Origin of the sequence: Peribacillus sp. NPDC046944 (assembly GCF_050272735.1) — a bacterium.
GTDB lineage: Bacteria > Bacillota > Bacilli > Bacillales > DSM-1321 > Peribacillus.
This window is the reverse complement of sequence record NZ_JBNNML010000014.1, coordinates 225-57,895: the sequence shown is the minus strand read 5'-3', so window position 1 is coordinate 57,895 and position 57,671 is coordinate 225. Positions and strand designations below refer to the sequence as shown.

Here is a 57,671-nt window from a genome sequence, read left to right as displayed (position 1 = left end):
ATTACCCCTACACTACGAATGTTAGGAAGGACTGTGAAGTATTGCCAAATTTCACGTTCTAAACCATTCTTCCTGATTTCCTCGCGTAAGATATAATCAGACTCACGGACGATTTCAAGCTTTTCATCTGAAATTTCTCCTAATACACGAATTCCCAAACCAGGACCTGGGAACGGCTGACGCCAAACGATTTCATCAGGAATGCCCATTTCGCTTCCTAATGCCCGTACTTCGTCCTTGAACAAAGTATTCAATGGTTCAATCAATTTGAATTGCATATCTTCCGGTAGACCGCCGACATTATGATGTGATTTAATCGTTTGTGCCGTTGCCGTACCGCTTTCAATGATATCTGTGTAAAGCGTACCTTGTGCAAGGAAATCGATGCCTTCTAGTTTCGTTGCTTCATCATCGAACACGTAGATGAACTCGTTACCGATGATTTTACGTTTCTGTTCAGGATCGGAAACGCCAGCAAGTTTCGATAAGAAACGTTCTTTTGCATCCACTTTAATGACGTTCATATTAAAGCCATCACTGAAAGTTTTCATAACACTTTCCGCTTCACCTTTACGAAGTAAGCCATGATCAACGAAGATACATGTCAGCTGATCGCCAATCGCTTTATGGATCAACACAGCCACTACGGATGAATCCACTCCACCGCTCAATGCGCAAAGTACTTTTTTATCGCCGACTGTTTGACGGATTTTTTCCATTTCAATTTCAACGAAATTTTCCATGGACCAGTCACCTTTACATCCACAAACTCCGAATACGAAGTTCTTCAGGATTTCATTGCCGTGTACGGAGTGACGTACTTCTGGATGGAATTGAACGGCATATAATTTACGTGACTCATCACTCATTGCCGAAATCGGACAAGACGGATTCGTTCCATCGACCGTGAAACCTTCAGGTGTTTCGACGACCAAGTCACCGTGACTCATCCAGACGATTTGTTCTTTTGGAAGATCACTGAATAATTTAGATTCATTTTGAATCGTAAGAGTCGCTTTTCCATATTCACGGTTTTTGGCGCGTTCCACTTTTCCGCCAAAATGTTTTGTCATCAGCTGCATGCCATAACAAATTCCGAAAATTGGAAGACCTAAATCGAAAATACGTTCATCGCAGCCAAATGCACTTGCATCATATACACTGTTAGGGCCACCTGAAAAAATGATCCCTGTAGGATTCATTTCCTGTAGTTCCTCCACTGTAATGGTATGAGGATGAAGCTCACTGTACACACCGAATTCACGAATACGTCGCGTAATCAATTGATTATATTGGCTTCCGAAATCAAGTACTACAATCATTTCTTGGTTTTTCTGCAATTCTGTTTTCCCCGGCACAAACGTCACCTCTATCAATGTAATTCACCCAAAAACGAGTGATTTTTCATATAAAAAAATAGTATCATAAAAAAAGGAAAACTAAAAATCCACCCACAACGATATACGGAAAAAGTATATACGAAGGCAGATTTTCAGCTTTCCTGTAAATCTGCCTTCATAGTCAAATCATTTACGGTGATTCGGTAGAAACTTTCGATCCATATTATCGAGGATATATGAAGGACAGTATTAGTTTAAGTTATTGTATCAATATAATAAAAACATGGTCAAGAGCTAGTTTTTTTCATAAGCGTTTCCCAGTCACTGCGAAAACGCTCCCACTCCTCTTCTTCTGGATCACCACGGTAGGTCATTACTTCGTATCGAGCTGTCATTTCCTGCATTAAATTCGTCTCATAAACCGCATCTACATAGGCTGCATATTCCCGCAAGGTTTGTCCTTCAGGCCGCTCTAACCCTGCCCGGACCAACTGTTTCAATAATAATTGGTACGCCTGTATAAAGTATGGACCGGTTTTCTTTTTTAACCGAAGGATTTGTACAAAAGGGAGCCATTTCCTTCTATACAAATACCCTACGGCAAGAAGTAAAGCTATGCATAAAATAATACCGGCACTCCACATTAATAAAGTATTTTGGCTTAAAAGGACACTTTTCTTAGTTGATCCAGGTTCATTTTCGGGTGTATCCGGGCGCTCTCTAGTCTGTGTCTCATCTTGCTCCACTAGTTTTTTGTCTTCCTGCTCGGTTTCCTCCGTATTTTCCGAATTCAAATTCGAATTGTAAAAATCCATTTGCCCATTGAATCCCTTCGTAGGCTCAAATGGTACCCATCCCAATCCTGAAAAATAAACCTCCACCCATGAATGGGCATTATTATTCGTCACTTTATAGGCGGATTCACCTTTATAAATTGATTTCTCCCCTTCCGTATACCCCTTAACCCATCTTGCCGGAAGGTTGGCGGCACGTAATAAAATGACCATCGCCGTTGAATAATTATCGCAATACCCAATTTGGGTCTCGAACAAGAATTGATCCACATAATCCTGATTATCGCCTGGATACGGAATGTCTTCTTTAGAATAGCTGAATTCAGGACCGTCGAAGTGATTTTCTATGGCCTTTGCCTTATCGTACCAATTATCCTCATTCACCGTAAGTTCGTTGGCCAGTTCATAGATACGGGTTGGCAATCCCTCCGGAAGCTGTGTATTGCTTTCCATGAGGACATCCATCGTTTCATCCTGTTCCGTAACTTTCCGTAAGTCAGCCAGATCATAGCTAGGCATTTCATAAACCAGTTCATATTCTTTCGTGGTAAGGGGCTCACTGCCTTCGTCTACCGAAATGTACTTGTCCATATTTGTATAATATTTAAACCAATCTCCATTCTCAGCCTCTACCTTCTTCAGGTACCCTGATTGGGGATGAAGAAGGTGAGAGTAACTTTCCATCATGGTTACCCTTGTATTCATGTCTTCCGTTTTCAACACTTCAGGAATCTCAAATTCTTTTATATCCTTCAAATCCTGACCATTAGAGAAACTGATATAGTCTTCCATTCCCTCAACGGAAACCCACCCTTTTCCGGTATAGATATCTTTGTTCTCGACTTTCCAATAGTGTCCGGTATTGGCCGTATTATAAAAAATGACCGTATTGTCCGGCTCTATCGACCCACCAAGTGATGAATCATCTTCGTCATACCCCACCCGTTTTTCAACGGAGCTTTCATCACTTCCTGTCACCTTATCGGAATAAGAAACAATGAACGGTACAGGGTCCGGCCATTGTGACGCGAACTTCGGAGCAGTGAAACCAACGAAGACGCTTACTAACAGCATCCCCGCTAGCATGATGGACCATTTACTGAATGGACCTCCTGAAAACACCAATCTCTCTTGTATGGACAAGCGTAGCATGGCCAACACACCAAGCATCGAAAACCCGATGATGATGATCCTAATCATGGCCATATCCCCATCATATGGTGTGAATGTATCGAGAATCGATAGGAAAATGATCGTTAATATATAAAGTAAAAATATGTTTCGTCTCACCGTCACCCAGTAATGAATCAAGTATGTCACAAGCCAAAGAAGCACGAAAAACAACAGCGTTCTAAAGGGGTTGGAAAGCAGCTCCCACTTCCCCTCATACATATTCGAAACGTTAGCCGTTATATCCAGCAAATCACCAGTAAGCCATTTGAAGGTCAGGAAAGGATCTGACGAATACAAGAAATGGACCGCAATTAATATAAAGGCACTTACGAGGATGAAACGCACAAACCAGTGGATACCGAAATAGTGTAGGAGCAAGGAAAATAACACAAAGATAATGAAAATCAAGATATTTCCTGTATCCGTAAGCTTCTCTACGGGTCGTAACCATTCGGTAATCAATAGAAGACCAAATATATATAAGAGAACATGCATCCACCTTTCCGATTTGGTAGAATCAGCGTTCATTTGCCTTCACCTCGGTTCGTTCATTTTGAAGGTGACCCTGTTCAAAGAAGACCAACTTTATTCCACGAGCCAACGCCACCGACTTCGCACGTATTTCCTCACCCGTGAAGTCTCCCTGACTTTTCACGCAAAATACCGTCATCGCTTTATTTCCGGTAAATGCATTCCAACCTTCTATCTTTTCCATCGTTAATTCGGACACAATGAATATTACAGAAGCGTTTGATGGTACAACTCCCTTGTTCTTCTTTCCATTCCAGACGCTTGTATGTGTGGCCCTTGATTTTGCAAGACGGTAAAAGAGTCTTCTCCTCTGTTTACTGCCTCCTTTAGCCGGTACGACCTCCATTGATCCCGTACTGGTTAACCCAACATCCATACCCTTCTTTATCAAGGCATGCACCAAAGAGGCCGCAAGTACGATAGCTTCTTCGAAGAAGGGAGAGGCGTACTCATCAAGCATAATAAATACATCGCGGTTTTTCTGCACTTCAAATTCCTTCGTCATGATTTCACTTGTTCGGGCCGTTGCCTTCCAATTTATCCAGGATAATTGATCACCCGGCTGATACTCCCTGATTCCGGACACGACCGAATGTTCCCGCTGTATTTTTTTCGTCGTACCAACTTGTCCTTGATCGAAGACATGCTCCAACTGTTTATAATTCAACTCCTGATAAGCCGGGAAAACGGTGAGTTTCAAAGGGGCATGCACTGTCGCTTCTTTTTCATAGAGTCCAAAGAAGTCCCCTATTTTGAAGCGAACCGATTGGATGACATGTTCTCCTCTTGGCAGATTCTCCAGGGTATATGTCAATTGGAAGGATTGTTTAAATCCTGGAAAAACCAATGTTTTCTTTTCCAGTTCCATCGGCAAATCCTCTTCTACCACCATATATAAAAGAGGCAGTCTGTTTTTCCGGGAGAATACCAATGTCATATCTACCGACTCTCCGGCCTGGCATTCGTGTTTACTAATTCTTCTCTCCACTTCAAAAGCCTGAAGTGGATAAAACAGCAGAATCATAGAGTACGCACCGAACGGCAAAAAGGTATAGAAAATGAACCAACTGATAAACCCGCCTTGAAACATCGCAAAACAAAAGGAAATGAGCATAAGCACTATGATCCCACAGACATTCCTGTTTTTCTTCAGTATGGTAAGCACATTCCGCATTAGGTCACGGCCCTCTTCACGGGTACCTGCGTCGTAGCCACTACCTCATGTATCACCATGTCAGCATTCACCCCCGAGTAATTCGCTTCTGGATTAAGGATTAGCCGATGGGTAAAAACGAACGGAACCAAATGCTGCACATCATCAGGTAAAACGTAATCCCTTCCCTTTAGGAGCGCATAGGCTTGGGCTGCCTTCATTAGGGCAATCGATCCACGTGGGCTCACCCCAAGATATACACTTTCATGCTTACGTGATTGATTGGCTAACTCGACGATATACGTCTTTATCGTATCATCCACGATCACGGCCTTTGCCTCTATCTGCAAATCTATCAGTTCCTCTAACGAAATCACGGATTCCAATTCTTCAATCGGAGCCGTATATTGGGCCCGATGCAACACTTCTATCTCTTCTGCCACTTCCGGATACCCCATCTTCATTTTCAATAAAAAACGATCTAGCTGTGCTTCTGGAAGTGGGTATGTGCCTTCGTAATCAATTGGATTTTGAGTGGCCATGACGAAAAACGGTTGTTCCAGTTTCCTTGTCACACCATCCACCGTCACGCTTGCCTCTTCCATTCCTTCAAGTAGGGCGGATTGCGTTTTCGGTGATGTCCGATTGATTTCATCGGCCAAAATGATATGGCCCATGATTGGCCCCGGTCTAAAGATGAACTCTTGTTCCTTCGGATTGAAAATCGATACCCCCGTTACATCGGAAGGTAGCAAGTCAGGCGTGAATTGAATCCGTTTGAAATCCGCCCCGATGGACTTCGCTAGCGCCCTGACCAAGACGGTCTTCCCCACGCCCGGGACATCTTCCAATAAGACATGTCCACCAGAAAGGAGGGCCACAAGACTTAGTTCTGCTATATCTCTTTTTCCAATAATGACCTTTTCAATGTTTTCCAAAATCATATCCAGTTTCTGATTCACTTGTTTATAAACCATTCTCTACCTCCCATGATTATGTAAATCACTCATGCTTAACCCTTATTTATTCGACATCCATTTTACATTAACCTCCAATTTATCCTTACAAAGTGAGTTTACTAGAATAATACCCCTATAAAAGAGATTTCTTGAAATTTTTTCACTATTTAAGTAATTAATTATGATAGACTGGTACTAAGTGAATAAAAACCTTGCAAAAAATAGGTGCTGACTTGTCAGCTTAATAGGGAATTCGGTGTAAAACCGAAGCTGTTTCCGCAACTGTAAGTGCTAATGAAATAAGAAATATGCCACTGTTTGTGAATGAATCCGCACGCACGATACCATTCATTCAATCCAAATGGGAAGGTTCTTAGAGTAAAATGATGCACGAGCCAGGAGACCTGCCTTTTTTTTATCGTATTTTGCTCTTCGGAAGTTAGGAGGATTGTACGGCAATCTTCCATCTTTTTTTCCGTTCGAGATACATAGATGATTGTTTGCCGACCAATACCTTTGGTCGGCTTTTTCTTTTGCGCCGAAAAGCAATACGAAGGTCATTCACATTATTAAAAAGGAGGAAAAATTATGGAAAAGAAGGATGCCCGCTTTTTATGCTACCCATTCATGCGCGAATCAGTTTCAAACGTTGATTATGAAATTCGCACCGATTCATTGACGACTCAAATGGGACTGGCAGCGTCGTTCACGAAAGAGATTCCTGAAGTCTACAGGGATTTAATGGAACTGTTGCCGATGGCTTATCATTTAAATGGTTCTGCCCGGGGGAAATTGGCCATAACCGAAGACGGTCTAAACCGCCTAAGTGAAATCTATGACTATTATGTCGCTGAAGTGAAAGAACGCATCGAAACATTTGTACTACCCCAAGGATCGACGGCAGCCTGTATTTTGCATACTTGCCGTAGTGAAGCCAAGAAATCCGTCCGTGCCTTGCATAAAGTCAGTACGGAAAAAGATGTGCCCGCGATCCTTTTTGATTATGCTCATTTGCTTGCCAATGTTCTATTCGTGATGGCTGTCTATGTCAATAAACAACTGGGTGTCGAAGAGATTCCCTTTATCAGCAAATCCTATCCAACCAAAACGATGAAAAAGAAAATGGAGGAATAAAACATGATAAGAACAGTAAGATCCAGTTGGATTGCCCTTCTGATGGTCGCCCTTTTCCTTACAGGATGTACCTCGAATGATGATCAGAAATCGCTAGAGAAAAAAGATCCTGCAACAACTGAAGAAGTCAAATCCTATACCGTCACCGATGATAGCGGAAAAGAAATCACATTTGATAAGGTTCCGGAAACGGTCATTTCACTTCAACCCAGTAATACGGAGATTTTATATGCCCTTGGTGTAGGGAATAAGGTGATTGGAGCGACGGATTTCGATAACTATCCTGAGGAAGCTAAAGATGTCGAGCGTGTCTCTGATTCGATGACGATCAATTCCGAAAAAATCATCTCTTTGAAACCGGATGTCATCATTGCCTACACAATTGGCGATGAAGCAGCATTAAAGCCGCTTGAAGATGCGGGAATTCCCATTTTCATTATTAAATCAGCCGTGACCTTTGATGATGTATATAGCGATATTAATCAAATTTCCAAAGTCATGGGCGTAACGGACAAAGGGGAAGACCTAGTCAAAAACATAAAAAAACAAATCAAAGATGTTGAAGAAAAAGTGGCGAGTGTCGATTCTAAAGAAAAAACATATTTCGAAATCAGCCCTTCTCCAGAAATTTATACAGCGGGAGCTGAAACCTTCCAACAAGAGATCTTGGCGTCTGCCGGTATCGAAAATATCTTTGCCGACCAAAAGGGCTGGGCGAAAATAGCAGATGAAGAAGTCGTCAAGCGCAACCCGGATGCCATCATCACAACCGTAGGCTATGTGGACAATGCTGTGGATGAAATCAAATCCCGTAAAGGTTGGAAAGATGTCAGCGCCGTGAAGGAAGACCAAGTATATCAGCTTAGCGAAGACGTCATGTCACGTCCCGGACCGCGTATCGGAGAAGCCGTAGAACTAACTGCAAAGACCATATATCCGCAATTATTCAAATAAAGACACACCCAAAAGGGGTAATTACGCCGAAATCGTATATATAATAAAAGGCGGAAAGGTTGATTTAACAACATTTCCGCCTTTTATTTTGTGCATGAATCCTCTTGAAAGAGGGCTATTAGACAGCCCCTTTGATTATTAATCTTTATATTTCTCTTTCATTTCTTCTTCTTTCTTTTTAATTGATTCTTTTAAACCCTCCCCTTCATTTTTCACTGTCGTGTTCAATTCTTCATATTTTTCGTCATAATACTCTTTTATTATTTCACGGCGTTGTTTGACTAAACTGCGAGCTTCCTCCCAAGTCTCATAATTTATTTGTTTCTTATACTTTAAATAACTCGTAGCCTCATACATGCGATTGCTTTCATCAGAGGAAAGCCTAGAAAAACTGTTTTTTTCATCAAGTAAAGACGATGTCTTCTTATTTTGTTCATCCCGAACGGTACTCCAATTTTCATTGCCCCAATTCCACCATTGGTTCCACAGATCTCTACGCTCTTCATCCCACATCTTATTGAAATCATCGGCATTATTGACCATTTCGAATTTCCCTCCGCCAGCTTCAGCAACTTCACGTAATTGTTTTTGCCCCTCACTATCCATATCGAACCCTATGATGTTAATCACTGGTTCAATATTGGAATCATGCAAGTCTTTAGCTGCTTTCACTGGATCACCGTCGCAGGTTTCGATTCCATCGCTGACGACATAAATGATATTTTGACCTTCTGAACCCGCTTTTTCAAAATCTTTCTTTGTTTCCGAAATGGTCTTGGCAATCGGTGTCCATCCTGTCGGTTTAAATTTATCTAATGCTTTCCTGAAGTCCCCTTTATTATATGGGGCCAAATCATAAACCACTTCCGTACTATCACAGGATATCTTCTTATCTTTATCATCGTTGCTTCCTTTATGCCCATAGACACGGAGCATGACATTTGCCTCTTCCGGAAGGGAAGCTACAAATTCATTAATCGCTTTTTTCGCCAGCTCCATTTTTGTTTTCTCGCCTACTTTTTGGTTCATGCTCCCACTTGCGTCAAGCAAAATTGCAATATTCACGTCGATTCCCAATTCACCACTGCCGTCGATGGTGATTCCACCTGGCATCTCTGTTACCGCCGTTTCAATGGAAGGGTCGAATGCTTCGAAAAACTGATACTTTTCTTTGTAGTTTGCACCTTCGCCCATTAGTTTTAATAAGCTCTGATAAACTTCGAAGCTATCCTTTTCCTGAAAGTCCTGATTGTCTAATGCTCTATGTATAATGGCTTTATTGTATTTATTCCCTGTGTACTTCCCAGGGTTTTCTTTAGTCATTTCTTCAACGGTGGTAGCAATCTCGAAATCTTCTTCCAGCTCTTCATCTTCTTCTGAACGCCCTTTTTTTTCGGTATTCTCACCACGTACTTCTTCCTTTTCTTCTCCGTTCATCTTTTCATCTTTCGTATTACAACCAGAAAGAGCAAGCAAAACGAAGAGAGTGGCCAGACATATCATCCCTAGCTTCCACTGTTTTTTCTCCACCATCGCACCTCCAATTTTACATTTTTATCCACAACATCCATTACCCTATTTTTTCATTAAAAAACCCATTCTCTTTTAACACTAAAAATCTTTTGCTTCTATCCAACTTCGGTTCTTTCCCCATACATATGCTAAAATGAATTATCACATTTTGACGATTCGAGGTAATGAATATGTATAAAAAATTCTTTATATGGGTCTTTACCATAGCCCTTCTTTTAGGTCTCCTGATCACCCTTTCAAAATAAGGAAAAAGAAAAACCCGACTCCTAAATCTGGAGTCGGGCTTCTTCATTTCTTATTTCCTTCTTGATTCAACTTACCCATTCTTGGGATAAGGATAACAAACAGACACACTACGGCAACTCCTAAAACAATCGCCAGTAACAATGATAGATCAAAGTTCAGAAAAGAGTTCTCTTCTTCCCTATCTCTCTTTCGAATGGGGACTTCTGAAGAAAACAACCCCATTTCTTCCGCTTTGGAAGCAATGATATTATTATCCTCCGTCATAGGAGAAAGAAAAAGGGAATCTTCTATCGAATCTATGACATCATACTTTCCTCTTTCAAAAGTAAGTCCTTTTACTTCTTCCGGAATTTTCTCCTTCTGTTTCAATAACTCCTCATCATGAAAATATTCAGTTTGGATATTGATATCCTTTTCCTGATACACATTCGGCTCCACGATGGGTTCCTCTTCAGCTTGCCCATCAATAGGCTGGCTGAAGAGGATGAAGAACAACACGAGAATTACCTGTTTACTCCGCTTCATGGGCCATCTCTCTTTTACCTGCAAGACGCTTCATAACATAAGGAAGGAGCGCAGCAACCAGCGTGAGTATAATCAGAATGGTAGTGGCCGGGATAAAGGCCAACTGATTCCCGAATTGAATGGACATATAGACATTGGCTACCGGATGTTCGACATTGAAGTTAGGCATGATCAGGTCTAATAATGGAATCGTAAAGAAACTGATTAAACCAATGACCAGAATTGCCCCGACAAATGGTCCTATCGCAAAGGCAAGCTGTGTGAACGCTGAGCAGAAGAATAGAAGCAGGACAGTGAAAACGGTCCATTTAATCGCCTGCATATCGCCAAGCGGATAAATCTTCAGCCCATACATGCTAATGATCAAGCCGACGATCAAGTTCAGTAATGCGAATAAGGCTGCATGCACCAGCATCGGAACGGATGCATAATGGTGCAGGAAGAAACCAATCAATAATCCTGAGATAAGGATGATCACTAACATCACGATTGGTGGGATATTAACCTTTTCTTGTTGCAATACTTCCCCGCTGATTTGAACGGGATTCGCCAAATACTCGTACACATACCCGTTCGACTGATCATCCACTAACGTATTATTCAAAACACTGTAAACATCGGTTTTGATTTTCTTCGTGGAATCCACGTTTTGAGCCCAATTTTCATTAAGCTGATCTGCTCTTTCCTGAACGGATCCCACTTTTGCTTGAAGGTCTGATGTATCTTTCGTAACGGTATCTTGACGCTCTGCGACAGAATGGACTAGCTCCGAAATATAACCGACAGTGGTTGCCGTAGAATCCTGAAGAGATACAAACATTTCTCCGTTAAGACTTCCAACAGGGGCCTCCTCCATCTCGGGAGTCTCCATATTACCGGTCAGATTTGCCGTTACTTCTTGAGCCCTCGCTGATATGGCTGCTAATTCCTCCAGCGTGGCTGCATGTTCCACTTCAACATTTTCGTCATATTCTGATATAAAGTCGAGCATCGAGCTAGATAAAGCCCCAAAGTCTTCTTCCACTCCCAAAAGGCTTGATTGGACAAGTTTCGCCTCTTCATCGACGATACCAGAAACGCCATTTTTCATATTTTCTAATTCGTTCATATTGGCGGTAAACACTTCGTCCAAACTTTCTTTCGTTTCATTGACTCGTTGAACAAGTTCCCCATAGGAAGAAAGCGAACCATAATAAGCTAGAAGTGCATTTGAGTCACGGCTCAGGATGGATCGATTAAAGACATCCACTAATGCCGCCCGTCTTTCTCCTCCCACTTTTTTAAGTAGCTCGTCTTCTGTTTTCTTGATTTCCGTAAGGGTCTCATTGATGGTCATACTTTGGATATCCTGTAATTTTTGAATATCCTCCTGTGATTGCTCCCATTGATTACCCAAATCCTTATAATCTTTTCCCAGCTTTTCATATTCAGTTTGTAGTTTCTTATAATTTGTTAGTAACGTATTATATGAATCTATCAATGCATTGAATTGTACGACAACTTGATTATAGTTTTCCGTTCTTTTATTCAAGGTCCCGCTCAGACCATTGATTTCCTCTTGCAGACTGCCTGCAAGAGAGCTAATTTGATCTTTTGCCCCTTCACTGCCTTCTGCCGGCACCAAACTTTCAAGGGTCGTATTCATACCATTAATTTTATCCAGTAACACTTGAAGTGAGATATCATCGATTGCTTCCTTTTTTGAAGGCGCTGCCTCTGAATCCCCTTTTCCTCCTGTATCAACATCTTCTATCGGTGTATCGCCTCCACCGATTTCATCTTTATCCCCCGAGCTGTTGGCCAAACTTCCACGTTGCTCCAATAAAGTTGTCTGAAGCTTGTTTAGTCCGTCCTCTTCCGATTGTTTAAATTGATCAATCGAACTTTGTTGTTCATCCTTTATTTTCGAGATTTGTTCCACCTGTTTTTCTTTCATGTTGCTGGAGAAATCCTCCAGGTTACTAGTGCTGCTCTCGATTTTTTCTTGCATCATCACCACGTTCTCATTCATGCCTTGTTCATTCAGACTAAATCCCGGTTTGGTATCCTTTTGGATATTCGGTATCGTCTGGACTCCCTCATTCAGCACCCCATCATACGCTTGGATGCTATCCATGATCAGCTGTTGATTTTGGGTGGATGTCAAAGCAAAAAGAGCACTTTGCGCTTTCTGGTATTCCTCAAACGTCACAACTTCCTCCACGAAAGAGGCCATTTGTGCTTTTGTTTTTCCCATTTCACCTAATGTTTCATTGGTGGTTTCCCCTGCACTCTTCGTGGAAGCGAAAACCCCTTTGAGCATATCTTTATGTTGCTTGATTTCCCCAGCCAGGCTTTCGGAACTTGGGGTATAAAATTCATACATCGTGTTTTGGAAAGCGATTTCCTTCGTCAAAACTTTATCGAATTTTTTGCGGATATCTTCTACCGATTGAGATACATAGCTCCAGTATTGCGTGGAAATATGCTTATTCATTTTATTCTTGGTCTTCTCTAACTCTTTTTGGACCTTTTCCATATTTTCCGCATTTAAGCTTGTCTGGACCTTGTATTTAACCCCCGCTTTGACTGGTTGTTCTTCATTAAAGGTATAAATGTTCTTGGAAAAGTCCGATGGGAAATAAATGATCGCATCATACTTTTTATTAGCCAATCCACTTTCCGCGGCACTTCTGTTGACGACGACCCAATCATATTCAGAATCCTTGTCCAATGTCGTGACAAGTTCTGATCCGACTTGAATCTGGTTCTTATCATATTCCGCCCCATTATCTTCATTGACAATAGCAATCTCACGAGAAGCCGTTTCTGTTTTCTTCATTGGGTTTTGACCGATATAAGAAAAAAACAAGATGGGCAGAGCAATGATTACAAGTATCTTCCCAATTAATAACAACGGCTTTATTGTCTTATTCAACGTCTTTCTCCCTCCTTCTTATTCACTTAGTGGAATCTGGATTTTACTTTCCCTGCCATTTAGAACAAAATAGCCGTACCCTGGCTGAATTTCTTCTTCTTTTCTTGAATACGAGAGCGTATATAAACTCTGATCCGATTTTTTCAGAAGCAAGATTGCCTGCCTGATCTGTTTCAATTCCGTTGTCAGGGAATCATACCCCTTCGTGAAGTCATTCGCATTTCCAGCCACGAGCATGGAAAAACCTAAGTGGCTGTATTGTTTCATTAAACCGCTTATCTTGTCCTGAATTCTTCCATCAATCGCTTGCTGGAATCTTGAAATGCTGTCGATAGCAAAGATGACGGATGAAAAATCAATCTGTTTCATTGGCTTCTGTTCCAATGCCTCTAAATACTGGCGTTCACGAGCCTCGAATATTTCCGTGATGTGATCGAGCCATTCGGTAATTTGATCTTTCGTTTCTACGTAACGTACGGTCTCCCTGCTTGCATAAGGGGATAGACCGCGATCCACTCCATCAAATACGCCAACTTCCCCGACCGTCTGGGTAAGAAGCGTTTCTAAGACCACTTTAAGCATGTTCGTTTTCCCTTTACGTGACTGACCGACAATTAGTAAGAATGGGTTGGCATGCAAGTCTACCCATACAGGAGATACGCTCTCTTCTGAAAGCCCGATTGGTATGAGCCCTGTCTTGGTAGATGGTGAATAGTACGTCTTGAATGACGCCAAGTCTAGGCGATTTGGCAACATTGGAATAGCTGGTGGCTTAGCCAGATTCTTGTAACGAGTCTTGTTTTCGGCCACGACCTGTTTCATTTCTTCCAAAACGGCTACATCATTTTCTCCATCTGCTGGCAGATACACCTGCATCAGATAGGTCTGGTCTGTCTTCACCAATGCCCGCCCAGGTACTGGTTCATTTTCATAAGGCGTCCTGCCTAAAACGGAATATTGTTCCGAACTGTCCATTAGGTAATGAACGACCTTCGTTTTTAAACTATTCATCAATGGCTGACGGATGGCATTGATTCTTGTAGCGGTCAAGATCATAAAGATTCCAAGTGATTGTCCATCACGGGCAAACTGGATGAATTGCGCTTCCTGGTCTGGCATTTCATCCTTCACCAAGTCAAAATTGTCGATGACGATGTATATAATCGGCAACTTATCTTCTACTAGGGCGTTATAAAGCTTGATATTGCTAAGTTCCCGTTCAGAGAAAAGCTGTTTCCGCCTTTCCATCTCCGTCCTCATGAACAACATGAATTTCTCAATTTTCCTCATCTCATCCAATCTGAAGTAATCTCCTGTGTGTGGCAGCTGTCGAAGTGGCAGCAGTGCACTATTTCCAAAATCAAAAATGTAATAATGCAGTTCTTCAGGTGAAAATTGATCGATGAAATTGAATAGAAGCGTTAATACCGTCGTTGACTTGCCATAGCCGGAAGATCCGAAAATCCCGATGTTTCCGTCTTCTATCCAGTTGTAAACATAATCCGTCTGGCTCTGCAATTCGGGCTCGTCTTTCATTCCTAGATAGAACTGGTTTTCCGTTTGGCTTCTTTGATCAATTCGTGATAGTCGATTTGAAAGAGGAGGCAGCCAAGGACTAGCCAGTTTGGAAATTTTCATTTCTTTCTGCGTCGCTACAATCTGATCTGCCACCGCTTCAATTTCACTGATTTTCTCTTTACGTGTGCGAGAGACTTGCTCCGTTACATTGGATATTTGGACAAGCCCTAGATCCGTGACGAGTGCTACTTCATCCTCGGATCCCACTGTATCCTCCATATAAGGGGCGCCGCTCCATGCCGACTGAAACAGTTCGTACACCTCATTATTGCCTACTTGTAAATAGCCGCGACCGGTGACGGTGATGTTCGCAGCATCGCTATTTTTCAAGATTTCCTTACTATCATTGGCATCCTGCACCTTTAAGGAAATCTTAAAACGGGCATTACTCCAAATCTGGTTATCAATCACACCACCTGGCTTTTGCGTGGCCAGAATCAAGTGAACACCCAAGCTCCGGCCGATCCGTGCCGTACTGACCAATTCCCGAATGAAATCAGGTTCTTCATTCTTAAGCTCGGCAAACTCATCCGAAATCAGGAATAAGTGTGGCAATGGCTTATCGGCTTTTCCTTCTTTATATAAATCCGTGTAATCATTGATATGATTGATCTCATAGCGATCAAACAGGCGCTGGCGTTTCTTCAGCTCGCTATTGATCGAGGCAAGTGCCCGGGCACTGAAGTTCTTGCTTCCCTCAATATTCGTAATCACTCCAAGTAAATGGGGAATTTGCTTGAAAGGCTGTGCCATTCCTCCCCCTTTATAGTCAATGAGCAGGAAGGCAACTTCATGGGGATGATAGTGAACAGCCAATGAAAGAATATAGGTCTGCAACAATTCACTCTTCCCTGAACCCGTCGTACCGGCAACCAGACCATGGGGACCATGTGCCTTTTCATGTAAGTTCAGCTCCACCCTATCTGTCTTTCCTTTCAATCCAATTGGCACCGCTAACGACTTGGAAGACTGATTCGTCAGCCAATTCTGGCTGATTGGCAGCTCCTCCACTTCACGGGCTTTTAAAAGTTCCAGGAACGAAACGGTTTCAGGGATGGAATTATTCATCCCTTTTTGATGGTCAAGCGACCGTAATAACCGGGCGTACCGCTCATTTCCTTCCTTACCGTGCTCATCTAGCCGGAAAGGCGTATGAACGGCTTTTGTTTGCTGAATCAAGATTTCTCCCTCATGATCATTGATATACTTCACTAATGTATGGACATTTTCCGATAAGCTCTCCTTGGCATCGGCTGCAAAGATGGTTGATATGCCCAGCTCTTCGGTCTTCCCTTCCAAATACTCAAGAATGACATGTTCCGCAATCAATGTACGGTCGGTGACAATAAATACGAAATGAGGGGTGAATCTCACTTTTCCTTTATTCTCGTCAAGATCCCTTTCTCTGAGTAACTGGTAAATGGAAGATAATAGTTGATCACGAGATTGTTCATTATAGATGAAGCCTTTCGCGTATGCATGTGGCAGCTGGAAATGAGGCAACCATTTCATCCATTCCCATTCCTCATAATCCTTTTCTGGGAAAATCGCCACAAACCGGACATCATGATAGCTATGGAAGAAAGACAACTGGCCAATCATCTGCTGCAGCTCGCGTTTGACGACTGTTTCCTTTCCGACTAGGCCCATGGAGCCGCTAGACAAATCAATCGTTAAGGGTAGATCGTCAAGGCTTTTGTAAACATCGACAAGTTCCTGGGACTGTTCAAGTAGATCATCAATATCCCGATTTGACATATCACTGCTGTTCACCTTGACCTCATAACTGGAGGGAATGGACGCCGTACCGACCCTGAAGTGGAGAAAGTCTTCACTTTCCATTGTGCGCTCCCATATTCGATCGCTAATCTGATTCGTCAGTTGCTTCATTTTCTCAAAAGAAGGGTAATGGTAGAGTAATACTTTCTTTTGCTGTGCCGATAACTCGCCCAACTCTTCTCGCTTTTGTTCTAGATACCTTGTATAGACGCGTAACCGTCTTTCAGCTCTTAGCTTCTGTTTCTTTTTATCTTTAAAGTATTGAACCGTGGAAGTCACCATGGTGGTGGTGAACATCACAATCGATATGAGGATGAATATTCCACGCGGCTGAACAATCATGACGACTCCCATGACGATCAACATCATTAATGGGGGCATTAGGATCAGCCATAGCCCACGATTCTGGTCTTCCGATTCCTGACTTGGGAATGAGATGGTCACTTTCTCATCCGGCAATTCATAGATCATCCGTGGAGTCCTGCGGTACTCGGGATAACTTTTTTTCATTTCGGATATAGGCTGCATGATTTCGGATAAGGACGTTTCATAATGATCCGCACTTTTGACCATTAATATGTCGCCTTCTAGTAACCTCAGTACCATATATGGGCAACAGATCAAATCGCCATTTTCCAGTGCCGTCATTTCTTCCACCTTTTCACCATTTAAAAAAAGCCGGTCCGCTGTAGGTTCGAGCAACCATTGTCCCTGACGACGAACAAGGGAAAAGCCATTTCCACTTGGTTCCTGCTTGCATATCGTCGCTCCTGATTGGGCGGATATCGATATTTCTTTCAAACTATCTATATAATAAAGGCTTTCATTCAGTTCTCCGGGAGCATAAAAGATTTCCACAGCTTCTTGATTTTCGTGAAAAATATAGGACTGGAAAGGCTTTACCTCCCCAATCTTCTCTTCGCCCCTGAATACCATATATTCATCAAGCTCTTCATCTTTCCTCAACTCAATGTGTCCCTCGTTAAAGGGAAGCGAATAAATCGTGATTGTATCCTTTTGTGATGATCCAATCGTAATTGGGTCCAGTTGCTTCTCCCTAATCGTATAAGATTGGTATGTCTTCTTACAGAAAATCCATAGTGAACTCATTCTTTCTCACCTCCGCAAAGGGCACATACGTACTCAATCTTTGCTATTCTCTTTCTCTTTTTCTTCAGCTGATTTTCCCGAGGCTTCCTTGCTATCAGGTTCTTCTTTAGAAGCAGGTTCCTTTTTCTTTTCCTCTTCTTTTACAGCTGGTTTGGCTTCCGGTTCCACTACGCTTTCTCTATTTGGCTCTGTAGTAGGCTGCTCCTGTTCTTCCAATTGCGTGGCCTCTTCAAGCTGTTTTTGATATTCATCCATTTCCTTTTTATACTCCTTAAGCTCCGTATCCACTTCTTTCACTTGTGTCTCCTTTTCTTCACCGGACAAATCCTCATTAGATTTAATTTGTTCCTTTTGTGTCAAAAGGCCATACATAATCAATTCTCGATCTTCCATGATCCTCGCTAAGTTGATTGCATCCTCGCTTATGCCCCGGCCAATGTATATCCAATAGAGAAGATACTGACTATCGGTCTGTAGCGTAATGGCCTTTAAGATATTTTCCTTCTGAAAGTCCATCAATGACCCATGGGTAGTGACATAAGATTTAGAAAGCTCATACTGAACAACATATGGCATTTTCTCAGGATTGAAATGTTCCAATCGATCAATGACTTGGCTATATTCCTGTTTCAGGAAATTCTCCCCGCTTTCCACATAAGCCTCTTGCCTTGGTTGGGAAAAGAATAGTGTATAAATCGTAAAGAATAAGAGAGGGACTAAGATTATGCCTATTCCCCATAATGTGTAACGCTCCATTTTCCACTTTTTTTCTGGAATATGCACAAATGTTTTATGTTCTTTTTCCAGAAACTCTATTTGATTCTGGACATACAAGATCAGCCCTTCCCAAGTCTCTTCCGCTAAGATACTTTGGGTTTCTTTCGATAGTTTAAGAGTTTTATGGTAAAGAAGGTACTGATCAAATGTATACTGACTATCAACAAGAGCTGCAATCGTCGCCTTGGTTTCCTGAAACAGCTGGTTGGCGTTCTCCTCATACGGCGGCAGGCTTTCTTTTACGCCATAATGAAGAAAATAGGGAGTAAAACTTCGATCGAAAACCAGATTCTCCGGGCAGACGATTACCCGTAACCGAGTTAACTCATGTCTCCTGATCTTGTTAATCATTTGATGGGAAGCCATCCATCGATTCAAAGAACTTTTATTGCGTGCCTTGTTAAAAGCAAAAAAAGAGGTGGGCGGTACAATGCTGATCTGCACCTCATCCTCTGAAACCTCTATAGTTTTATGAAGAACCGAATCCACTTCCTGAATCAGCTGTAATTCCAAGGGATTTTGCATCAGCAATTTAGCACGTTGGAAAACGAATATATATCCATCATCATTCTTCTTCATTACCGCTTCCATTTGCTTTTCCAAATATGATGATTTTTTCTCACCCATTCTATGTACTCCTTTACCCCTGCTAAAGGGCTTTAGACTTTTTTCCTATATGTAAGACATACCTCTACCATTAAAGAATCTCGAGCCGATCCCCCGTCGTGATGCCACTATCCAATAATGTGTCATAACCGGAACAAACAAACTCCTTATTTTGAACCCGCACCCAATATCCTTCACGTGGCACTTGTGCAATCCCCTTTACCTCCCAGACAATTTCCACAACCTTTTTGACGGAGCGGTAATTGGACACTTGGAGATCAAAGACCTCGTCCGTATATCTTTTTAAATCAATGGTTAATTGAATATAAATGCCAATCACCTCATTAAAAGAAAAAAACGCCACGATCTACAATCAGATTCACGGCGCTTTTCCCTAAAGCTTCTATCTCGTTTTTATCTAATTTATCCGCGAATTTGGCTAGCAATTTGATTATCTGTATCTTCAAGGATTTGAGCAGATTTCGTCAATTGTTGAGATACTTCATTTAATAAACGAGCCATATCATTAAATGAAGGTTTTAATTCTTCATATTGTCCAACGAAGGCTTGACTAGAAGAACCTTCCCAAATTCCTGTTAAGTGATCCCTCATTTTATCCAAACGGCCAATAATATCAACGACCTGCTGGCTTTCATTATCATATTGTCTAGCTACATCCTTAAGTTCCGATGGGGTTACGCGAATTTGTGACATAACAATTCCTCCTTTAATGTGTTTAGTTACATTTTAATAGAACTATACAAATTCTGCCATAAAAATTAACAAACGGGTCATAAAATGGTAAATTATGATTATATAAATAATCCTAAATCTACCATCATAGAAGTCTAAGTACCTGTTTCCATACATTTCTAAACCACTTTGGGCGAAATATATATCATTTTTTTCCATATTTTCAAACAAACCGCTCTATATACCTACTATTTTTTCCTTTAATAGGATTAATTCGTCCTTTCCATTATAAAAGGTGACTTTTGCACCCCCATCATTGTTTTAATCAATCGTTTGATTAAAGACTTTAGGTCCGGCCCACACTAACTTGGGAGGAAATGTAATATGCTTCTTTGAACGATGTTCACTATAAACAACCCGGATATCATGATCATGGTTGTAAGCTTCTGCTCACAAATAGACCAAAGGACTTCAAACTTACGAATATCCCATTCCTTTCTACCTATTTTTTGAAAACATTTGATGATATCAGAAGTAACATTTCCCATTATGATAGAATTATTTACATTAGTTGGGTAATGTGTAAAAAACGAGTATAGGTGGAACGCAAAATAGATGATTGGATATTCAAATCGTACAGCATCTTTGAAGGGGGGATATTTAAATGAAGGGCAAAAAAGTCATGGCGCTAGGAATAGGTGTAACCGTATTGCTGGGAGGATGCTTAAATATGAATCTTTCAAAAGATAAAGAAGTAGAAAAGGAAATAGTCGCCACGAGTGGTGAAAGAAATGCTTATGAAAAAGATCACTTTGTACGAATTCAAGACTATCATGGGGCTGGGTACACCCTACGCAATAGTGGAAAGGAAATCCGTCACCTCGCTGCAAGTCACCGGGAAGAGATTCAAAAGGCAGTAAAGGCATTCTTCCTCGATACATATAAGACGGAAGTTATGGTCCATAACATAATCGGTGCGGTTGATGGGGCATCTGTTTTTGTTGAGTCAATCGGCGAACCTCATTTTTATACCTTTGCCATCGTCCCCATTGATCTCGATAGGAAAAAAGTAAAAACAGATGAAGTTTGGTCTCAAGAGGGACAAGTGGAAAACGCCCTTTCTGGTGCACTATACGCCATGGCTTTTGATGAGGATTTCACAAACTTAGATCGCTACTTAAAAGAAACCACAGCCAGTTACCCTATAGTGGGAACACCAATAAAGGCCATTGAAAAAGTAGGCGCTAAAGGATACGCAACCTCTCACTACTATGTAAATCCAGTAGGAGATACATTTGATTCCCTCTATAAAATGTATCTAAAAAACCCGGATATCAGTAAGGATGAATTGAGGGATTTTCTTCAGAAAGACGCATTTGGACCAGAGGATATCATTTTCACCATTTATTTATACATGAAAGACAAAGATAAGGCCCCTGATGAAGCCATTTTCAATAAAATCGTCTCTGATATCGAAAAGATGGAAGGCATCCCACGTGGTTCATATTCCATCATATTGAATGATAACTTAATCGACCGAAGACGAGCAATTGGGACGAAGGAAAACTCGTTAAAAAGAACAGCACCAAATGAAATCATGAAAGATTAGGGAGGATCTTCTATGGCTGTTGTTAATACCCTATCAAGCCACGCCACCGATGATAATGATTTAGTCGAGCTTGCCGGATACCATTCTTATGTTCACTATGATATAGATGAAGTGTTCAAGGTGAATGAAAAGAAATTCAGGGTGATAGATACCATCTATAACACGGATACCGGTCTTGATGCACTTACTGTTCAAAATGTTAAAACAAGAGAGCTGACCGTGGTATTCGTTGGCAGTGAGCAAATGGATACGGATTGGATTGGAACGAATACAAAACTGCTTAGCGATGCCCCCCCTGCCCAGGTCCGAGAAGCCGTAGCCTATTTTGAGCATATAAATGATGAAGTGGGTGAGGTATCTTCCGTCTCTGGAAATTCCCTTGCTGGTGCTTTAACCAATGCGGTCGGAATCGATAATCCAGGAGTAAAAGCCGTTACCCTAAATCCAGCGATCCTTCCTGCTGGTATGGTTGATCCGGATAAAGAATATGCTAATATTACAAATTACTATAGTAAGTTTGACTTTCTGACGGGGACGGAAGAGACCATTAAGATGGGCAACCGCATTCCTGGTAAGAAGTACGGAATAAATAACGGCGTCCCCTCCTTTTCCATGCTTGGCTCCAACCATACTGGATATATCAAGCAAGATGCAAATGGAGAATTTACATTAGAGATAGGAATAGAAGGAGAACCAGGTCACGGCTTTGTCCATATTGGAGCTGACGATCATATCGTCACAAGTCTCTGGACAGGCGCCCCTTTGTATGGGGGCCAGAGTGAGCGAATCGAAATGAACCAAGAAAACATGATGCTACTGTCCCATGGAATACGTGATAATGTGAAAGGCCGTCTTGGCAAGGTCAGGGAATATGTCGGTAACTCAGTCCGTATCGTCCATACCGAAAATGAAAAATTCAATCAACGGGTAACAGCACTTCAGGATGCCTTTCAACAAAAGTTCGAGGAAACTGCCGGGGAACCTGTCTTTATGGGTATCACCACAACGGGGTTTGTCATGAAGGCATGCATAGACGAACTAATTAGGCTCCTCGATAAGGCAGAAGACAAATGCAGGATTCTAAATAATGTCCTGAACTCTAAGCCTGTTGAGATAGTCGAATATATCACATCCGTGAATCTAAGCGTCGAGACTCTTTTCTATGCTCCAAAAGAGTACTTGAAGCAATTGAAAGCGGATATCGATGACTTAGTGACAAGTGCCGGGACTATTATTTCGAATGAAATCCCGGAGTTATTTAAAGGCGGAAAAGACCTTTTTGTAGATGCAGTTGTAGGAGAACTTGACGCGCACTATGACATACTCGAAAGAAATAAGGAAAGCGTCTATAAACAATTACAGGATTACGAGCGCCAAGTTCAGGACATTGCCGATACGTTTCACGATAAGGACGCCAGTATAGCAGGAGCCATACAAACCAGCGCATCCCCGACAGATGGAATAGGCCCTGTCCAGAAAACAGCTCTTATCACTTTAGAGCCCTCCCCCTACCTAAAGGTCGGCATGAAAATCAAAGAGATTCAAGTCCAAATGGCACATAATCAAATCAACACTTTAGGGATGACGGTATTAATGCCGATCCTCATAAGCGTAAAAACAGTACTGACTCTGATCGAGGCAGCATTAGACGCCATCATTCTAGCTATTAATGCCGTTTTGACAGTAGGAATTTACGGTAATCCTGTGAGCTTGCTTATAAGTTTATTTACGGATTATGAACAGAAAATAAAGAACGCCGTCCAAGAAGTATTGGAGCCTATCATAGAAATGGAAACATCCATAGAAGGCATTCGTCTAGGAATGGACCGTATGATCATCAATCTTCCTGAAATGCTTAGTAATTTTAAACCATATATCGATACAGCGATTTTCGAACCTGGAAAATTTAGTGATGTTCGTCTATACAATGTTTCTGCTCTAGCCGTTCTGGATGACATGGAAGTTTTATTCGAGGATATTACCTTTCAACTATCAGGTCAAAAAGCAATGGCAATTGAAGCCACCTTGGAAATATCGAAGAACGTATTAGGAAACATCCAGCTCTTAAAAGAACAAGTCAATCGGGGAACACTATAATCCATGAGATTGACAAGGATACAATCCCACTGCCTCTACTACTCTATCATTCAACCGTTGGGATTGCTTACTCCTCATTCGAGTTTTATCCACGTTTTGCATTTCCCCCTATTTTAAAGAAGGAAATCTCTTTATAATGAAAGCATCCTGTTCTCCATCCTAATAATGACCATTCAACAACAGCCAAGGTGGAAAAAAGATGAAAATGTATAAGTTAACGGAAGACTTTTCCTCACTTTATAAAAAAGGAGCAAGATTCTTCGTCGTTTCTGACTCGGAGTTTATCGGTGTCAAAAGCTATGTATTGCTATCCGAAGACTTGAGGGGCAAAATTGAAGTAACGGACGATGAGTTGAAGAATAAATTTGTTTCCATTAAAGGGAAGCCTCACTAGTTTATAAAACAAAAAAAAGAGGGATTTTCATCAATGAAAATCCCTCTTTCCTTTATTTCAAGTCTTCAACAGAATCAATATCGACGTAATCTGGCACAACCAATCCATTCTTCGTTCCTTTAAGGTTTGGTCCTAAATCGATGATATCTTCTTTATATTTATTGTAATATTCAAGATGCGTTCCTGGAAGCCATGCCGCAACAAATGCATCCGCACTTCCATTTGCAACGCCAGCAAACATTGGTCCCACTTCAACTTGGCTTAGTGTTACATCATAGCCATTCTTTTCGAGAACCTTGCCAATCACATTTGTACTGGCTATTTCCGTATCCCAGGCCACATACACAAGATTGATACTTTCACCATTTCCTGCTTTTGCACCTTTTGTCCATTCAGACACTTTATCAGGATTTGCACTGATCCATTTTTCCGCTGCTTCAGATGGAGACTTGCCCCCAGCAACTTCGACCATCACATCTTCCATATCGCCCGTTTCCCAGAAGAATTGATCTAGGATTTTATACGCCCCAGGCGCATCCTTTTCGAGTCCTTGTCGAGCAATGGTATTAATGTTTTCAGCACCGCCAAAGGATTCATTCGGATCGTCAAGATACTTCAAATCGTATGTTGAGAACATCCAATGCGGTGACCAACCCGTAACGATAATCGGTTCTTTCTTATCAATCGCTTTCTTCAATTCCGCAACCATCGCGGCTGAAGAACCTTCGACAAGATTCCAGTTGTCCAAATCGTAATCTTCGATAGCCGTTTTGGTTAACTTCATCAAACCGGCTCCCGGCTCGATACCGATGATTTCATAATTGGTCTGTTCACCAAAGTTATTTGTACCGCCTTGCATGACTTCTTCTTTTTTCAAGATTGTAAATAACGCCGTACCGACCACAAGGATCGCTAGAACTGAGAAAAATACTTTCTTGCTAAGAAGCTTGCCATACGCTGGTTTACGCAGGTTTTGCGTGATGCGATCGAGAATGATGGCAATGATAACAATCGACAAGCCCGCTTCAAAGCCTTGTCCGACGTTAATTTGGCTTACTGCCCGGTAAACATCTGCCCCAAGGCCAGGTGCACCGACCAAGGAAGCCGTAACGACCATAGAAAGGGCAAGCATGATGCTTTGGTTAACTCCCGCCATAATCGTTGGCATCGCCAATGGCAATTGTACCTTGAATAGCTTTTGGCTACTCGTTGAACCGAAAGCATCCGTTGCTTCAATCAAATCATTGGGCACTTCCTGAATGCCAAGACTCGTCATTCGAATCGTTGGTGCGATGGCAAAAATGAACGACGCGATGATCCCTGGCACGACCCCTATTCCAAAAAACAGGATGGCCGGAATCAAGTAAACGAATGCAGGCATCGTTTGCATGAAATCTAGAACGGGTGTCACGATTCTTCTTACCGTCTTACTCTGTGCACTCCAGATACCGACTGGGATCCCTATCAGAATGGTGAGGAACCCTGATAATAAAACGATAGCAATCGTTTGTATGCTTGAGTCCCAATACCCTAGATTATCAATTAATAATAAGCTAACGAACGTAAATATTCCTAACGGCCATTTGCTTGTATAGGCAACTAAAAGAGTTAAAACAATAATCAATACGATGGAAGGTCCAACACTCATCACATCTACTAAGAGGTTCAATAACCCTTCGATCGCATTCGTTATAAGAGTAAATAATCCGGCAAATGCAATCGTTATCCAGTCCACTAAAGAGTCGACCCAAGCGCCTAATGGGATTTTTGGTATATTCATTGAACTTCACTCTCCATTTCTATCAGTTCATTCAATGAATCTTTATTACCTGCCAATGCCCCAATGACGGCACCACGGACAATGATTCCTTTTATTCTTCTCTTATCATCAATGACCGAAATCGGCAGACTGGAAGTTGCCATCACGTCCATAAGGTTTACAAGTAATTCTTCCTCAGGAACCGTCGGGATATCCGTTGACATCACCTCAGAAATAGATTGGTCATTTCTCAATGCCTGGCGTGCTTGCTCTGCCGACAAAGCCCCTAATAAGACTTGCTTACGATCTACGACGAATATGCTGGAATAACCTTGTTTGCGCATGATCTCAAGGGCAACCCTTGGACCACGGTCCACTGCGATTTTCTCAGGCCGCTTCATCACGTGAGATGCGGTAAGCACCTTGGATAAGTCCACATCTTCAACAAACTTCTCGACAAACTCATTAGCCGGGTTCATCATGATTTGTTCTGGTGTTCCCAGTTGGATGACGCTTCCGTCTTTCATAAGCGCAATCCTATCCCCGATTCTTAATGCCTCATCAAGATCATGGGTAATGAAAATGATCGTCTTTTTGTATTGCTCTTGAATTTCTAGCAATTCATCCTGCATGTCTTTACGGATCAACGGATCAAGCGCACTAAAAGCCTCATCCATCAACAAGACATCCGTATCGCTTGCAAGCGCACGTGCAAGACCGACCCTTTGTTGCATCCCGCCGCTAAGTTGTGAAGGCATCTGTTCTTCATATCCCTTTAACCCAACCGCTTCAAGCGCACTCATGGCTTTTTCACGTCGGATTTTCACATCCACCTTTTGAATTTCCAGCCCGTACTCGGCATTTTCCAGTATCGTTTTATGAGGGAATAAAGCAAAGTTTTGAAAAACCATGCTAATTTTCTGTTGCCTTACTTTTCTTAAGCGGGCCGCATTCATCTTTACAATATCTTCATTTTCGATTAGGATTTCGCCTAAAGTTGGATCAATCAATCGATTGAACATACGGATCAAAGTCGATTTTCCACTTCCGGATAACCCCATGATCACGAAAATTTCACCGGGATAAATTTCAAAATTGACGTTATTCACACCAACCGTTTGACCCGTTTCTTTCAAAATTTCCTTCTTTGACTTGCCTTGCTTCAATAAATCCGTAGCTGCTTTTGGGGATTTCCCAAAAATTTTCGAAACATTTCTGACCTCTACATATGGCTTCATTCAGTCACCTCGTTAGTTTGTTGACCATATGATGTTCAGTTCTGCTGTTTTCCTCATCTTGTGATGAGTCATCATGATTGTATAATTCTACTCTCTTAAGCTAGTCCAACCTGCACTTTCACACGAACGTCAAAAGGGGGAATGACGTAACATAATGGGTAAAACGTTACACTGTATACCAAAACGAACGCACTGAAAAATACTTAACATTCACATAATTAGTCCTGGTCATATGTGTAAAATAATTGAGTTTTTTTAGTAGAAAAAAGAGGTGCGATAGTAGAATACATGGATATCATTTAGAGTTTTCCTTAGACCACAATCAAGTATGTGTCCCTAATAAAGACAGAAGTGGCCAAATTAAGCGGTGGTTGTCCTAAACCACAACACATTAAGAAAAACACGTTTACAATGACCATGATTCATCGCTTGATCATTTACGTGTGATTATTTGAGCATTTCAAGTAGAAAAAAAAGGAGTAATCACAACTGAGGATAGTTGCAGAAACGGTGTATACCGACTGACATTTAAATGGTTTTTTACTTGGATTTTTTTGTTCGTCCCATCCCTAGGACTAAACGTTTATCCCTAAAGTACTTAATAACCTTAACAAAGATTGAAATAAGATTCAAATGAAGCGGAGTGTAAACCGTGATGATACCTGGATTAATTGCATGATAAGATCCCACTATTCTCACGCGGATAATTTGCTTCGATTACCCTCGGTTAACTTTGACGTACCAACGGTGTAAGCCCTTACCGAAAAACCGCGTAATTGGTTCCGTACCGAAGACGTAAAAAGTTTTTTTAAAAAAATGAAATTGTTTCACATTTTTGGGTAAATCCTACGGGTTGATTTGGATAAAATTAGTAGGCAATTAGATGAATTCTACAACCCATCTAACCAGGTTTTTCAAACAAAAACGTTTAAGGCATTCCATGATTTCTATTTCACTGGTTTTCTGGCAGAAAGAATAAACTCTTCCTTTTAAAAAAATGTTAGAATAGTATTAATATTCAATTAGAAGGGATGAGATAGAATGATTAAGGAAGTCTTTTTGAACAAATTGTCTGACTCCTACATACACGTAAAGGCATTGAAAAAGGACGTTTTTTCATCACATATCAGTTTGGAAGAAGCCTATCGAATTCAACATGCTTTCACTGCCGCAAAAAGAGCAAATGATGAATGCCTGAAAGGGTATAAAATCAGTATGACTAGTCCCGAAACACAAGCCTTGTTTAACGCCAAGGAACCGTTGTATGGACAGTTAACCGATAAACAAATAACCAATAAGATTTCTTTAAGTAAGCAAATGCTAAGTCCGCTGATCGAACTGGAGTTAGTCTTTATTGTCAAAGAGCCCTTGACTGCCACTTCTACTGAAGAAGAAATAATCAACAAAACACAAATTGCTCCAGGATTAGAAGTTCCTGATTCCCGCTTTGAGGATTGGTTTCCTAAAATGCCAAAAGAACAGGTTTGCGCAGATGGGGCAGTTGGCGGAAAAGTAACCATCGGGGAAGCAAAAGACTACACCTACACTGATATAGACAATATCAATGGCAAGTTGCTCTTCAATGGACAAACCATTGATGAAGGTACATCTTCGGTTGTAATGGGGCATCCGCTCAAGGCCATCATGTGGCTACTTGAAAAACTCGGGCAACATAATTTAACACTCGAACCAGGCATGTTCGTATCATCTGGCACATTCATCCTACCAAAAACACTAGAAATCGGGATGTATACTGGTCAATTCGAAGGAATCGGCTCCGTTACGTTATCGGTTACGGAATAAATAAGGACCGCAATGTCTCAGTGAAAAAGGGAAAGGCCTCAAAAGCCTCTCCCCTCTCCATGTATCTAATTCGAAAACGCCTCTCCCATATTTTTTCTCAACATACCCCTATCCAGCAATTTGATTGAACCCGTTCAATAACTCTCGTAAGATCACTTTCGAAGTGCTTAAGACTACTACCCTATCATCCAAAACTTCTCGTTTACTAGACTCTACTGAGAATTGAAAGAAAATTACAATAATAGTATACTGATTTTGAGATTCAGTGGTAATAAAATCCATACTACAAAAGGAAGTGTCAATATGAAAGCGCTCAGATGGCATAATACTAAAGATTTAAGATTAGACAATATCGAAGAGCCACATGCAAAAAAAGGCGAAGTTAAACTTAAAGTCGAGTGGTGTGGAATTTGTGGGAGTGACTTGCATGAGTATACGGCAGGACCCATATTCATCCCAGCGGAAGAACCACATCCTTTAAGCGGGGATAAAGCTCCGATTGTTATGGGGCATGAGTTCTCTGGAAAAGTCATTGAAATTGGTGAAGGCGTCACTAAAGTAAAGGCTGGGGATCGCGTTGTTGTGGAACCCATCTATTCATGCGGTGAATGTGATGCATGCAAACAAGGGAAATACAACCTTTGCAACAAAATGGGGTTCTACGGACTTGCTGGAGGCGGAGGCGGATTTTCCGAATACACTTCTGTTCCAGAACATATGTTACATAAACTTCCTGAAACTGTTTCATATGAGCAAGGAGCACTTGTCGAGCCCTCAGCTGTGGCTCTTCATGCTGTAAAACAAAGCAAACTACAAGTTGGCGATAAAGCTGCCGTCTTTGGAACTGGCCCAATCGGTTTATTGGTTATTGAAGCCCTTAAAGCAGCCGGAGCGGCGGAAATCTATGCGGTCGAGTTATCGGAACAACGTAGACAGAAAGCAGAAGAACTTGGAGCCATCGTAATTGACCCAAATAACGGAGATGTTGTAGAACAAATTCAAAACCTTTCAAATGGTGGAGTGGATGTTTCTTATGAAGTCACAGGAATCCCACCAGTCTTAACACAAGCCATCAACTCCACTACATTCAATGGTGAGACGATGATTGTAAGTATTTTTGAAAAAGAGGCCCCCATTCATCCGCAAAATATCGTTCTGAAAGAACGTACAGTAACGGGTATCATTGGCTATCGTGATGTATTTCCAGCTGTCATAAGCTTAATGGCACAAGGATACTTCCCGGCCGACAAACTAGTAACTAAGCGTATCACGCTTGATAATGTAATCGAAGATGGCTTCGAAGGTCTATTAAAAGAAAGAAACCAAATAAAAATATTAGTCCAAGCTAAATGAGATGAAAATCCGTTAAAGAATGTTCGGATAGATGAACTGGATAGTCTAATGACTATCCAGCAACATGATCTTTATTCATTCCTTCCTGTTTTATCTATATGTAATTGCTTAACTTCTTCGTTATTGAACACTTCACCAAGTTTACGATGGACCAAAAGAAGCTAAACGCTTGTCTACTTCATTCAATACCAATTCTTCATCTTCTATAGATCTAAACCCGCTTTAGTTTGGTCCTTTTTGATAATATCTTCTAGCTATCGTTAATTTAAATGGCTGGAACAAGTTGTTTTAAATTAACGAGATACACCTAAGTAACTATATGATGGAGGACATTCAATGAATCAGACACTTAGAAGAGCTATTGTTGAATCCCAAGAATACAACCTTTCCACGAAAAGCGCTTGGAACCTTTACCAAGAAAAAGGACAGTATCCTGATAAAAGCATCCGGGCTGAGATTTTCGATTCATGGGAAAATTCCAAGAAACTAGGCATCAGCCCATTCCAGAATAAAATTAATGAGATCATTAGCCCAAACACTTTGAAGACTCGGCTCGATAAAAACGAGCAATTGCTTTCATTCGCTACCCCGAAAATAAACAGTTTGTCAGATATCCTACATGACTCTAAAACGATGCTTTCCATTACGGATAAACATGGTACTATTCTGCATTCCTCCGGTGAAAAGGGTGTCTTGGAAAATGCTGAGCGGATTAGTATTTTCACGGGGGGCACCTGGAGTGAAACATCTGCAGGAACAAACGCGGTAGGAATGGTGTTGAAGACGAAACAACCTTCTCGAGTTTTGTTTTCTGAACACTTCTGTGAAAAAAATCATGATTGGTATTGTGTCGCCTCCCCCATTTTGGATCCTTTTACAAACGAGCTAATAGGAATCATCAATATTGCAGGTTGCTCTAATCAAGTGCACCAACACACGATTGGGCTCGTCATTTCAGAAGTGAACAATATATCGAAATCTATTGATCGGCAATATCATGAGTATATTCTGCGTAATAATTTATTTTTGAATACAGCACTAGAAGGTGTGGAAGATGCCGTATTTGTAGTGAATACCGGAAAAAGCATTATAGAAAAAAATAGAGTGGCCAAATCGCATTCCATCCTAAAAGATGTTCAATCAATCAAGCATCTCCCTGAATTAGATAGACTTGTTGATTCTGTCTTACTCTACGGACTGAGAATAAGAGAAGAAAAAGTAAGTCATGATGAAAACAAGCAAAAATTCATTTGCTCCATCTATCCCGTTACTTTCCAAGACGAACGGCTAGGTGCAGTCATATTTCTAAGAGAGAATTCAGCCTATCCATCTTCCATCGGACATACGCCTTCATCAGGCCGTTCCTTACATACTAAATCTACACGCTATAGCTTTGATGATATGGTCGGTTCCTCCAACGATTTTGTAGAAGTCGTGAAAAAGGCGCGAAAGGCATCGTTAATCGATGCCACACTTTTCTTAACAGGAGAAACCGGGACGGGAAAAGAAGTTTTCGCGCAGGCAATCCATCAGGCAAGCAACCGCCGTGATCAGCCTTTCGTAGCGATAAACTGTGGTGCCATCCCTCATGGATTATTTGAAAGTGAACTATTCGGTTATGAATCTGGGGCCTTTACCGGAGCTAAGGCGAAAGGCAATCCCGGGAAGTTCGAGCTGGCCCAAAAAGGCACAATCTTTCTTGATGAAATTGGAGATATGCCGCTTGATTTACAAGTTCATTTACTTCGAATACTCGAAGAGAGAGTCGTCACAAGAATTGGCGGAGATAAACCAATACCTCTCGATGTTCGTGTCATCGCTGCTACTCATAAAAATTTAGCGGAAGCGGTCAAAAAAGGCGAGTTTCGTGAGGACTTATATTATCGACTTTGCGTGATCCAAATGAGAATTCCTTCTTTGCGGGAAAGAATCGACGATGTTCCTGAGTTAGTCACCCAATTCATGGAGACCATGGGTGGTCAATTCGGAAAACCAGACATTCTGGTACACCCCGATACCATGGACTGCCTGACACAATACACATGGCCAGGAAACATAAGAGAATTAAAAAATGTTATCCAGCAAGCCCTATTCAATACGGAAGGAAATATAGTATTCCCATTCGACCTTCCTCCTGAATTGGTTAAAAATATAGGGGAAAACGAGAAAGAAGCGCTTATTGAAGCCATGATCAGAGAAAACGGAAACATTACCAACGTTGCAAAGACCCTTTGCATTTCCCGCTCTACCATCTATCGAAAAATCAAGCAGTATCAACTGAAACCAGAAGATTGGCTTGGATAATTAAATAACATGCAACGACAAAAGCCCAAACTTATCCACTCACTGATAGAGTGATACAGTTTGGGCTTTTTCTGTGAGACATTGATACATTTACTTGTTTCATTGGAACAGTTCTATATAGGAGATGATGATCAAAATAATGGGTGATAACCATTGATATTCATGGAGATGAACGAAATTCCACCCCCCTGCTCTATGTTGGCACGCCACTTGCATAATGTATTAGTGTAGGAAAAATTCCACTTCAAGATGAAAGCCAGGTGATGTAAAGATGAAGGAATTTGACGTGATTATAATTGGCGCAGGTCCTGGAGGATATGTTTCTGCCATTCGGGCTGCACAGTTAGGAAAAAAAGTCGCCATCGTCGAAAAAAAGAAAATTGGCGGGGCCTGTCTTAATGTTGGCTGTATCCCTTCCAAGACACTTTTAAAGCATGGAGAAATGATTGAAGAAATAAAAAAGGCAAACAGCTGGGGAATTGAAACGGGTGAATTATCCATTAATTTCTCAAAACTGATGAAGCGTAAAGATCAAGTAGTGCAATCATTGACGAGTGGTGTGGAACATTTGTTAAAGACAAACAAAATCACTTTACTTCAAGGAGAAGCATCCATAACGGAAAACTTAATCGTTTCAATCGGTGATGACAAAATAAAAGGCCAAGATATTTTATTGGCAACCGGAAGCAAGCCCTTCATCCCTCCAATCAAAGGGCTGGATCAAGTGGATTACCTTACTACCGATTCATTTTTTGACCTGAAGGAATTGCCGAAAGCCATGGTGATCATTGGTGGTGGAGTCATTTCGGTAGAACTGGCTTTTGCCATGGCGCCATTGGGAACGAAAGTGACAATTGTCGAAGTTGCTCCTGACATTCTATTAACCGAAGATGTGGACGCACGAAAAATCATCAAAAAGGAATTGAAAAGGAAAAACATCCAAACCATCGTTAAGGCCGATATCCGGGAAGTGAAAAAAGATCAGGTTATATTAGCAGACCAAGAAATCTCCTATGATACCCTGCTAGTCGCAACCGGTAGAACCCCTAATATTGAGTTGGTACAAGACCTAAAAATAAAAATGGATGATACCAACAAGTTTGTGGCAGTCAATGAATACTATGAAACTAGTAAGAAACATGTTTATGCAGTAGGAGATTTAATCGGAGGCTATCAGTTGGCTCATGCGGCGAGTGCAGAAGGTCTAGTTGCAGTACATGCAATGAATGGCGAAGCTCCCCAACCCATAGATCAGACTGAAATCCCTAGATGCGTATATACTCATCCCGAAATTGCTTCATTTGGGCTAAGTGAAGAGCAAGCCAAGAATGCCAATTATGATGTAAGCGTCACCACCTCTCCCCTTTCTGGAAATGGAAAAGCCATTGCCATGGGAGAAACAGAAGGTTTTGTTAAAATCATCTCCGATCGTACATATCAGGAAATTTTGGGGGCGGTTATTGTCGGTGCCCACGCAACCGAGTTAATCGGGGAAATTTTGGCTGTGAAACACTCAGAAGGAACGATGAATGAGCTTGCAAGCCTTATACATGCACATCCTGCAGTGGCTGAAGCAATTGGAGAAAGCGCAAATGCATTATTCAAACAAGCGATTCATATGTAAACACCAAACAAGGAGGAATTACGAATGGAAAAGAATGAAGCACTTTGGATTTATCAAAAGATGAATGAAATTAGATTTTTTGAAGATGATGTACACCGCACCTTTGGAAAAGGTTTAATACCAGGATTTGTCCATTTATACGCGGGTGAAGAAGCCGTTGCAACCGGAGTGATGAGTTTATTGGATGACGAGGATTATATTACAAGTACTCACCGTGGACATGGACATGCCATTGCAAAAGGTTGCGATATCAATGGCATGATGGCTGAAATCATGGGGAAAAAAGATGGCCTGGGTGGAGGAAAAGGCGGCTCCATGCATGTTGCCGACGTTGATAAAGGAATGCTAGGCGCCAACGGGATTGTTGGTGGTGGGTTTGGACTAGCTGCCGGTGCAGCTCTTAGCATTAAGACATTAGGTCGGGACAATGTAGCTGTTTGCTTCTTCGGCGATGGTGCTTCAAATGAGGGTACGTTCCACGAAGGGCTAAATCTTGCTTCCATCTTAGATCTACCTGTTATCTTTGTGTGTGAAAATAACCAATTCGGCGAAGGCACACCTTTCCGATATGCAAGTGCCTCTAAAACAGTGGTCGAAAGGGCTCCAGCTTATAATATGCCAGGTGTACGTGTGGATGGCATGGATGTCGAAGCCGTATACAACGCAACAAAAGAAGCGATTGAACGGGCCAAATCCGGTAAAGGTCCTACATTAATTGAATGCGACACATACCGGCAATATGGTCACTTTGAAGGGGACGAACAAAAATACAAGACGGATGAAGATCCCAATAAAGACCGTGATCCCATTCCTGAATTCCGTGAAAAAGCGATTAAAAATTGTTGGATGACTGCAGAAGAAGCGGATTCCATTGAAGCAGCGGCAGAAAAAACAATCAAAGAGGCAGCTGCTTTTGCGGAAGCGAGTCCATTACCGGATGAATCCACTCTATATACGGATATATTTGCATAAGAATAGGAGGAATTATAATGACGAATAGACAAATTACTTTTATGTCCGCTATTACAGAAGCGATGGCACAAGCGATGCGAAAAGATGAAACGGTTATATTAATCGGTACTGACGTTGCCGGGGGTGCTAAAGTAGACCACTTAGTTCAAGATGATGGTCGTCATGATGATGCATTTGGCGGTGTTTTCGGTTTATCTAAAGGACTGGTTTCAGAGTTCGGCCGTGGACGTATCATTGACACGCCTATTGCGGAACATGGTTATTTTAGTGCAGCGGTCGGTGCTGCCGCTACAGGTTTGCGCCCTATTTCTGAATTGATGTTTAACGACTTTATCGGGTTTGCTTTGGATCCCATTTTAAACCAGGGGGCCAAGATGCGGTATATGTTTGGCGGAAAGGCAAAAATCCCGCTTACTGTCCGGACCGTACACGGTGCGGGAGCAGGTGCTGCGGCTCAACACTCCCAAACATTATATGGAATGTTCGGTTCTATTCCAGGCGTTAAAGTGGTCGTTCCTTCCAATCCCTATGATGCCAAGGGTTTGATGTTAGCAGCAATTGAAGAAGATAATTTAGTCATTTTCTCAGAAGATAAATTGCTATATGGCATGAAAGGCGATGTGCCTGAAGAATACTACACGATTGAAATTGGTAAAGCGAATGTGACTAGAGAAGGAACGGACCTTACCATTGTAGCCATCGGCAAAATGGTTCAGGTAGCTCTTGAAGTTGCAGAAACATTAAATAAAGACAGAATCTCAGTTGAAGTAATTGATTTAAGAACGGTGGCACCATGGGATCAGGAGACCGTTTTGAAGTCTGTCAAAAAAACGGGACGGCTCATTGTCATTGATGAATCCAACCCACATAACAACACGGCTACGGATATTGCCTCGGTAGTTGCAGATAAAGCTTTCGATTATCTTGATGGCCCAATCAAAACCGTTTGTGCACCAAATACACCAGTTCCATTTGCTTCTAACCTAGAGAAAGCCTACATTCCAGATGCAAAAAAAGTGTTAACAGTTGCCGAAGAATTAATAGCTGATTTGAAAAAATACGTAACGAACTAGGAGGTGAACCTACTATGAGTGAAGCGATCGTAATGCCTAAATTAGGAATGACCATGACAGAAGGCACAATTGTGGAATGGTATAAAGAAGTGGGAGACTCAGTTAATAAAGGCGAACCCATTTTAATGATCAGTTCGGAAAAATTAAACCAAGACGTTGAAGCCCCGATAACGGGCGTTTTGTTAACTAAGAATGGTGAAGTGGAAGATGAACTGGAAGTCGGTGCCACGATCGCCGTGATCGGAGACGAGGGAGAAACGATTGTAACGGATGATTTACAGGCCGTTCAATCGGATTCCCCTGCTACCCCTGAAAGTTCGGAGGCTAGTGGTAATACAGCCGTATTAGTGAAAAACGAAGAAAAGACAAGTAAAGGCGACCGGACTTTCATTACTCCACTAGCTAAAAAGATGGCCAACGCTGAGAATTTGGATATTGATTTAATTAAAGGTACCGGTGGCAATGGTAGAATTACCAAACGGGATATTCAGCATGCATTAGCAAGCCGAGTGGACGATACTCCCCCTGCCCCACCTTCACCTACACCGGCAATTGCGGAAAATGTAGGGGAAGGACTTCCTCCAATGCGAAAAGCAATTGCTCGGAATATGCGGAGAAGTTTGGCACAGACGGCACAATTGACTTTACATCGTAAAGCCAATGCAGATCACTTGATCGATTTCCAGAAAGTGTTGAGGAAAGAAATTGAGTCAAGTGAATTAGATGTCAAACTCACTTTAACCGTGTTAATTGCAAGAGCAACTGTACTTGCTTTACAAGAGTTGAAGAAAATGAACTCTCTCTATCATGATGGTCAATTGACAGAGTTCGATGAGGTTCACCTAGGAATCGCCACTTCGCTAAAAGATGGCTTGTTAGTCCCTGTTATTAAGGATGCCCATCAAAAAACAATCGGCAGCCTAGCGAAAGAAATAAAGGAATTATCGGAAAAAGCCAAAAATGGAGAAGCGGGCGGAGACTTGCTTTCCGGCTCTACATTCACCATTACCAACTTAGGAGCCAGTGGAATCGAATACTTTACACCTATTTTGAATACGCCAGAAACAGGCATTTTAGGGGTAGGAGCATTCCAGGATGAACTAACCCTAACAGAAAATGGCACAGTCAAATCGGTTAAGAAAATTCCATTCAGTATAACCTTTGACCATCAAATTCTAGACGGTGCAAGCGCCGCAGAATTCTTAACGATACTGATTAAATATATCGAATCTCCATATCTATTAGTTCTTTAAGTTTTAAAAACATACAAAAATGTTTTCCAATTTCATCTTATCCCCTTCCATTTACCATATGGACCGGTGATGAAGCATAAAAGAGAAGCTGACCAAAAAAGGTCAGCTTCTTGTACTTTTAGTGAATCGTCTTTAATAGATCTTTCATTTCTAAAAGTTGTTTTTGTTGAGTCGTGATGATGTTTTGGAGAATGGTTTTGAGTTCAGCATTTTGCGTATATTTCAAGATATTTTGGGACATTTTGATGGCACCTTCATGATGCGGAATCATTTCTTCCAGGAAGTCTTTATCGATATTACCCGTTGGTTTGGCATCTTCCATTGAGGCAATCATCGTTTTATAGATCGTTTGATAAGCTTTTAAGTAGGCTGCTTCTGCCTTCTGGTTTACTTGCGGATTCATTTTTATTTTATTTCTAAGAGCTTCCATTTTTCCTATACCGGCAAGCTGGTCTCTTATAATGTTTGCAGCTATCAGCTTGACCTGTTCATCATGGCCATATTTCAAGACATTTTCAGCCATCGATATCGCTGCTTCGTGATGGGGAATCATTTCATATAGAAAATCAAGACTAGGGTCACCTGTCTTAGGTGCTTGCTCCATTCCTTTTTTCATGACTTGCAGGATCCGTTGATAATTATCATAATACGCTTTTTCCTCTAAACCTACCTCTGCATGTGCCTGAATACTAAACATGCAGAGTATTAGTGTTAGAAAACCTATAGTGGCTGTTCGAGTACACACCCTCATGATTGTCCCCTCCTATATGTATGCATATTTTTATTTTGCAAAATGGAGGCTTATTTTATTCAAGGTAGAATGACTTCTTCCATTCACTCAGGGTGGGCTAACCGCTGACTCTAGACCGTTGATCCATCATCGGGATATAAAAAAAGGCAAGCGAATCAAGATTCACTTGCCTTTTGATAGTATGGAGTTATGGTAATCGGTGACCTTTATAATCTTATTTTAAGCGAGTAACAATTAATAAATCTTCAACCGGCATTTCGTAGGCACGATTACCAAGTTCATGCTTTAAACGTTCATTATCTTCATACTCTTCGGGTGAAAAGTCATCTTCACGACCTTTTTTCAAGTAATCATAGAAAATTGGTGGTAAGAAGTCTTCTTTCAATAATACTTCTACCGCTTCGCCATTTTCTTTTGTGAATACATATGCATACCCCGTTGGACGATGTGGGTCATATTGTGCTTTTGGATAGTTGACATCAACAGTATATGCCCCGCGGGTCTTTGCACGTGTGACAAATTCAAAGACATCACGGAATCCCGGGCCACCATGACCGGAAAGAACCGAAAGATCTTTGCGGTTTGGAATTTCATCTCCGTATAATGCTTCAAATGCCGCTTCTACCACACGAAATCCTACCCCAAGTGCCATATAGGCTGCATAGCCATGGTATTTTTTGATGTCGTCGAAGGAAATCTCAATCAAATCATCACGATCATAAATTTTAATTGTTCTCATAAATGTTGTCTCCTAGTAGTGTTATTGATCCTGTTGCATTATAAAAAAATCTCATTACCTTCTTATTAATGCTCCAGACTTTCTATCTTGTTATTAATCCTACCATCTAAAAATCGTTCTGTCGCGGCATGAATTAAAGGGGTTATCTGCATCACCTGTTATATACGAAACTTAACTTCCATCGGTCCCGAGTTGTGGAGAGTAATGTAAATATGGATTTTGAACTGGACGCAAGAAAAAAAAGGCAGAAATGTCGTTATAACAACATTTCTGCCTCTCACTTCTTAAACGGATTGCTTATGACGGAACTACTTGTTCCTGAACGATAAGGCCGTCTTCCATATAATTAGATTCCCGGTTTAGATGAACTTTTAGGGATTTTTTCATAGTCTGTTGGATTAAGAGTATGAACCGATCCATCCGTTACACCAGAGAATATTCCCATCAGACCAGTTTCAACTGTTTTCACTAACTGACCTTTTTGTTTTTGCCCAAAGTTTTGTGTTTGTCCACTCACTTCAAATAGACCCGTACCACTTCCATTTAACGCAAATGCCCCTAAAGCAGTTCCTGGCAAATCAACGGTTTGATCGTACAGTGAAATATTCGTAAACACAGAATTCCCTTTTGCTTGCAATGCATTATAGGCAGTAAAAGTTAACTGACGGGAGAAATCATATTTAAAGTTATCTGCATACTCTTTATACTTAGCCCCTGCAGGTGTGCTAGGATCGTTGACGAATTTTCCTGATATAGACATCGTCACGCGGTCACTATGCCCTGCCTAGTCTCGCAATGAAATTGCAAGCACGTGTTCCTTATGATCTTTCTCTAATTTTCTTAGGTGACCGAAAAAACCACTCTATTTCACTATTCTTGTTTTAAAATGGACTAACACATTAGAAATTCGATTCTTATGCTTTGAAAAAAATTGATGAATTGGTACATAGGTACGGTGTTTCCAGACAAGTATATTTAAAGGAAAATCTTGAAAGTTTTGCAATGCAATGATTGCCAATAAGGAAAAATCATATGATAAGCAGTTACAACAAGTGAATATCTGCAGAAAGCATCTGAAGAGTTCGATGCATAGGTAGAAATTCCGAAAGAATTAATCATATAAGATGCCTATTTAATAATTCAAGGACATCCTACTAAAAATGGATGTCCTTGGTTTTGATGATTAAATATTAGAAAGTTATTGTCTAATTTTCAATTTGTTATTTACTAATAAACTTTCTTCTTTCGGTGATACTCTAGCAATTATTTCCTCACTCAGTAATTGATTTAAGAACTTCATTGTAATTGTCGAATACTTAAACTCGATATTTCGTTTGCCAGGAATAATTAAGAGCGAAAATGGCTCTGGAAGAGCCGCCAATATAGAGTAGACTTTTCTCTTATCATAATCGTATCTCTCTAAACATCCGGATAACACAAATGATATATCTTCTTGTTCTTCTAAAGATTTCATTAGGCCTTCTTCAACTATCTTTTTGTCTAAATGATTGATAATGTTTTCAAAACCTTCTTCTTTAAACTTAGTTAAGATCCAATCACTTATCTTTGGATTAAAACGAATTCCGAACTTTTTAATTGCATTAATCATTTTAAACTTAGTTTCCAATAACAACTGTTCATCTTTTAAAATCTCTATAAAGAGTTGAGAATTACATTCTATTTCCTCTAATTTTTCTAAGAATTGGTTTTCTTCAAATGAAATCAAATAATTAATAGCTAAATCCTGATTTTCTTTTTCATTCAAATAAAAATAGATATTCTTTTCCCAAGGTAATGAAAAGTTGTTAATTAAATGTTCTATTTCTTCATCTGTCAAACTATCTTTTTTTAACTTAAAATACTTGATAGCTAGTTCCGGACATTCTTCATTTAGATGTTCAGCTGTTGATTCTTGCCATGCTAGTAATTCAGTATTAATTAACATCTCAAATTTATTTACAGATATTTTGTTAGGGTTTTGGATAGTTATTTCTCTATTAATATTTGAAAGCAATTCGTTAAACTTACTATAACTAATATTATTTGAATTAATCACTAGTTCGATAACCTTTTGAAAACATCCATCTTCAACTTCATAAACTTCAAGTTCCTTTGTATCTTCTATCAGATTATTAAAGTGGGATGGAATGGTGATAAATTTTTCAAGCACTGCTAACTCTTCTTCACCATTTAGATTTTCATAGTAACTTTCAATGTTTGGCCAACTTAGTTTAATTTTATTTAGCCCTAAAATATTTGCGTATAAATCTGCACTATCAACTTTATTTAAATCGTTAAGTGTACCATTCCATATTTCTAGTAATTCTATTTTAAGTTCTTTATCTATGTTTTCATGATTCAATAAACTTAAAAAGTTATTTTCTTCTTCTGAATAGTACGATTTTATTAACAATATTTCTGAAACAAACTTTTCTATTTCATCTTCAATCCTAATTTTTAATGTATCTGAAGGGTGGTTAAGAATTACTTCGTAATTTATAATGTTAAAATTCAATAGTGTAGATAGAATACTTTCCTTTATATCATAAAAATTATTATCGATAATAATATCGATAATATCCGATGAGTCTTCTACATACTCTAGATCAGAGAAGCATACTCCTAAAGTTTCCAAAGTTAATTTCAATTTCTCTAGACCATCAGTATCTAACTCAATTTCGCTCCACCAAGATAAAAATTCTCGACTTTGCTCAATAAAGAGTGTGAGGCTACCAGATTCATTTAATCTATTCAGCCTCGAAGGCGTATTTGTTAAAAATAACAGCAAAAAGAAGTATACTTCCTGCCCTCTATCATTAAAATTCCCCTGAATCTTATCCCATAAGTCTTCATTTTTTTCGGATAATTCTTGGATAAACACTTTTACTTCTTCAGACATTTTCTCATCGCTTTTCTCTAAAAAACCTGATATAAAACTGAAATTCTCTGTTAGATTTTCACTAACATAATCTATTAAATACTTTCCTTTTTGCTTTAACTCATCTTCCACAGCGTTTAATAAAAAACTAAATAAATCATAATTCAATATGGCTGAGCTATAAAAATGTTCTTTACTTAATTTCTTTTGAACTTCGTTTTTATTTTTTAATTTGTAATTAAATCCCAACGGAATATTAAGCCTTACACTCTTTAAAAAATTAATATCTTCCTTAAACATAGAGCCTTCATAGAAATAAGTAATATACTCATCATAATCTTCATCAATCCAGCCTTGAAGTATCAGTACCCTTAATAGGTCCATCTCCTTTAGATGTTCTTCTATTAAAACATTTGGTTTTCTAACCACTTCTGAAAAGCTACTAGTTTTTAACTCTACAATATCTTTATTTAATTCTTTTATTTTTCTTTTTGATGAAAGTATCTTATTTTCTTCTTTGACTAGAATTGCTTTTGCTCTTGTTAAAATGTCCGGACTCGTACCATTAGCTGTACAAAAATCTTTAAGGCTAATAGATGGGCGATGGTAACTTCTTGTATTAATTATCAATTTCGGTTCAGTAGAAGATAGTTCCATAAGCTTATACACTAAGTTAGTCATGCTATTGCTATCACTGATGTTATAAGTCCCTCCAGCCAGTTCAATAGAATAATCAAAATCTAAGTAGCCCATTTTTCTGAGATATGTTATGACTAAACCATCCAAAGAGTCTATTGTGTCTTTTTCAACAAATGCAAGTACTTCTTCTAGTTCCTGTAATTCTCTCTCATAATCTAATATGTGGATGCTATTTAATTGCTCCTTCAAACTGAAAAGATCATTTAAATGTCCATCACCATTTAGTAAGTCCGAAAAATCTTTAGGATAAATATTTTTATAAACTATTATCGCGAATAACTTATCTTGCTGAATTCCAGATTGTTTTAATGCCGATCGATAAATAATATACTCATTACAAATATTTTTCAGAATTCTCATATCACTTATAAATAAGGAAACATCTGTTATTATTTTTTTCGAAAGACCATCTTTTTGTATTGATGTATCTTCATTTTTAATATAGTTTTTTAGTTTATTTAAAAGTACACTCTCAGAATTTGAAGAGTGCATTATTTTGACTGTTGGAATTATAAAATCAAAAAACTTTGTACGATTTTGAACTTCTTGAAAATTATCCGTTTCTGAGAATATATCATCTTTTAAAGCATAGACAAAAACGATATTCTCTCCTTGCAACTCTTCTGATTGGTTTAAAATATGATTAAGTCCTCTTAATCTTTCAAAAATATTTAAGTTATTAAATCTATCTAAATCTTCAAATACTACTGTATTAATACCTGTTTGAGAGAAGAAGTATATTATTTCATCTAAGTATTTATTAAATATTGTATTATCCTTGTCGGCCTTTAATTCAAAAGTTGCTTTCCCTATCCCAAAAGTACTTAAACGAAAGTTTTTTGCTGCTTTGACTGCTCTAAATATAGTGAATGAAATAATTAAAATACCGATTATTAAAAGTACTATAAATATAAATAGATTCGTAGAATCATAGTTTTCACTCTTACTAAATGTGAATAGCTTCTTTATCCATTCATATTTAATAGAAAAGTATACTAATAGAGCTGAAAATAAAAATAATAATGTATCCCAAAATGTTTCCCAAATATCCTTTTTATGTATTCGAGTAAATCTAGATAGAGGAATCTTTTCTGGCTTAACTTTATAAAACATTTGCTGCATAATATGTTGTTCTAAAACATTTTCAACATTAATATTTTCTTCTGAATATCCTTCTGAGTCACCTTCCATTTCTTCCTTCCCTTTTAGTTCTCTAGAAAATTCTTTTTCTTCACTAAAGGTTGCTGCTGAAATTTCTAAAACTTTTTCTTTTTTATCGTAGTTTTCCCAAAAAGTTTTTAATATACTACTTTTCCCCGATCCATATGTGCCAGTAATGGCTAAATTCTTTATATCTGTATTTTCTAGAGCCCATTCGAGCGTTTTCAAGTATACCTTCTTGCTTTCTGTCTCTTTGGTATCAGGTAATAACGTTTCCAAAGATTCAAGGTTTATTTCTTCCTCCGACATATGTATTCGCTCCTTACTTTATGCTAGACATTTTCTAATACTAATTTTTCATTTATCTTTTATCTAAATAGAAAAATTAATTTAATCAAAATACTCTAAAAAGTAGATATATAATAATTTATCTCGAAAATTCATTCAGAATCTACTGTCAGATTAACATTTCTTTTATTACTTCCTCTTGTACTTTATTTTTTTGTTGAATTTATAGATATACGGAAATTATGAGAGATAGGAGCTAATACTTTAACATGCTAATTTTACCATTTATTTATAATCAATTATATAAATTTAAAATTAGTAGTAGATTAAATAGTGGCTATGTAAATCTCCTTATAAAAGAGATTACTTACATAGTAAAAAGAGCATCCGGATGGACACTCTTCATTTTTAATACTATTTCAGTCAAATTAAATAGTAGCTAGCACAAATTCTTTCCTTTCTATAAATGCTGTTTCTTTTTCTATAGTACAGGCAAGTGAACCTCAAATTTCCCTTATAATAATCCTATGTCCTTTTTCTACGATTTATGGGCTGTGAACCACTACCGATAATCCCTCATATGTCACCTAAGTACTTGAAAGGTATTCTCTTTTTATTCATTTACACCTGACTCTCGACGGTCTCTTTCATTTTGTTCTTTATAATTTTTAAAGTAAGCTATTTTAAGTAAAGTAATTTATAAAATATATCCTTGAAAACTTCTGTCTAAAGTGCAAAAAGTTGTATAAACAAATTATTAAATTATATCAAATATTAGATTGGGGTATGCATCTTCGGTTAAATCAATTTCCAATATTATACAAATTAAATATTGTATATCAAACCAAATAAAATTAGGATATGCCGTTGTTCTATTATTATCTAATCTGCCTAAATATACTTCCTTAACTGATTGCTCTATATTTTCAAAGAACTTCTGCGGAATATCATTCCTATCAGAAAGTAAAATAATATTATCAAATCTACTTGATGGAAATAATACATGATTTCTTTCTAGAGTGTATTCTTCTAAAATGCTCTCGAATTCTTTATGATAATCTTTATCTATCTGGGTGATATGAATGTCAAACTCTCCGTAGTCTGAATTCATACCCAATTTTTCATAGTCTAGTATATTCATAGATGTGCTATCATTATAGATTTTTTGATTAGATTCTATAACAAACTGAAATGGGATTTTATACCCTTTTCTTTCTATCCCCGCTTGAACCATGCAACTAATTAAAAAGTTAGGCATATTAAATTTTTTTTCAATATGGTGAGGATACATTTGATAAACTTCTCTTAACGCATCATTAAAGAACTTGAAATCTATCAATACTAGTGTATCAGTGTAATATTTCCCTTCAAAACCACTTGATGACTTCATTATACTTTCATATCTTTGACTTCTTATATTCTCAAAAAATTCCCAGCTTTCTTTATAATTAATGAAAAGCTCCCTCATATAATTACATATATATAATTGCATTTCTTTAATTAATAATTCTGCTTCGTGAGGTTTCGCTAATAGATCTTCAAGTATTTGTCCATTATGTACTATATTTGTCCTAAGTCCTATTTGTTCATTGCTTTCATTCTTTAAACCGGTCAGCCACTTAAATCTATCTGATAATTTATGATAGTCTTTACTATTGTCCACAGTGAAAGATATTATGGGTCCCTTCAATTTTTGCATCTTCTCAAATTCAAATGGATTCGAGAGGTACTCTATCAAACTTAACGCTTGTACAAATTTATTAGTTAGACTATTTGCTTCTACTATATTTGAATATAACTGTAAAGCATGTTTGGCTATATTTCCAAGCTCCCCACAATCATTTTTTAAAATGACCGTATGTTCGTTTAAAACCTCTTCAATTTCTTTTAAATCAACAATTAATCCCTTTCCAATAAACTCAGTATTAATTTTATATTTATCTTTAATGAAATCATATGACTCGAATTGAGGATAATAGATTAGTATTCCACTATATATGTTATTTATGTATCCGGCTCTTTGCATCAGTAAAGACGTTTTATCCAAATTACAATAAATATATTTAAAAACATTTAAGAATTCTTCCGTTTTACTAATGTTGGAATTCAAAATTTGTTGCCTTTCTTCTACTGTAAAATTCTTAAAAGGATGGTTTTTTTTAATTTCTACAGGAAATACTACAATAGCTGAATTAAAGAAATCCTCTTTAATTTCTAAAAAATTTAAATCAGTCTTCATTCCCATCAATTCCTTTGGATCAAAGCTTCCTGAGGGATATATTGTTGTTTCCTCTACTTTGTACCTGCTTGAAACATTAAAATTTTTAACAGGAACAATCGCTAAATCTTTCTCTATACCATAATCAGATTTTATAGAGTATAGATACTTTATATTCACCATTCTAGTATTCCCCTATCTTTTTGAATTAGAAATTGTTCATACCCATATACAGCAGTAGAAAGTAAAAGATATAAAATTCTTAGGTTATTTGATTTATTTATTTTCCCTACAATATATAATAAATAATATATAGTCTGATGTATAGTTACAATGAAGTTGTTCAATTTCTTTTTATCAAATTATCTATAATCTCTCATATGAAAATTAACTTCAAATTGTCTTTTCCTACTTTCAAAGTTTTAAACCCACACATGCTGACCAGAAATAATCCAATCAATTTTAATGCTAAAAAAACTGCTAATATATCAATTCCTTGTTTAACACCTCTTTTGTAAGATGTGCTTGTGATGACTGACCGATAGCCTCACAATATCTTATAAGATAATTTTTTTAAAAAGCTTACTCTATTACTCGTATTGTTAAAATTATCAAGAGGTTATTCGATGGCAGAAGCCTTAATCAATAATTCTGCATATTTAATACTTTCTTTTAAATAAATAGGTGCGTGAGGATGGGATAATATCTCTGAGGTAGTCAACCATAATACCCTTTCTACCTCATTAGGAACTTTACGATATGCTTCTCCAAAATCATGTTCGCAAAGAAATACGATATTTACCACATCTACATCTGTATCAGCCACAAAAGATTTACTATGTACATAATTCAAAGCGTCTTTTTACTTTACCAAAGCTTCACGTTATACTGTCCTTTCCATTATGTCAGGAGAATTTCCTTCCTGATTGACTTTACCGCCAACGAGAGAAAGCATTCCCACAGCATGTTCTTCTTCTTTGCTTCTTTCAATGATATTAGCCACTTATCATTTTCCTAACAGCACCTTCTATATTTACGATAAACATGTATTTCCTCCTTAATAATTAATTTTTCTTGCTTATCTCAATTCTATCTCCAGCTTCTCAATAAACTTTACCTTTTATTACAAAATTTTGCTGTATTTGTTTTTCACTAGAAATAACAAAGAAAATATGAGATAGAAAAAACTTAATGTACCGGAGAATAGCGTTCATAAAAGTACACTTTTACGAACTCTTTTTAGATAATCAGAAGCAGTAGCATTAAAAAGAAAAGTGAATATCTACGCTAACATGACGAAAAATGTCGAAGAATAGACTTCTAAGAGATTTAGTCAATTGACAAAAGGTGTCCTTTAATTTCACTCAACTGAAATATTGGAAAATGCACGAAAAAGAAGACCTCCTATAAGTTCAAAGAACTTACAAAAGGTCTCCCCAAAAGCTTAATTTAGTTGTTTCGGAACCCGAAAGTTAGCATTTCATGAATAACCTTCTCACAAACCCTTACATATCAAGGATGGTAAGAGTTTATTACATCATGCCGCCCATTCCGCCCATGTCAGGCATTCCCATTCCGCCGCCAGCGCCAGCAGGTTCTGGTTTGTCAGCAACAACTGCTTCAGTTGTTAAGAACATAGCAGCCACGGATCCAGCGTTTTGTAGAGCTGAACGAGTTACTTTAGTAGGATCGACGATACCCGCTTCGATCATGTTCACCCATTCTCCAGTAGCGGCATTGAAGCCAGTACCGATTGCTTCGCCTTTAAGGCGTTCTACGATTACAGATCCTTCAAGTCCAGCATTGTGAGCGATTTGGCGAATCGGCTCTTCGATTGCACGAAGAACGATTTTCACGCCTGTTGCTACGTCGCCTTCTGCTTCGATTTCTGCCACTTTATTGTATACGTTTAGAAGAGCTGTACCACCACCGGCTACGATTCCTTCTTCAACAGCAGCACGAGTAGAGTTCAATGCATCTTCAATACGAAGTTTACGTTCTTTAAGTTCTGTTTCAGTAGCTGCTCCGACTTTGATTACTGCTACTCCACCAGCTAATTTAGCAAGGCGTTCTTGTAGTTTTTCGCGGTCGAATTCAGAAGTTGTTTCTTCTAATTGAACACGGATTTGGTTTACACGAGCTTGAATTTGAGCTGTGTCTCCAGCACCTTCAACGATTGTTGTGTTCTCTTTTGTAACAACGACTTTAGAAGCGCGTCCTAAAGAATCGATTGTTGCAGATTTAAGGTCAAGGCCGATTTCTTCCGTGATCAATTCGCCGCCTGTTAGAGCTGCGATGTCTTCAAGCATAGCTTTACGACGGTCACCGAATCCAGGAGCTTTAACTGCCACTGCATTGAATGTTCCACGAAGTTTGTTCACAACAAGAGTTGCAAGTGCTTCGCCTTCCACGTCTTCAGAAATCAATAATAGTGGTTTTCCTTGTTGTACAACTTGCTCAAGTACAGGAAGGATTTCTTGAAGGTTCGTGATTTTTTTATCTGTAATTAAGATGTATGGATTTTCAAGAATCGCTTCCATTTTATCTGAATCAGTAACCATGTAAGGAGACGCATATCCGCGATCGAATTGCATACCTTCTACAACGTCCAATTCAGTTGTGAAACCTTTAGATTCTTCGATTGTGATAACGCCGTCGTTACCTACACGTTCCATAGCTTCTGCAATCAATTGTCCTACTTCTTCATCAGCTGAAGAGATAGCAGCAACTTGTGCAATCGATTCTTTGTTTTCAACAGGTTGAGAAATGGCTTTTAATTCTGCAATCGCAGTATTAACCGCTTTTTCCATCCCTTTACGGATACCCATTGGGTTAGCACCAGCTGTTACGTTCTTAAGACCTTCACGGATCATTGCTTGCGCAAGAACCGTTGCAGTAGTCGTTCCGTCACCAGCTACGTCATTTGTTTTGCTTGCTACTTCAGCAACCAATTTCGCACCCATGTTTTCGAAAGCATCTTCTAATTCGATTTCTTTAGCGATTGTTACACCGTCATTGGTAATAAGCGGTGAACCGAATTTTTTCTCCAGAACCACGTTACGTCCTTTTGGTCCAAGCGTTACTTTTACTGCATCTGCAAGAGCGTCAACGCCACGAAGCATTGAACGGCGAGCTTCTTCACTAAATTTAATTTCTTTAGCCATGTATAAGTACCTCCCTAATCATTTTAAGAAAAATTTTCGTTCAGTTAAGTATGATGTATAATTAGCCAATGATAGCTAAGATATCGCTTTCACGTAAGATTAAGTATTCATTATTTTCGTATTTAACTTCAGTACCAGCATATTTTGAGAAGATAATTAGATCGCCTTGGGCAACCTCTAAAGCAACACGTTCGCCATTTTCAAGGACACGGCCTGTACCAACCGCTACGACTTTACCTTCTTGTGGCTTTTCTTTTGCAGTATCAGGAAGAACAATACCGCTTGCCGTTTTTTCTTCAGATTGAACTAATTCAATAATAACGCGATCACCTAATGGTTTTAACAAGTGAAACAACCTCCTCATTTTCTCTTAAATCAATTGCCTGATTTATTAGCACTCATCAACACCGAGTGCTAACACATTTATAATATTAAATAAATCGAGCCCTTTTTGCAAGTATCTTGTTGAATTTTTTTTATTAATTTCTGATAAATTTCGGGTATACTACTCTAGGATAATGATTCCTAAAATGTTTTTTGGAAATGTTCTCTTTTTATATACCTATAAGTGGTGTTATGGGCTGTTTTTTGATACCCTTTTTATATACGTTTATAGATTGTCCCCATGTCAGGACTCTAAAAAAATGGCGGACTTAATTAAAGGAGTTTTCATTTTTGAAAAAAGAATATTGGTTCGTCATCATTACTTACATTGCCATGCAATTATCGGGTATTGTCGGAATGCCGATTTTCACGGTGATTGGTTCTGCAATGGGCATACCAAGTGATGAGCTCGAAGTTAAATCGGCCGCTTACTGGATCGTCTTCAGTTTTCTTGCAGCACTAATAGTGATTCTATTCTTGTTGCGAAAAGATATGAAGGAAAATACTGAGCTTACACAGACTTCGGTTCCCGTGTCCTTCCTATGGGCAATAGCGGGTGTCTTCCTAGCCTTTTTCGCTCAAAATATAGCTGGGAACATCGAACAAATGCTTGGGGTGGAGACTGAATCTGAAAATACTCAAAATCTGGTTTCACTCATTTATAAAGTTCCGATGGTCATATTCGTTACCTCTGTGATCGGTCCTATTTTGGAAGAAATCATTTTCAGGAAAATTATTTTCGGATCGCTTTATAAACGCTTTAATTTCTTCATTTCGGCTTTACTCAGCTCGGTTATTTTCGGCTTGGCACACGGTGAACTCGAACATCTTCTTTTATATGCAGCAATGGGCTTCACTTTTGCCTTCCTATATGCCAAAACGGGCCGTATTCTCGTATCCATAGCCGCACATGTCGCTATGAATACCCTTGTTGTCATTATTCAGGTGGTATATAGAGAAGATATCGAGAAATTGTCAGATACTGCACAAGCCTTTATCGGAGGTTTATTATGAAACGTCAGTCACCTTTATTCATCGGAATCGTATACGCAGGCTTGGGCATTCTCTTTACAACGATTGCCGTCCAGACAGTCAATTCTTCCGGATGGGGATTTTTCGCCTATATCCTTGTATTGATTGCGACTCTTGATTTGGGATCTGGGATCCGTATGATTCTCATCCACTTTAAAATTAAGTCCATACAAAAGAATAACAAAAAATAAAAAACACGCTGCATAATCGCAGCGTGTTTTTATTCTTCTAGAACAGCTTCTTCTACTACAGGATAGTGCTTTAAAAAGTAGATCAGCGATTGAAGCTCAACCGCCAGATCAATATGATGAACCCTTATGGATGGGGGTACAGTCAGCCTGGCTGGAGTGAAATTCAGTATCCCTTTTATATCGGCCTGAACCAAACGATCGGTTATCGTCTGGGCCTCTTGGGCAGGGACCGTCAAAATCGCTACCGTAATATTGTTTTCCTGCAAAAGTGTGTCTATTTCGTTCATATGATAGATCGGCACATCAGCGATGGTCTTTCCGACCTTGTCTTCAGAAACTTCAAATGCCATTTCAATTTTTGTATTATTGTTTTTCATGAAATTGTAATTTAAAAAGGCAGTTCCTAAATTCCCCACTCCAATTAAGGCTACTTTTGTCAGTTCATCTTGATCCAATGTTTTTCTGAAGAAAGACAATAAATAATTGACATTATAGCCGTAGCCCTTCTTTCCAAGTGCTCCAAAGTAGGAAAAATCGCGGCGGATCGTTGCTGAATCTACCTTTACAGCTTCACTCAGCTCAGCTGAGGAAACTCTTTGTTTACCTGAGGAATGTAAGTTTTTTAAAAATCGATAATACAAGGGCAACCTTTTAGCCGTTGCTTGCGGTATCTTTGGGTCATGGTTCATTGTTCTTCCCCGCCTTTATACATGCTTTTAAAACGATTACATTTGATTTAGCTGCCTTTTGTAATCACTGCTGGACACGCCACCTGTTTTCTCCACTAAAAATGTAGGCCCGATAATCATTCCTTTATCCAGTGCCTTACACATGTCGTAAACCGTTAATGCGGTTGCAGATGCTGCTGTTAACGCTTCCATTTCAACACCTGTACTACCCTTTGTCTTAACCTGTGTTTCAATTTTAAGCCGGTACCCTTTTTCTTCTTTTTCCCAATCAAAAGCTATATTGACCCCTTGTAGGGAAATGGGGTGACACATCGGAATGATATTGGATGTATTTTTGCTGGCCATGATGCCTGCAACCTGTGCTACCGCCAATACATCACCTTTTTTCATTTGTTGATTCGTGATTTTTTCATATATTTCTTCGTTCAATAAGATGCTGGATTGAGCTGTTGCCGTCCGGATTGTCTCTGGCTTCGTGCTCACATCAACCATTTTGGCTCTGCCTTGTTCATTAAAATGCGTTAAATCGCTCATAAAATTACCCCTCCTAAATCATACACTATTATCCTACATTATGTAACAGCTTGTTTTTCACCTTTAAAACCAAAGCTGTTGCCGTTAAATACTATAATACGTTACACTAACAATAATCAATTGAGGTGAAATCCATGATTCTATTACAAATCAATCAACTATCTAAATATTATGGTGCTGAGCTAATCTTATCAAATATGAAGCTTGAAGTTCAAAATAAAGACCGGATTGCCCTAGTCGGTCGAAATGGAGCAGGGAAGTCAACCTTGCTAAAAATTATAGCCGGTCAAATTTCTCATGATGGTGGCGAAATCATCAAGCCAAAAGACATTACAATCGGTTATATGGCCCAGGATACTGGATTGGAATCCGAACTATCCATTTGGGACGAAATGCTGACTGTATTCGAAAAACTGATCGCACAAGAAAAAGAACTACGGCGACTCGAGGCTGCCATGGCCGATCCCGCAACATTTGAAAATGAAATACGTTACCAAAAGGTGTTAAGTGAATATGATGCCCTCCAGGTAACATTCAAAGAACAGGGCGGGTATCAATATGAAGCGGATATCCGCTCTGTCTTACATGGTCTCCAATTTGGAGATTTTGATCATTCCACTTTAATTTCCACATTGAGCGGTGGTCAAAAGACACGCCTTGCCTTGGGGAAATTACTTTTAAAGAAACCTGATATTTTAATACTGGATGAGCCTACAAACCATCTGGATATCGAGACACTCTCTTGGCTTGAACAATATTTGCAAAGCTATCAGGGTGCAGTACTTATTGTGTCCCATGATCGCTATTTTCTTGATAAAGTTGTCAATCAGGTCTATGAAATTTCAAGGAATAACATGAAAAAGTACTATGGAAATTACAGCTCCTACTTGGAAAGAAGAGCAGAAGACTATGAACGTGAAATGAAACAATTCGAGAAACAGCAAGGGGAAATAGAAAAACTGCGAGATTTTGTCCAACGTAATATAACGAGGGCATCGACGACCAAAAGAGCCCAAAGCCGTCGTAAACAGCTGGAAAAGATGGACGTATTGGACAAGCCTCAGGGTGATGAGAAATCCGCCAATTTTTCCTTTCAAATAGAAAAACAAAGTGGCAATGAAGTGCTTCATCTTCAAAACTTGGCCATCGGCTATGCGGGGGAAGCAGTGTCTCAAAACATTAACTCCCGGATGACAAAAGGCGAAAGCATTGCCCTCGTCGGACCGAATGGTGTCGGTAAATCTACATTATTGAAAACCGTCATTTCAAAGCTCCCTCCGATTTCCGGGGAATTTCGCTTTGGAACCAATGTCGAGGTCAGTTATTACGATCAAGAACAAGCCAATCTCATTTCTAATAAACGCGTCCTGAATGAACTATGGGATGATTACCCGACTAAACCGGAGAAAGATATCCGGACAGTGCTCGGCAATTTCCTTTTTAGCGGGGACGATGTGTTGAAAACCGTTTCAACTTTGAGCGGTGGGGAAAAGGCTCGCCTTGCTTTAGCGAAAATGATGATGGAAAAGGGAAACTTTTTGATTCTGGATGAACCGACTAACCATTTGGACCTGGAGAGTAAGTTAGTCCTTGAAAATGCTTTGATCGATTATCCTGGAACCATTCTTGTTGTCTCGCATGACCGTTACTTCATTAATCGAATCGCTACAAAAATCATAGAGCTATCCAAGGACGGCAATGAAGAATTCCTTGGGGATTATGATTACTATGTTGAGAAAAAACAAGAGCAAGCTGAAATTGAAGCCCTTGAACAACAGGGTAAGGCAAATACAGTAGAAATAAAGGTCGAAAAAACAAATTATAAACTGGATAAAGAAACGAAAAAAGCAGAACGGCAACGCAAACGTCGAATCGAAGAGATTGAATCGGCTATGGAATTGCTGGAAACAGAAATTACCGAGTATAATGAGCTTCTATGTGACCCAGCGGTTTTCCAAGACCATGAAAAAGTGATGGACATACAGACGAAACTGGACAAGGCACAAGAAACATTAGATCAGTATCTGGAAGAATGGGCCGAATTAGAAGAGTAAGATGAAGGCTGGGTCATGTGACTCAGTCTTTTTCTTATGAAGCAATAAGTTATCCACAGTCTTATGCACATAACAAGCACGACTGAATCAACATTATTTTAGTTTACCCACACTATCCACAAAAATTTATCCACTTATCCACAAAATTACTATTTATACACAGGTGTTTTGAATAGTGAAAAAATTTTATCCACAAAATAAGCATGATTTGTAAAAAACAGAAAAACAAGATACCAAAGTTCGGTATCCTGCCTTCATTAGAAAACTTCTATATCCAACCCAGGATTTCCGTTCAAATCTAGTCCTGAGCGTTTTCCCTTTTCAAACATGATGCTGCCTGCAGCACCGATCATCGCCGCGTTATCCGTACAAAGATGTAAGGGAGGAATGACCAGGTCCATTGACAAACCTGAAAAAGCATCCGTAAGAGCATTTCTGAGCCCTTTATTGGCAGCAACTCCTCCAGCAAGTAATACCTGTTTCACTTCATATTCCTTGGCAGCCTTGACGGCCTTCTTCACAAGAACCTCAATAACACTCGCCTGGAAGCTTGCCGCTAAGTCCTGCGGCTCAATATTTTCGCCACGTTGTTCTGCATTATGCAAGGTATTAATGACAGCTGATTTCAAGCCGCTGAAAGAAAAGTCATAGCTTCCTTCTTCTAACCAAGCCCTTGGCAGTTTCAAAGATGGTGTCCCCTCATGAGCAAGTCTATCGATATGTGGACCCCCAGGATACGGAAGCCCCAGTGTTCTTGCGACTTTATCGTAAGCCTCGCCTGCCGCGTCATCTCTTGTTTCCCCAATTACTTTAAAGGAACCAGGCTCAGTCAATAACACCAATTCGGTATGTCCACCTGATACGACTAAAGAAAGGGCAGGATACTGTATTTCTTGTACCAGTCTATTCGCATATATATGTCCTGCAATATGGTGCGTTCCCACAAGAGGGATTCCATGCGCGAAAGCAATGGCTTTGGCTGCATTAACACCTATTAACAAGGCTCCTACTAACCCTGGGCCTTCAGTGACAGCTATGGCATCCAAATCCTCATATGTCACACCAGCTTGAAGCAGGGCCTCCTCCAATACGATGGTGATCTGCTCAACATGATGACGAGACGCTATTTCCGGAACGACACCACCAAACCGTTTATGGCTTTCTATTTGTGAAGCCACAACATTGCTTACTATCTCTGTTCCATTCTTAATGACGGCTGCAGCTGTCTCATCGCAGCTCGTTTCAATACCCAATATCAATTGATCTTTTTTCATCTAAAATTCACCCACATAACATAAGCATCTTCTTGATTATCTGTATAATATCTTTTCCTTATTCCGCCCTTTTGAAAGCCCAGTTTTTCATAGAGGGAAATGGCTACAGCATTGCTGACCCGAACTTCTAGCGTCATCCGGACCACCCCCATGCTGATCGAGATTTCTATCATTTTTCTTAGCAGGGCTTCACCAAGCTTTTGCCCTCGATACTCGGGTAAAATGGCGATATTGGTAATATGCGATTCATCAATGACAATCCAGGCCCCGCAATAACCGGCAATTTTCCCCTCATCTTCAATAACCATATAAACAGCATATTCATTATGATTCAGTTCATTAAAGAAAGCTTCCCGGCTCCAAGGCAAAGTGAAGGACTGTTTTTCCACGTTCAACACTTGCTCGATATCTTCCGTTTTCATCTTACGAAACGTCATTGTTTTGCTCATCATAATCGGTCGCTTTCCTTTTATTTTATTTACCCTGCTGTTCAAGCCACTTTGCTTCGGCTTCAGCCATACGAATATAGTTGGGAACGAAGTGGTGTATATCGACTTCATCCTTATTCAAACCAATAAAAGCAAGTTCGCTTGGTCTCGCATTATACAACTGTACAGGAGCAAAGACAGCTAAATCCCCCAGTACTTCTGTAATGGCCTCACGATGAATCTCCACGTCCTGGCCAACAAACAATACTGGTCGATTGTATTCCTTTACCTTCATCGCCCATTCAGAGCTTAGAATATTACAATCTTCCGTGACCGTTTTTAACGTGCCATGATCAAATTCATATAAACCTGTATATACCTGGCCACGTCTAGCATCGAACAATGGGGAAACCAAACCATCAAAATAACGGCCATTCGCTGCTAGCACTTCTAAACTAGAAACAGCGGATAATGGAACATTCAGTGTCCAGGCCAATGTTTTTGCTATCGTTACGCCAATTCTAACTCCTGTATAAGATCCAGGACCCTGAGCGACAACGATTTTCGTCAGCTCTTTAGGAGACGTATCACAGTCCTTCAATAAAGACTCGATTGCAGGCATCACCCGAACGGAATGGTTCTTCTTTAAATTCGTCGTGTACTCTCCGATCACTTGGGTACCATTTATTAAAGCAACCCCTAAAGTAAAGTTCGATGTATCTATCGCTAAAACCTTCATGAAATTATCTCCTTACATAACATAACATACCGTTCGCCATGAGCTTCCAAAACAAATCGGCGACTCGTATCACCAAGACGATAAATATTAATGGTCAGAATGTCCTCGGGGAGTTGGTCTTTTATTAAATGGGCCCATTCCACGACTGTCACACCATCGCCATCAAAATATTCATCAAAACCTAAATCCTCTTCTGACTCTCCTACCCGATATACATCCATATGATATAAGGGTAAGCGACCGTTGTATTCCTTTATAATCGTAAAGGTAGGGCTATTCACCGTACGTGAGACCCCTAATCCCTTAGCAAGGCCTTTAGTAAATGCAGTTTTCCCTGCCCCTAAATCTCCCTCTAAAGCCAGTACATCGCCACTGCGAAGCCTCTTAGCCAATTCCTGCGCAAACTGTGCCGTCTCTTCCTCATTTTCAGAAATCCATTCGAAATGTTGCATATATCCGTCACCTTTATCATTCAATTAAGTAATTGATCCCCAGTTAAAAAAGGGCTAAATTCTACCTATAAAAAACGCATTCATTCACCATTGATTCAAAAAAAGATTCTATATGTAGTGTACCTTGTTTCAAAAGAAGAAACAAATAAGTTATGGATATTATAAGATGAAAATCCGGTAAAACAAAAAAAACGAAACAAAGGTTTCGTTTTTTTCATGATTGCGGGGACAGGATTTGAACCTGCGACCTCCGGGTTATGAGCCCGACGAGCTACCGGACTGCTCTACCCCGCGACGGTATGAATGATACATTTATATAAAAAGTACAGCTTGGCGACGTCCTACTCTCACAGGGGGAAACCCCCAACTACCATTGGCGCTGAAGAGCTTAACTGCCGTGTTCGGAATGGGAACGGGTGTGACCTCTTCGCTATCGCCACCAAACATTATACTTTTTCTTTAAGACTTATATTATTATAATACAAATCGTTCTGATAAGCAAGGAATTTCTTTTCCTTTTTTAAAGAGATGGATTAATAAAACATAACATTAATTATAGTATGGCTTATTTCACAAAAAAATATTCAATTGATTCGTAAAAATAAAAAAACGAAACATCGTTTCGTTTTTTTCATGATTGCGGGGACAGGATTTGAACCTGCGACCTCCGGGTTATGAGCCCGACGAGCTACCGGACTGCTCTACCCCGCGACGG

At 39.6% G+C, this 57,671-nt stretch carries 40 protein-coding genes, 2 tRNA genes, 1 rRNA gene, 2 pseudogenes and 2 riboswitches (1 of these 47 only partly in view); of the genes and pseudogenes, 15 read left to right on the top strand and 30 right to left on the bottom strand.

What is annotated here, in order from left to right:
* The 4 genes from guaA to ACQKIC_RS18770 form a co-directional block, all read right to left on the bottom strand.
* Positions 1 to 1,358 carry the 5' portion of a glutamine-hydrolyzing GMP synthase gene (guaA, locus tag ACQKIC_RS18785; RefSeq protein WP_402875551.1) on the bottom strand. 199 nt of this gene lie to the left of the window's left edge, so 1,358 of the gene's 1,557 nt are visible here — the first part of the coding sequence; it begins with the start codon at positions 1,356 to 1,358; its stop codon lies beyond the left edge, outside the window.
* 140 nt (positions 1,359 to 1,498) lie between these two features.
* Positions 1,499 to 1,600, bottom strand: a riboswitch (purine riboswitch).
* Between the two features lie 27 nt (positions 1,601 to 1,627).
* Positions 1,628 to 3,769, bottom strand: coding sequence for a transglutaminaseTgpA domain-containing protein (locus ACQKIC_RS18780; protein ID WP_427668730.1), 2,142 nt, complete (start codon positions 3,767 to 3,769; stop codon positions 1,628 to 1,630).
* Positions 3,770 to 3,824: 55 nt separating this feature from the next.
* Entirely contained in the window at positions 3,825 to 5,012 is a 1,188-nt protein-coding gene (locus ACQKIC_RS18775; RefSeq protein ID WP_427592132.1) for a DUF58 domain-containing protein, read from the bottom strand.
* Positions 5,012 to 5,968, bottom strand: a complete 957-nt coding sequence (locus ACQKIC_RS18770; RefSeq protein ID WP_402875538.1) for an AAA family ATPase — start codon at positions 5,966 to 5,968, stop codon at positions 5,012 to 5,014. The genes ACQKIC_RS18775 and ACQKIC_RS18770 overlap by 1 nt, the downstream gene beginning before the upstream one ends.
* Before the next feature lie 188 nt (positions 5,969 to 6,156).
* Positions 6,157 to 6,376: riboswitch (cobalamin riboswitch) on the top strand.
* 162 nt (positions 6,377 to 6,538) lie between these two features.
* On the opposite strand from ACQKIC_RS18770, the gene ACQKIC_RS18765 reads away from it, so the two are divergent.
* The gene (locus tag ACQKIC_RS18765; RefSeq protein ID WP_427592133.1) at positions 6,539 to 7,084 is read left to right on the top strand and encodes a hypothetical protein; all 546 of its coding nucleotides are present in this window, start codon (positions 6,539 to 6,541) and stop codon (positions 7,082 to 7,084) included.
* A 3-nt stretch (positions 7,085 to 7,087) separates the two neighbouring features.
* On the top strand, positions 7,088 to 8,038 hold the full coding sequence (locus ACQKIC_RS18760; RefSeq protein WP_427592134.1) for an ABC transporter substrate-binding protein: 951 nt from the start codon (positions 7,088 to 7,090) through the stop codon (positions 8,036 to 8,038).
* A gap of 138 nt (positions 8,039 to 8,176) precedes the next feature.
* On the opposite strand, the gene ACQKIC_RS18755 is transcribed toward ACQKIC_RS18760, so the two are convergent.
* The 7 genes from ACQKIC_RS18755 to ACQKIC_RS18725 all read right to left on the bottom strand — a co-directional run bounded on the left by ACQKIC_RS18755 (position 8,177) and on the right by ACQKIC_RS18725 (position 19,823).
* On the bottom strand, positions 8,177 to 9,571 hold the full coding sequence (locus ACQKIC_RS18755) for a VWA domain-containing protein (RefSeq protein ID WP_427592135.1): 1,395 nt from the start codon (positions 9,569 to 9,571) through the stop codon (positions 8,177 to 8,179).
* 288 nt (positions 9,572 to 9,859) lie between these two features.
* The gene (essA, locus tag ACQKIC_RS18750; RefSeq protein WP_402959478.1) at positions 9,860 to 10,342 is read right to left on the bottom strand and encodes a type VII secretion protein EssA; all 483 of its coding nucleotides are present in this window, start codon (positions 10,340 to 10,342) and stop codon (positions 9,860 to 9,862) included.
* The gene (gene esaA / locus ACQKIC_RS18745; RefSeq protein WP_427592136.1) at positions 10,329 to 13,259 is read right to left on the bottom strand and encodes a type VII secretion protein EsaA; all 2,931 of its coding nucleotides are present in this window, start codon (positions 13,257 to 13,259) and stop codon (positions 10,329 to 10,331) included. Before esaA ends, essA begins: the two co-directional genes overlap by 14 nt.
* An 18-nt stretch (positions 13,260 to 13,277) precedes the next feature.
* Positions 13,278 to 17,726: a type VII secretion protein EssC gene (gene essC / locus ACQKIC_RS18740; protein WP_427592137.1), complete on the bottom strand. Its 4,449-nt coding sequence runs from the start codon at positions 17,724 to 17,726 to the stop codon at positions 13,278 to 13,280.
* Between the two features lie 33 nt (positions 17,727 to 17,759).
* Complete coding sequence (essB, locus tag ACQKIC_RS18735) at positions 17,760 to 19,130, bottom strand: type VII secretion protein EssB (protein ID WP_402991621.1); 1,371 nt, start codon at positions 19,128 to 19,130, stop codon at positions 17,760 to 17,762.
* A gap of 70 nt (positions 19,131 to 19,200) precedes the next feature.
* The gene (locus tag ACQKIC_RS18730; protein ID WP_427592148.1) at positions 19,201 to 19,440 is read right to left on the bottom strand and encodes an EsaB/YukD family protein; all 240 of its coding nucleotides are present in this window, start codon (positions 19,438 to 19,440) and stop codon (positions 19,201 to 19,203) included.
* A gap of 92 nt (positions 19,441 to 19,532) precedes the next feature.
* On the bottom strand, positions 19,533 to 19,823 hold the full coding sequence (locus ACQKIC_RS18725) for a WXG100 family type VII secretion target (RefSeq protein WP_402875524.1): 291 nt from the start codon (positions 19,821 to 19,823) through the stop codon (positions 19,533 to 19,535).
* A gap of 643 nt (positions 19,824 to 20,466) precedes the next feature.
* Between ACQKIC_RS18725 and ACQKIC_RS18720 the strand changes: the two genes are divergently transcribed.
* The 3 genes from ACQKIC_RS18720 to ACQKIC_RS18710 all read left to right on the top strand — a co-directional run bounded on the left by ACQKIC_RS18720 (position 20,467) and on the right by ACQKIC_RS18710 (position 23,902).
* Entirely contained in the window at positions 20,467 to 21,411 is a 945-nt protein-coding gene (locus tag ACQKIC_RS18720) for a DUF1672 family protein (RefSeq protein ID WP_402991618.1), read from the top strand.
* A 12-nt stretch (positions 21,412 to 21,423) separates the two neighbouring features.
* Complete coding sequence (locus ACQKIC_RS18715) at positions 21,424 to 23,508, top strand: SA1320 family protein (RefSeq protein WP_427592138.1); 2,085 nt, start codon at positions 21,424 to 21,426, stop codon at positions 23,506 to 23,508.
* A gap of 199 nt (positions 23,509 to 23,707) precedes the next feature.
* A complete protein-coding gene (locus ACQKIC_RS18710) occupies positions 23,708 to 23,902 on the top strand; it encodes a hypothetical protein (protein ID WP_402875518.1) in 195 nt (64 codons plus the stop codon).
* Positions 23,903 to 23,954: 52 nt separating this feature from the next.
* Here ACQKIC_RS18710 and ACQKIC_RS18705 read toward each other — a convergent pair whose 3' ends face one another.
* Positions 23,955 to 25,682: a glycine betaine ABC transporter substrate-binding protein gene (locus tag ACQKIC_RS18705; RefSeq protein ID WP_402875517.1), complete on the bottom strand. Its 1,728-nt coding sequence runs from the start codon at positions 25,680 to 25,682 to the stop codon at positions 23,955 to 23,957.
* Positions 25,679 to 26,899 (bottom strand): quaternary amine ABC transporter ATP-binding protein, encoded by a 1,221-nt coding sequence (locus ACQKIC_RS18700; RefSeq protein WP_402875515.1) that lies wholly within the window; start codon positions 26,897 to 26,899, stop codon positions 25,679 to 25,681. The genes ACQKIC_RS18705 and ACQKIC_RS18700 overlap by 4 nt, the downstream gene beginning before the upstream one ends.
* 1,041 nt (positions 26,900 to 27,940) lie before the next feature.
* Between ACQKIC_RS18700 and ACQKIC_RS18695 the strand changes: the two genes are divergently transcribed.
* The 7 genes from ACQKIC_RS18695 to ACQKIC_RS18665 all read left to right on the top strand — a co-directional run bounded on the left by ACQKIC_RS18695 (position 27,941) and on the right by ACQKIC_RS18665 (position 37,281).
* A complete protein-coding gene (locus tag ACQKIC_RS18695) occupies positions 27,941 to 28,702 on the top strand; it encodes a 2-keto-4-pentenoate hydratase (RefSeq protein WP_427592139.1) in 762 nt (253 codons plus the stop codon).
* Between the two features lie 303 nt (positions 28,703 to 29,005).
* Entirely contained in the window at positions 29,006 to 30,055 is a 1,050-nt protein-coding gene (locus ACQKIC_RS18690; protein WP_402959463.1) for a 2,3-butanediol dehydrogenase, read from the top strand.
* Between the two features lie 336 nt (positions 30,056 to 30,391).
* A complete protein-coding gene (locus tag ACQKIC_RS18685) occupies positions 30,392 to 32,359 on the top strand; it encodes a sigma-54-dependent Fis family transcriptional regulator (protein ID WP_402991607.1) in 1,968 nt (655 codons plus the stop codon).
* Between the two features lie 271 nt (positions 32,360 to 32,630).
* The gene (gene lpdA / locus ACQKIC_RS18680; protein ID WP_427592140.1) at positions 32,631 to 33,983 is read left to right on the top strand and encodes a dihydrolipoyl dehydrogenase; all 1,353 of its coding nucleotides are present in this window, start codon (positions 32,631 to 32,633) and stop codon (positions 33,981 to 33,983) included.
* 24 nt (positions 33,984 to 34,007) lie between these two features.
* Positions 34,008 to 34,955, top strand: a complete 948-nt coding sequence (locus ACQKIC_RS18675; RefSeq protein ID WP_427592141.1) for a thiamine pyrophosphate-dependent dehydrogenase E1 component subunit alpha — start codon at positions 34,008 to 34,010, stop codon at positions 34,953 to 34,955.
* 17 nt (positions 34,956 to 34,972) lie between these two features.
* Positions 34,973 to 36,028 (top strand): alpha-ketoacid dehydrogenase subunit beta, encoded by a 1,056-nt coding sequence (locus ACQKIC_RS18670; protein ID WP_402875503.1) that lies wholly within the window; start codon positions 34,973 to 34,975, stop codon positions 36,026 to 36,028.
* A 14-nt stretch (positions 36,029 to 36,042) separates the two neighbouring features.
* Positions 36,043 to 37,281, top strand: coding sequence for a dihydrolipoamide acetyltransferase family protein (locus ACQKIC_RS18665; protein ID WP_427592142.1), 1,239 nt, complete (start codon positions 36,043 to 36,045; stop codon positions 37,279 to 37,281).
* Positions 37,282 to 37,399: 118 nt separating this feature from the next.
* Here ACQKIC_RS18665 and ACQKIC_RS18660 read toward each other — a convergent pair whose 3' ends face one another.
* From ACQKIC_RS18660 to groES, 8 genes and pseudogenes are all read right to left on the bottom strand, one after another.
* Positions 37,400 to 38,032, bottom strand: a complete 633-nt coding sequence (locus ACQKIC_RS18660; protein ID WP_427592143.1) for a DUF305 domain-containing protein — start codon at positions 38,030 to 38,032, stop codon at positions 37,400 to 37,402.
* 214 nt (positions 38,033 to 38,246) lie between these two features.
* On the bottom strand, positions 38,247 to 38,771 hold the full coding sequence (locus ACQKIC_RS18655; protein ID WP_427592144.1) for a hypothetical protein: 525 nt from the start codon (positions 38,769 to 38,771) through the stop codon (positions 38,247 to 38,249).
* Positions 38,772 to 39,117: 346 nt separating this feature from the next.
* Positions 39,118 to 39,552: pseudogene (locus ACQKIC_RS18650) on the bottom strand (M14 family zinc carboxypeptidase); the annotation flags it as partial.
* 417 nt (positions 39,553 to 39,969) lie between these two features.
* On the bottom strand, positions 39,970 to 43,818 hold the full coding sequence (locus ACQKIC_RS18645) for a hypothetical protein (RefSeq protein WP_427592145.1): 3,849 nt from the start codon (positions 43,816 to 43,818) through the stop codon (positions 39,970 to 39,972).
* A 736-nt stretch (positions 43,819 to 44,554) separates the two neighbouring features.
* Complete coding sequence (locus tag ACQKIC_RS18640) at positions 44,555 to 46,198, bottom strand: hypothetical protein (RefSeq protein ID WP_427592146.1); 1,644 nt, start codon at positions 46,196 to 46,198, stop codon at positions 44,555 to 44,557.
* 436 nt (positions 46,199 to 46,634) lie between these two features.
* A pseudogene (locus ACQKIC_RS18635) lies at positions 46,635 to 47,061 on the bottom strand (NUDIX hydrolase).
* A 486-nt stretch (positions 47,062 to 47,547) separates the two neighbouring features.
* Positions 47,548 to 49,179 carry a chaperonin GroEL gene (gene groL / locus ACQKIC_RS18630; protein WP_402959449.1) on the bottom strand — a complete coding sequence of 544 codons (1,632 nt, stop codon included), beginning with the start codon at positions 49,177 to 49,179 and terminating at the stop codon, positions 47,548 to 47,550.
* A gap of 61 nt (positions 49,180 to 49,240) precedes the next feature.
* Entirely contained in the window at positions 49,241 to 49,525 is a 285-nt protein-coding gene (groES, locus tag ACQKIC_RS18625) for a co-chaperone GroES (protein WP_402875451.1), read from the bottom strand.
* Positions 49,526 to 49,854: 329 nt separating this feature from the next.
* On the opposite strand from groES, the gene ACQKIC_RS18620 reads away from it, so the two are divergent.
* Together ACQKIC_RS18620 and ACQKIC_RS18615 are read left to right on the top strand one after the other, a co-directional pair.
* On the top strand, positions 49,855 to 50,577 hold the full coding sequence (locus ACQKIC_RS18620; protein ID WP_402959447.1) for a CPBP family intramembrane glutamic endopeptidase: 723 nt from the start codon (positions 49,855 to 49,857) through the stop codon (positions 50,575 to 50,577).
* Positions 50,574 to 50,786, top strand: coding sequence for a YdiK family protein (locus tag ACQKIC_RS18615; RefSeq protein ID WP_402875447.1), 213 nt, complete (start codon positions 50,574 to 50,576; stop codon positions 50,784 to 50,786). Before ACQKIC_RS18620 ends, ACQKIC_RS18615 begins: the two co-directional genes overlap by 4 nt.
* Positions 50,787 to 50,815: 29 nt before the next feature.
* Here ACQKIC_RS18615 and ACQKIC_RS18610 read toward each other — a convergent pair whose 3' ends face one another.
* Together ACQKIC_RS18610 and moaC are read right to left on the bottom strand one after the other, a co-directional pair.
* Complete coding sequence (locus ACQKIC_RS18610) at positions 50,816 to 51,475, bottom strand: redox-sensing transcriptional repressor Rex (protein ID WP_402875445.1); 660 nt, start codon at positions 51,473 to 51,475, stop codon at positions 50,816 to 50,818.
* Positions 51,476 to 51,511: 36 nt separating this feature from the next.
* Positions 51,512 to 52,009, bottom strand: a complete 498-nt coding sequence (gene moaC, locus ACQKIC_RS18605; protein WP_402875444.1) for a cyclic pyranopterin monophosphate synthase MoaC — start codon at positions 52,007 to 52,009, stop codon at positions 51,512 to 51,514.
* A 134-nt stretch (positions 52,010 to 52,143) separates the two neighbouring features.
* Between moaC and ACQKIC_RS18600 the strand changes: the two genes are divergently transcribed.
* On the top strand, positions 52,144 to 54,063 hold the full coding sequence (locus ACQKIC_RS18600; RefSeq protein WP_427592147.1) for an ABC-F family ATP-binding cassette domain-containing protein: 1,920 nt from the start codon (positions 52,144 to 52,146) through the stop codon (positions 54,061 to 54,063).
* Between the two features lie 257 nt (positions 54,064 to 54,320).
* On the opposite strand, the gene tsaD is transcribed toward ACQKIC_RS18600, so the two are convergent.
* The 7 genes from tsaD to ACQKIC_RS18565 all read right to left on the bottom strand — a co-directional run bounded on the left by tsaD (position 54,321) and on the right by ACQKIC_RS18565 (position 57,667).
* Complete coding sequence (gene tsaD, locus ACQKIC_RS18595; protein ID WP_402875442.1) at positions 54,321 to 55,337, bottom strand: tRNA (adenosine(37)-N6)-threonylcarbamoyltransferase complex transferase subunit TsaD; 1,017 nt, start codon at positions 55,335 to 55,337, stop codon at positions 54,321 to 54,323.
* A complete protein-coding gene (gene rimI, locus ACQKIC_RS18590; RefSeq protein WP_402959490.1) occupies positions 55,334 to 55,786 on the bottom strand; it encodes a ribosomal protein S18-alanine N-acetyltransferase in 453 nt (150 codons plus the stop codon). The genes tsaD and rimI overlap by 4 nt, the downstream gene beginning before the upstream one ends.
* A gap of 25 nt (positions 55,787 to 55,811) precedes the next feature.
* Positions 55,812 to 56,504, bottom strand: coding sequence for a tRNA (adenosine(37)-N6)-threonylcarbamoyltransferase complex dimerization subunit type 1 TsaB (tsaB, locus tag ACQKIC_RS18585; RefSeq protein ID WP_402959443.1), 693 nt, complete (start codon positions 56,502 to 56,504; stop codon positions 55,812 to 55,814).
* Positions 56,501 to 56,956, bottom strand: a complete 456-nt coding sequence (tsaE, locus tag ACQKIC_RS18580; protein WP_402875439.1) for a tRNA (adenosine(37)-N6)-threonylcarbamoyltransferase complex ATPase subunit type 1 TsaE — start codon at positions 56,954 to 56,956, stop codon at positions 56,501 to 56,503. Before tsaE ends, tsaB begins: the two co-directional genes overlap by 4 nt.
* Before the next feature lie 220 nt (positions 56,957 to 57,176).
* Positions 57,177 to 57,250, bottom strand: a tRNA-Met gene (locus ACQKIC_RS18575).
* A gap of 34 nt (positions 57,251 to 57,284) precedes the next feature.
* A 5S ribosomal RNA gene (gene rrf / locus ACQKIC_RS18570) occupies positions 57,285 to 57,400 on the bottom strand.
* A gap of 193 nt (positions 57,401 to 57,593) precedes the next feature.
* A tRNA-Met gene (locus ACQKIC_RS18565) sits at positions 57,594 to 57,667 on the bottom strand.
* Between the last annotated feature and the right edge of the window lie 4 nt (positions 57,668 to 57,671).

Coding starts and splice junctions, on each gene's coding strand:
- ACQKIC_RS18775 (WP_427592132.1), bottom strand. CDS start 5,012: ATGCGGAATGTGCTTACCATACTGAAGAAAAACAGGAATGTCTGTGGG.
- ACQKIC_RS18770 (WP_402875538.1), bottom strand. CDS start 5,968: ATGGTTTATAAACAAGTGAATCAGAAACTGGATATGATTTTGGAAAAC.
- ACQKIC_RS18765 (WP_427592133.1), top strand. CDS start 6,539: ATGGAAAAGAAGGATGCCCGCTTTTTATGCTACCCATTCATGCGCGAA.
- ACQKIC_RS18760 (WP_427592134.1), top strand. CDS start 7,088: ATGATAAGAACAGTAAGATCCAGTTGGATTGCCCTTCTGATGGTCGCC.
- ACQKIC_RS18755 (WP_427592135.1), bottom strand. CDS start 9,571: ATGGTGGAGAAAAAACAGTGGAAGCTAGGGATGATATGTCTGGCCACT.
- essA (WP_402959478.1), bottom strand. CDS start 10,342: ATGAAGCGGAGTAAACAGGTAATTCTCGTGTTGTTCTTCATCCTCTTC.
- essC (WP_427592137.1), bottom strand. CDS start 17,726: ATGAGTTCACTATGGATTTTCTGTAAGAAGACATACCAATCTTATACG.
- essB (WP_402991621.1), bottom strand. CDS start 19,130: ATGGGTGAGAAAAAATCATCATATTTGGAAAAGCAAATGGAAGCGGTA.
- ACQKIC_RS18725 (WP_402875524.1), bottom strand. CDS start 19,823: ATGTCACAAATTCGCGTAACCCCATCGGAACTTAAGGATGTAGCTAGA.
- ACQKIC_RS18720 (WP_402991618.1), top strand. CDS start 20,467: ATGAAGGGCAAAAAAGTCATGGCGCTAGGAATAGGTGTAACCGTATTG.
- ACQKIC_RS18715 (WP_427592138.1), top strand. CDS start 21,424: ATGGCTGTTGTTAATACCCTATCAAGCCACGCCACCGATGATAATGAT.
- ACQKIC_RS18710 (WP_402875518.1), top strand. CDS start 23,708: ATGAAAATGTATAAGTTAACGGAAGACTTTTCCTCACTTTATAAAAAA.
- ACQKIC_RS18705 (WP_402875517.1), bottom strand. CDS start 25,682: ATGAATATACCAAAAATCCCATTAGGCGCTTGGGTCGACTCTTTAGTG.
- ACQKIC_RS18700 (WP_402875515.1), bottom strand. CDS start 26,899: ATGAAGCCATATGTAGAGGTCAGAAATGTTTCGAAAATTTTTGGGAAA.
- ACQKIC_RS18695 (WP_427592139.1), top strand. CDS start 27,941: ATGATTAAGGAAGTCTTTTTGAACAAATTGTCTGACTCCTACATACAC.
- ACQKIC_RS18690 (WP_402959463.1), top strand. CDS start 29,006: ATGAAAGCGCTCAGATGGCATAATACTAAAGATTTAAGATTAGACAAT.
- ACQKIC_RS18685 (WP_402991607.1), top strand. CDS start 30,392: ATGAATCAGACACTTAGAAGAGCTATTGTTGAATCCCAAGAATACAAC.
- lpdA (WP_427592140.1), top strand. CDS start 32,631: ATGAAGGAATTTGACGTGATTATAATTGGCGCAGGTCCTGGAGGATAT.
- ACQKIC_RS18675 (WP_427592141.1), top strand. CDS start 34,008: ATGGAAAAGAATGAAGCACTTTGGATTTATCAAAAGATGAATGAAATT.
- ACQKIC_RS18670 (WP_402875503.1), top strand. CDS start 34,973: ATGACGAATAGACAAATTACTTTTATGTCCGCTATTACAGAAGCGATG.
- ACQKIC_RS18665 (WP_427592142.1), top strand. CDS start 36,043: ATGAGTGAAGCGATCGTAATGCCTAAATTAGGAATGACCATGACAGAA.
- ACQKIC_RS18660 (WP_427592143.1), bottom strand. CDS start 38,032: ATGAGGGTGTGTACTCGAACAGCCACTATAGGTTTTCTAACACTAATA.
- ACQKIC_RS18655 (WP_427592144.1), bottom strand. CDS start 38,771: ATGAGAACAATTAAAATTTATGATCGTGATGATTTGATTGAGATTTCC.
- ACQKIC_RS18645 (WP_427592145.1), bottom strand. CDS start 43,818: ATGTCGGAGGAAGAAATAAACCTTGAATCTTTGGAAACGTTATTACCT.
- ACQKIC_RS18640 (WP_427592146.1), bottom strand. CDS start 46,198: ATGGTGAATATAAAGTATCTATACTCTATAAAATCTGATTATGGTATA.
- groL (WP_402959449.1), bottom strand. CDS start 49,179: ATGGCTAAAGAAATTAAATTTAGTGAAGAAGCTCGCCGTTCAATGCTT.
- ACQKIC_RS18615 (WP_402875447.1), top strand. CDS start 50,574: ATGAAACGTCAGTCACCTTTATTCATCGGAATCGTATACGCAGGCTTG.
- ACQKIC_RS18610 (WP_402875445.1), bottom strand. CDS start 51,475: ATGAACCATGACCCAAAGATACCGCAAGCAACGGCTAAAAGGTTGCCC.
- moaC (WP_402875444.1), bottom strand. CDS start 52,009: ATGAGCGATTTAACGCATTTTAATGAACAAGGCAGAGCCAAAATGGTT.
- ACQKIC_RS18600 (WP_427592147.1), top strand. CDS start 52,144: ATGATTCTATTACAAATCAATCAACTATCTAAATATTATGGTGCTGAG.
- tsaD (WP_402875442.1), bottom strand. CDS start 55,337: ATGAAAAAAGATCAATTGATATTGGGTATTGAAACGAGCTGCGATGAG.
- rimI (WP_402959490.1), bottom strand. CDS start 55,786: ATGAGCAAAACAATGACGTTTCGTAAGATGAAAACGGAAGATATCGAG.
- tsaB (WP_402959443.1), bottom strand. CDS start 56,504: ATGAAGGTTTTAGCGATAGATACATCGAACTTTACTTTAGGGGTTGCT.
- tsaE (WP_402875439.1), bottom strand. CDS start 56,956: ATGCAACATTTCGAATGGATTTCTGAAAATGAGGAAGAGACGGCACAG.